Source organism: Paenibacillus antri (genome assembly GCF_005765165.1).
Taxonomy (GTDB): Bacteria; Bacillota; Bacilli; order Paenibacillales; family YIM-B00363; genus Paenibacillus_AE; species Paenibacillus_AE antri.
The window spans coordinates 1-57671 of sequence record NZ_VCIW01000024.1; the positions used below are offsets into that span (position 1 = coordinate 1).

The 57671-nt window shown below is 59.0% G+C and carries 43 protein-coding genes and 1 pseudogene (1 of these 44 running past the window's edge); 12 read left to right on the forward strand and 32 right to left on the reverse strand.

Translation table 11 applies throughout. The features are described 5' to 3' along the window. Positions 1 to 275 precede the first annotated feature (275 nt). Both FE782_RS26850 and FE782_RS26855 read right to left on the reverse strand, forming a co-directional pair. Complete coding sequence (locus FE782_RS26850) at positions 276 to 1448, reverse strand: alanyl-tRNA editing protein (RefSeq protein ID WP_138197450.1); 1173 nt, start codon at positions 1446 to 1448, stop codon at positions 276 to 278. Between the two features lie 140 nt (positions 1449 to 1588). Continuing rightward, on the reverse strand, positions 1589 to 3046 hold the full coding sequence (locus FE782_RS26855; RefSeq protein ID WP_238392671.1) for an arylsulfatase: 1458 nt from the start codon (positions 3044 to 3046) through the stop codon (positions 1589 to 1591). 358 nt (positions 3047 to 3404) lie between these two features. Between FE782_RS26855 and FE782_RS26860 the strand changes: the two genes are divergently transcribed. Next, a complete protein-coding gene (locus FE782_RS26860; RefSeq protein WP_138197452.1) occupies positions 3405 to 3950 on the forward strand; it encodes a hypothetical protein in 546 nt (181 codons plus the stop codon). A 129-nt stretch (positions 3951 to 4079) separates the two neighbouring features. On the opposite strand, the gene FE782_RS26865 is transcribed toward FE782_RS26860, so the two are convergent. The 6 genes from FE782_RS26865 to FE782_RS26890 all read right to left on the reverse strand — a co-directional run bounded on the left by FE782_RS26865 (position 4080) and on the right by FE782_RS26890 (position 12942). Beyond that, a complete protein-coding gene (locus FE782_RS26865; RefSeq protein WP_138197453.1) occupies positions 4080 to 5045 on the reverse strand; it encodes a sugar phosphate isomerase/epimerase family protein in 966 nt (321 codons plus the stop codon). Continuing rightward, entirely contained in the window at positions 5002 to 6651 is a 1650-nt protein-coding gene (locus FE782_RS26870) for an extracellular solute-binding protein (RefSeq protein WP_138197454.1), read from the reverse strand. Before FE782_RS26870 ends, FE782_RS26865 begins: the two co-directional genes overlap by 44 nt. Positions 6652 to 6686: 35 nt before the next feature. Beyond that, entirely contained in the window at positions 6687 to 7571 is an 885-nt protein-coding gene (locus tag FE782_RS26875; RefSeq protein WP_138197455.1) for a carbohydrate ABC transporter permease, read from the reverse strand. 12 nt (positions 7572 to 7583) lie between these two features. After that, on the reverse strand, positions 7584 to 8528 hold the full coding sequence (locus tag FE782_RS26880) for an ABC transporter permease (RefSeq protein WP_238392672.1): 945 nt from the start codon (positions 8526 to 8528) through the stop codon (positions 7584 to 7586). A 226-nt stretch (positions 8529 to 8754) separates the two neighbouring features. Further along, positions 8755 to 10986, reverse strand: coding sequence for a helix-turn-helix domain-containing protein (locus FE782_RS26885; protein WP_158299569.1), 2232 nt, complete (start codon positions 10984 to 10986; stop codon positions 8755 to 8757). A 219-nt stretch (positions 10987 to 11205) separates the two neighbouring features. Next, complete coding sequence (locus FE782_RS26890) at positions 11206 to 12942, reverse strand: ABC transporter ATP-binding protein (protein ID WP_138197457.1); 1737 nt, start codon at positions 12940 to 12942, stop codon at positions 11206 to 11208. Positions 12943 to 13132: 190 nt separating this feature from the next. On the opposite strand from FE782_RS26890, the gene FE782_RS26895 reads away from it, so the two are divergent. The 4 genes from FE782_RS26895 to FE782_RS26910 all read left to right on the forward strand — a co-directional run bounded on the left by FE782_RS26895 (position 13133) and on the right by FE782_RS26910 (position 18612). Then, the gene (locus FE782_RS26895; protein ID WP_439116460.1) at positions 13133 to 14575 is read left to right on the forward strand and encodes an ABC transporter permease; all 1443 of its coding nucleotides are present in this window, start codon (positions 13133 to 13135) and stop codon (positions 14573 to 14575) included. Positions 14576 to 14588: 13 nt separating this feature from the next. Further along, a complete protein-coding gene (locus tag FE782_RS26900; RefSeq protein ID WP_138197458.1) occupies positions 14589 to 16097 on the forward strand; it encodes an ABC transporter permease in 1509 nt (502 codons plus the stop codon). A 120-nt stretch (positions 16098 to 16217) separates the two neighbouring features. Further along, the gene (locus FE782_RS26905; RefSeq protein ID WP_138197459.1) at positions 16218 to 18050 is read left to right on the forward strand and encodes an ABC transporter substrate-binding protein; all 1833 of its coding nucleotides are present in this window, start codon (positions 16218 to 16220) and stop codon (positions 18048 to 18050) included. A gap of 103 nt (positions 18051 to 18153) precedes the next feature. After that, complete coding sequence (locus FE782_RS26910; protein WP_202914620.1) at positions 18154 to 18612, forward strand: hypothetical protein; 459 nt, start codon at positions 18154 to 18156, stop codon at positions 18610 to 18612. Positions 18613 to 18862: 250 nt separating this feature from the next. On the opposite strand, the gene tkt is transcribed toward FE782_RS26910, so the two are convergent. Then, complete coding sequence (gene tkt, locus FE782_RS26915) at positions 18863 to 20860, reverse strand: transketolase (RefSeq protein WP_138197460.1); 1998 nt, start codon at positions 20858 to 20860, stop codon at positions 18863 to 18865. Then, positions 20838 to 22358: a glucose-6-phosphate dehydrogenase gene (gene zwf / locus FE782_RS26920; RefSeq protein ID WP_138197461.1), complete on the reverse strand. Its 1521-nt coding sequence runs from the start codon at positions 22356 to 22358 to the stop codon at positions 20838 to 20840. Before zwf ends, tkt begins: the two co-directional genes overlap by 23 nt. 108 nt (positions 22359 to 22466) lie before the next feature. On the opposite strand from zwf, the gene FE782_RS26925 reads away from it, so the two are divergent. After that, entirely contained in the window at positions 22467 to 23345 is an 879-nt protein-coding gene (locus tag FE782_RS26925) for a LysR family transcriptional regulator (protein WP_138197462.1), read from the forward strand. A 57-nt stretch (positions 23346 to 23402) separates the two neighbouring features. Continuing rightward, positions 23403 to 24374, forward strand: coding sequence for a superoxide dismutase (locus tag FE782_RS26930; protein WP_238392673.1), 972 nt, complete (start codon positions 23403 to 23405; stop codon positions 24372 to 24374). A gap of 68 nt (positions 24375 to 24442) precedes the next feature. Here FE782_RS26930 and FE782_RS33435 read toward each other — a convergent pair. Next, positions 24443 to 25326 (reverse strand): annotated as a pseudogene (locus FE782_RS33435) (DUF1259 domain-containing protein). Positions 25327 to 25470: 144 nt separating this feature from the next. After that, positions 25471 to 26508, reverse strand: coding sequence for a LacI family DNA-binding transcriptional regulator (locus tag FE782_RS26940; protein ID WP_138197463.1), 1038 nt, complete (start codon positions 26506 to 26508; stop codon positions 25471 to 25473). Positions 26509 to 26616: 108 nt separating this feature from the next. On the opposite strand from FE782_RS26940, the gene FE782_RS26945 reads away from it, so the two are divergent. Continuing rightward, the gene (locus tag FE782_RS26945) at positions 26617 to 27867 is read left to right on the forward strand and encodes an FAD-dependent oxidoreductase (RefSeq protein WP_138197464.1); all 1251 of its coding nucleotides are present in this window, start codon (positions 26617 to 26619) and stop codon (positions 27865 to 27867) included. A gap of 298 nt (positions 27868 to 28165) precedes the next feature. Then, positions 28166 to 29185, forward strand: a complete 1020-nt coding sequence (locus FE782_RS26950; RefSeq protein WP_138197465.1) for a Gfo/Idh/MocA family protein — start codon at positions 28166 to 28168, stop codon at positions 29183 to 29185. A gap of 62 nt (positions 29186 to 29247) precedes the next feature. Here FE782_RS26950 and FE782_RS26955 read toward each other — a convergent pair whose 3' ends face one another. After that, a complete protein-coding gene (locus FE782_RS26955; protein ID WP_138197466.1) occupies positions 29248 to 29718 on the reverse strand; it encodes an ArsI/CadI family heavy metal resistance metalloenzyme in 471 nt (156 codons plus the stop codon). Between the two features lie 274 nt (positions 29719 to 29992). Continuing rightward, a complete protein-coding gene (locus FE782_RS26965; protein ID WP_138197467.1) occupies positions 29993 to 31357 on the reverse strand; it encodes an MATE family efflux transporter in 1365 nt (454 codons plus the stop codon). 152 nt (positions 31358 to 31509) lie between these two features. Between FE782_RS26965 and FE782_RS26970 the strand changes: the two genes are divergently transcribed. Then, positions 31510 to 32373: a helix-turn-helix transcriptional regulator gene (locus FE782_RS26970; RefSeq protein ID WP_138197468.1), complete on the forward strand. Its 864-nt coding sequence runs from the start codon at positions 31510 to 31512 to the stop codon at positions 32371 to 32373. Here the strand turns inward: FE782_RS26970 and FE782_RS26975 are convergent. The 15 genes from FE782_RS26975 to FE782_RS27045 all read right to left on the reverse strand — a co-directional run bounded on the left by FE782_RS26975 (position 32367) and on the right by FE782_RS27045 (position 51692). Further along, positions 32367 to 34454, reverse strand: a complete 2088-nt coding sequence (locus FE782_RS26975; RefSeq protein ID WP_138197469.1) for an alpha-galactosidase — start codon at positions 34452 to 34454, stop codon at positions 32367 to 32369. The two genes, FE782_RS26970 and FE782_RS26975, sit on opposite strands and share 7 nt — an antisense overlap. A 17-nt stretch (positions 34455 to 34471) precedes the next feature. Continuing rightward, the gene (locus FE782_RS26980) at positions 34472 to 37498 is read right to left on the reverse strand and encodes a carbohydrate-binding protein (RefSeq protein ID WP_138197470.1); all 3027 of its coding nucleotides are present in this window, start codon (positions 37496 to 37498) and stop codon (positions 34472 to 34474) included. A gap of 176 nt (positions 37499 to 37674) precedes the next feature. Continuing rightward, positions 37675 to 39735 carry an alpha-glucuronidase family glycosyl hydrolase gene (locus FE782_RS26985; protein WP_138197471.1) on the reverse strand — a complete coding sequence of 687 codons (2061 nt, stop codon included), beginning with the start codon at positions 39733 to 39735 and terminating at the stop codon, positions 37675 to 37677. Positions 39736 to 39763: 28 nt separating this feature from the next. Continuing rightward, complete coding sequence (locus FE782_RS26990; protein WP_138197472.1) at positions 39764 to 40513, reverse strand: Nif3-like dinuclear metal center hexameric protein; 750 nt, start codon at positions 40511 to 40513, stop codon at positions 39764 to 39766. A gap of 79 nt (positions 40514 to 40592) precedes the next feature. Then, a complete protein-coding gene (locus FE782_RS26995) occupies positions 40593 to 41441 on the reverse strand; it encodes an SDR family oxidoreductase (protein WP_138197473.1) in 849 nt (282 codons plus the stop codon). Then, positions 41425 to 42519, reverse strand: coding sequence for a mannonate dehydratase (gene uxuA, locus FE782_RS27000; RefSeq protein ID WP_138197474.1), 1095 nt, complete (start codon positions 42517 to 42519; stop codon positions 41425 to 41427). The genes FE782_RS26995 and uxuA overlap by 17 nt, the downstream gene beginning before the upstream one ends. Then, a complete protein-coding gene (locus FE782_RS27005; RefSeq protein WP_138197475.1) occupies positions 42516 to 43229 on the reverse strand; it encodes a GntR family transcriptional regulator in 714 nt (237 codons plus the stop codon). Before FE782_RS27005 ends, uxuA begins: the two co-directional genes overlap by 4 nt. A 136-nt stretch (positions 43230 to 43365) precedes the next feature. Beyond that, positions 43366 to 43725, reverse strand: coding sequence for a Lin0512 family protein (locus tag FE782_RS27010; RefSeq protein ID WP_138197476.1), 360 nt, complete (start codon positions 43723 to 43725; stop codon positions 43366 to 43368). A gap of 46 nt (positions 43726 to 43771) precedes the next feature. Continuing rightward, positions 43772 to 44617 carry a phytanoyl-CoA dioxygenase family protein gene (locus FE782_RS27015; protein ID WP_158299570.1) on the reverse strand — a complete coding sequence of 282 codons (846 nt, stop codon included), beginning with the start codon at positions 44615 to 44617 and terminating at the stop codon, positions 43772 to 43774. 34 nt (positions 44618 to 44651) lie between these two features. Continuing rightward, positions 44652 to 46448 (reverse strand): sensor histidine kinase, encoded by a 1797-nt coding sequence (locus FE782_RS27020; RefSeq protein ID WP_138197478.1) that lies wholly within the window; start codon positions 46446 to 46448, stop codon positions 44652 to 44654. After that, on the reverse strand, positions 46439 to 47194 hold the full coding sequence (locus tag FE782_RS27025) for a response regulator transcription factor (RefSeq protein ID WP_138197479.1): 756 nt from the start codon (positions 47192 to 47194) through the stop codon (positions 46439 to 46441). The genes FE782_RS27020 and FE782_RS27025 overlap by 10 nt, the downstream gene beginning before the upstream one ends. 81 nt (positions 47195 to 47275) lie before the next feature. Then, positions 47276 to 48778 carry an extracellular solute-binding protein gene (locus FE782_RS27030; protein WP_158299571.1) on the reverse strand — a complete coding sequence of 501 codons (1503 nt, stop codon included), beginning with the start codon at positions 48776 to 48778 and terminating at the stop codon, positions 47276 to 47278. A gap of 96 nt (positions 48779 to 48874) precedes the next feature. Continuing rightward, complete coding sequence (locus FE782_RS27035; RefSeq protein ID WP_138197481.1) at positions 48875 to 49744, reverse strand: carbohydrate ABC transporter permease; 870 nt, start codon at positions 49742 to 49744, stop codon at positions 48875 to 48877. Positions 49745 to 49790: 46 nt separating this feature from the next. Further along, positions 49791 to 50747 (reverse strand): ABC transporter permease, encoded by a 957-nt coding sequence (locus FE782_RS27040; RefSeq protein WP_238392676.1) that lies wholly within the window; start codon positions 50745 to 50747, stop codon positions 49791 to 49793. Between the two features lie 186 nt (positions 50748 to 50933). Next, positions 50934 to 51692: an SDR family oxidoreductase gene (locus FE782_RS27045; RefSeq protein ID WP_138197482.1), complete on the reverse strand. Its 759-nt coding sequence runs from the start codon at positions 51690 to 51692 to the stop codon at positions 50934 to 50936. 177 nt (positions 51693 to 51869) lie between these two features. Here FE782_RS27045 and FE782_RS27050 point away from each other — a divergent pair, with 177 nt between their 5' ends. Then, positions 51870 to 52487, forward strand: a complete 618-nt coding sequence (locus FE782_RS27050; protein WP_138197483.1) for a TetR/AcrR family transcriptional regulator — start codon at positions 51870 to 51872, stop codon at positions 52485 to 52487. A gap of 513 nt (positions 52488 to 53000) precedes the next feature. On the opposite strand, the gene FE782_RS27055 is transcribed toward FE782_RS27050, so the two are convergent. From FE782_RS27055 to FE782_RS27065, 3 genes are read right to left on the reverse strand one after another with little or no spacing between them, the layout of a single operon-like run. Next, positions 53001 to 53516, reverse strand: coding sequence for a hypothetical protein (locus FE782_RS27055; protein WP_138197484.1), 516 nt, complete (start codon positions 53514 to 53516; stop codon positions 53001 to 53003). Then, positions 53509 to 54036 carry a hypothetical protein gene (locus tag FE782_RS27060; protein ID WP_138197485.1) on the reverse strand — a complete coding sequence of 176 codons (528 nt, stop codon included), beginning with the start codon at positions 54034 to 54036 and terminating at the stop codon, positions 53509 to 53511. Before FE782_RS27060 ends, FE782_RS27055 begins: the two co-directional genes overlap by 8 nt. After that, entirely contained in the window at positions 54033 to 56162 is a 2130-nt protein-coding gene (locus FE782_RS27065) for an ABC transporter transmembrane domain-containing protein (protein WP_238392679.1), read from the reverse strand. Before FE782_RS27065 ends, FE782_RS27060 begins: the two co-directional genes overlap by 4 nt. A 183-nt stretch (positions 56163 to 56345) precedes the next feature. On the opposite strand from FE782_RS27065, the gene FE782_RS27070 reads away from it, so the two are divergent. Continuing rightward, positions 56346 to 57671: the 5' portion of a sensor histidine kinase gene (locus tag FE782_RS27070; protein ID WP_158299573.1), read on the forward strand. The gene runs 447 nt beyond the window's last position; the window shows 1326 of its 1773 coding nt (coding positions 1-1326); the start codon lies at positions 56346 to 56348; its stop codon lies off the right edge, out of view.

The following is a 57671-nucleotide window of genomic DNA, read 5'->3' on the forward strand; positions in this document are numbered from 1 at the left end:
TGAATTCTTCTATAACCGGAAACGAATCCATGGGTCGCTGGGATATTTGTCGCCGGTTCGTTTTGCCGCACAATTTACGGCTTAAGAGATTTTTTCATAAAACTTGTGTCCACTTTCTTGACGGAGGTCCATTTCTCCGACTATCTCGCCTCCCGGGCCCGTTCCCGGCGCTGTAGTCGGACTTTCTCCGACTATTCCGCCACCCGGGCTCGCGACCGACGCAACGCGCGAAAAAAAGGCATGGCGCATCCTCGGATGCGCCATGCCTTTTCCCTTTACGCTCTGAACGTCCGCTTCGCGAACTCGAAAAACGCCGCCGCCTCGTCCCACCTCGCGAACCCGGCCTGCGCCAATGTGTCGCTGCCCCCGCCCTTGCCGCGATACGCTCCCGCATGCTCCTTGACGAAGTCGCCGCACGCGAGACCGAACCGTCCGCCATGCGCGAGGACGACTTTGAACCCCGCTCGATCCGCAAGCAACACCGGAACGTCGGTCATCGCCGCGACTTTGCCCGCCAAGCCCTGCAATTCCTTCAGCGGCTTCTCCTCGAACGCGACCGCGATCGCGCCGTTGTCCCGCCGTTCCAGCAGCTCGCGGGCGACGTACGCGTCGCGCTGCTCCTTCAGCTCGGCCAGCTCCTTCTGAAGCTGCCGCTGCTCTTCTTCCCACTTCGCGAAGCGATCGAGAATGGCGTCCTTCCCGGCGTTGAATTTCGCGGACAGCCGGCCTAAGATCGCCGCGCCGTCGTTGAATTCCTCCAACGCGCGGAAGCCGCACTTGAACGTAATGCGCGTGTTGCCCTTCTGCTTCTCGGCGCGAAGCAGCTTGATCAGCCCGATGCCGCCCGTCGCCGATACATGCGTGCCGCCGCAAGCGTTGTATTCTATGCCTTCGATTTCCACGATTCGGACGTCTCCCGTCACCTTCGGCGGCTTAACGAGCGGCAGCCGGGAAGCCGCTTCCGCGGATACGACGTAGCTGGAAATCGCGAGATTCCGGAAGACGGCCTCGTTCGCCTCCCGCTCCAGCGCGGCCAATCGCTCCGGAGACAGTTCCGAGCGTTCCACGTCGATCGTCGCGCTGTCCGCGCCCAGATGGAAGCTCACCGTCATCGCGCCGTACAGCTTAAGGCACGTCGCCGACAACAAATGCTGGCCGCTATGCTGCTGCATATGGTCGAACCGGCGCCGCCAATCGATGCGGCACACGGCCGCAGCCTCTTCGGGCAGGCGCTCCACCTTGTGCAGCACTTCGTCTTCCTCGCTGATGACGTCCAAGACGGGAATGCCGTCGATCGTCCCGTAATCGCAGGGCTGCCCGCCGCCGTGAGGATAGAAGGCGCTCTCCGCAAGCGCGACGTACCACCCGTCTTCTCGTTGCAGCGTCTTCGTTATGCGCGTCTCCCACTCCGTCAAGTAGGCGGTGTCGTAATAGAGTCTCTTCGTCATCGCTTTCGGAACCACCGTTCTTCGACCAAGATATTGTCGTTCGTCGTCCGCATTCTAACACAAACCGATAAGTACGCAAAGATAAAGGCCCGAACGAGCTGCCGCCGGCGATGGCAACTCTCGAAGGGACGCCTTCCGCATCAGCCGCGCCGGAGATGACGTAGGACCGGCGTTACAGGGCGGCCCGCGACGAGCTTGCCGTTCGCGACGAAGCCTTCCTCGCGCCCTTCCAGCTCGCGGACGAGCGCTTCTCTCCACGCGGCGAGCTCCTCCGCCCGTTCCGGGCGCCGCGCGAGGTCCGTCCGTTCCTCGGGATCTCGTTCCAAATCGAAAAATTGCTCCTTGCCCGACTGCGAAAACCAAATATACTTCGCCTTGCCGTTCGTGAGGAATTGGTTGGACCACTCGCCCATCGCCAGTTCCCCATGCACGTAATTTCGCCAGTCCGCCGCTTCTCCTCTGCAGAGCGGCAGCAAGCTTCGTCCCTCCACCGTCTCGGGAACGGGCGCTCCCGCGGCATCGAGAAGCGTCGGCATGACGTCCCGAAGCTCGATCGGCGCCTCTACCCGGCTTCCCGCCTCGAGACCGAGCTTCCCGCCGGGGTCGCAGACGAGGAACGGAATTTTCGCGCTGCCTTCGTACGGGAGCCCCTTCCGAAACAAATGATGGTCGCCCATCAGCTCCCCGTGATCGGAGGTAAACACGATCAGCGTGTTTTGCAGCTCCCCGTGTTCCTGTATGGCGTTCAGAAGCCTGCCGATTTGATCGTCGATATGCGTAATGAGCGCGTAATACCCCGCTCTCGCCCGGTCGAGTCGGCGCTTCGGCAGCTTCCCGACGATCGTCGTCGGGTCGAACCGGCCGCGCTCCGCGGCGGCTTCGTCCGCCCAATCGCCGATCGGCGGCTCCGGCATGTCCGCGTCTTTATACATATCGAAATACGCCTGCGGCGGATCGAGCGGCGAATGCGGCCGAACGAACGAAGTCCAGAGGAAGAAGGGCTTCCCGGGATCTCTTCGCCGCAGGAAATCGATCGATTCCGTTACGGTCCAATTCGTCGGATGCAGCCCTTCGTCCAGATGCCACGGGCGCGCCATTGTAGAAGCGTTGCAATCCAGCCCGTGATCGGGCAGATCGGCGTCCGGGCCCGCCATGCGGCGAAGCCAAGGCAAGTAATCGTCGCATCGGTCGAAGTGCTCCCCGAACGAAGTCGACGTCTTCCGGTTATGATGCAAATAGCCGTCGTGCAATACGACGTTATGGAATCCGCATAGATTGCGAGTCGGATAGACGTGCATCTTCCCGACGCATTGCGTGTGGTAGCCATCCTTCGCGAGCTCGCCGGCGAGCATATGGTCATACGTCCACGGAACGCCGTCGGCGTAACCGACTCTTCCGTGCGAGCGCTGGCCCATGCCCGTCATGATGCCGGCTCTCGCGGGAATGCATACCGGCGTCGAAGAGTAAGCGCTCGTAAACAGAACGCCTCTTGCCGCGAGCGCGTCCAGATTCGGGGTTTCCACGATCGGATGGTTTAGAACGCTTAAGCAATCGAAACGCATCTGGTCCACGGTGATCAATAACAAATTCGGCTTCAAGGCCCGTCCCCCCCCAAAGTTTTCCTTCGCTTTCATCGTAGCACACCGTTCAGGGCACGAGTATATAGAAACGCAACGTCTCGTCGCCGGATCCGGCCGCGCCCATTTTTTAGAAAAGGAAAATCCCATTCCCGCATCATGTCGCGCCCGGCGACGGCACGAAGGCGGACGCTTCGCGATCTCGGTTCGGCAAGTTTATATCGGTTCGAAAGAAAGTCCGCTCTTCCCCGATCGTCCGCGACGGTTCCCCTCGTCATATGTCTCTGTGGCAAGCATTTCCTCTCGGAAACGGCATTCACCTTCCCGGTTCGAAGCTAATACAAAGATAGTAAACACGGAGGAGGGGAGTTGATACCGCTTGGAAGTCGTTATCTATCGCAATGTATCCGGGGAGATTACGATTCAAGGATTCGAACGTTATCTCTCCGCGTTGGACGAAACGTACCGCGTGGACCGAACGTTCGGGCCGAACGCGCTCTCCTATACGATCTGGGGCCGGAATGACCGGTACGCGCTTACGCTGCAGCGTATCGGCGCTAAGCATCGGCTGCAGCTGCATAATTGGAGGCTCGCTCCCGCCGACCCCGCCATCGTCGAGATGATGGACGCGTGCATCGTCGCATCCGGCTTAAGCGGCGAGAAGCATACGTTCCGCAAGGGCGTGATCGTCGCTACGATTTATAAGGATGGGAAAGCCTTCGCGTCGACCGCGACCGACGATCTGCGGTTCGAGCTGTCGCTCCGCAAGGAAACCTTGTTAGGCTGCATCGACCTGGCGTTGACAAGATACACGGAAGCGAAGGCGAGGAACGACGAACGAGCCATGTCGGACTACGAGGAGCGGTCGAAGCGGTGGATGACGGAGCTGGCGAAGATTCAGAAGCGAATGAACTTGCAGCGATGAACGGGAGTGATTGCGAATGAAACCGAATCGGAAAACGAATATATGCCAGTTTTATTTCGCACTCTCGAATGCCTCGAAAACGGAGCAGCCCAAGCCGACTGTCCGACAGGCGGGCTTGGGCTGTTCCTTCTACGGCGCGGATCCGCTTCGCCGAACCCGCTCCGCCAGCTCGCGGAACCGTTCGGCTCTCGCGAAACATTCTTCCAGGTAAATCGCTTCGTCTTCCAAGCCGCTTCGACGCAATACCGATTCCAGCGTGACGTATCCGTCATAGCCGGTATCGACCAGAACCCGGGCGATCCCCGACCAATCGACCGAGCCGGAGAACGGCACCCAGTGCGCGTCGCCGCGGCCGTCATTATCCGTCAGATGCACGCTCAGCAGCCGATCGGCGAAGCGCTCTAGAAACCCGACGCTCTCCCCCGTCCCCCGAAAAGCGCAATTGGCATGACCGGAATCGTAGCACAATCCGAGGAATTCGGCGTCGTACCGCTCGAACAGCCTCTCGAACTGCTCCGTTTCCTTCCGGTAGTCCGTCTGTACCAAATTTTCGACTGCGATCCTGACGTCCTTGCCGATACAATAGGGACGAAGCTCGTCCAGCGAACGAAACACGCGGCCGTACAGGTCGTCCAGACGCGGCGAATTCCACAACGCCGTCGGAATCGGCATGTGCAGGACGATAACGCGGGCGCCGCAGCGGGCGGCCAGATCGACGCGATTTTCGATCAGTTCGACTCCGGCTTTCCGCTCGTACTCGTTGAAAGACATATAGTCCTTCCGGATCCCCTTGCTCGCATGCAAATCGCCCATGACGAGCCCGTATGTCGACAGCCAGTCGGCGATTTGCTCGATCTCGGACGGCGCATACATATAGTCGCCGTTCCAATCGTGAATCCACTGAATGCTGTCGAAGCCCGCCGCCTTGATGCTCCGCAGGCAATGCTCCTCCCGGCCCGTATCCCCCAAATAGCTCGTGTTCAATGAAAGCTTCACTTCGCGCCTCCCGACGAATCGCGGCGGCGCCGCGGCGCCGCCGATCGTTCCTGTGTTATTGGCTGCTGAAGCGATCGTAAGCGGCTTGATAGATGGCAAGCATCTTGTCGAGCCCCATCCGGTTCAGCGTGTCCATGTATTCGTCCCATTCGCTCTCGATGTTCCCGTCGATGATCCACTTGGCGTGCATCTTGTTGACGTACGCGTCGATGTCGGTAAAGTACCGGATGCGCTCATCGTTTTCCTCCGCCGTGAAGAACAGGTCGGGGTATATGTCCGGTATCAAATACGGCTGGTACAGCTTGTCGATCTCCGACTTCGTCAGGCTGCCGGGCACCGTCTGCTGCACCCGCTTCTCCGCCAATTCCGACGTGCGGATGAACACCGACTTCGAGGCGGGCGCCGTAGAGTGCCGGAACTCGTTCGCGTTCATGCCTTCCGGCGCCGGGGTGTTTTCGATCGTGCCGTCCGGATGCACGAGGAGGTTGATGCCGACCGGGCCTTCCACCGCCTCCAGTCCGACCATCGGGTCATAGCTGCGGTCGATCCAGCGCATCGTGACCTCGGGGTGCTCGTTTGCGGACGTGATCGCGAACGCGCCCTTGCTCAAGAGGCCGACCGGGTACCGGTTCCAGAGCTGATGGCCTTCCGGCCCCTTGAGCGGGAGCATCACTTCGTAATCGTGCGGTTCCGTGCCGAAGACGTCGTAATGGTCCCACCCGATAAATACGCCGACGAGCGACTCCTTGATTTTCGAGAAATAAACGTTCTTGTCATGCGTCAAACTCTCGACATCGACGAGGCCCTCCGCGTAGAGCCGGTGCAAATACTGGATCCCCTCCTTGTAGGAGGGCTGCGCCGCGGTGTACAACACCCGATCCCCGTCCATTCCGATATGATTCGGCCGGTCCGTCATGCCGAAGGCGCCGAAAAACGAATAGATGCCGTAATTTTGGTGGCCGAAGAACGAAAACGGAATTTCGTCGCCGGCGTCGCCGTTGCCGTTCATATCGTTGTCCCGAAACGCCTTCAACGCCTCGTAAAATTCCTCCGTCGTCGTCGGCACGGACAGTCCGAGCCGATCGAGCCACTTCCGGTTAATGAACAAGGCGTCGCGGGAATCCGGGTAGCCCTCGTCGATCGTCGGCAGCGCATAAATATGTCCGTCCGGCGCGGTCAACTCTTGGCGGAAGCTGGGATTGGCTTCGAACACCTTCTTCAAATTCGGCGCATACTGGTCGATCAGGTCCTCCAGCGGGATCAGCAGCCCCTGCGTTCCGTATTTCAACACGTCCTCGCCGGACAGGATATGATGGCCGTAGAAAGCGTCCGGCAGATCGCCGCTGGCGAAGATGAGGTTTTTCTTTTCGTTCCAGCTCGAATCCGGGTTCATGCTCCATTCGATATGGACGTTCGTCGCTTCTTCGTACTGCCGGAAGAAGGGCAGTTCTCCAAAGTCCTTGGATACCGCGCCTTTGGCGCCGGCGAAGTGCAGCGTCAGCTTGTCGTCGACGATCGGGTAGCCGCTCGGGCGGAATCCAGCCGGTGTCGGCGAAGCCGAAGGAGTCGGTTCGGCGGTCGCGCCGGCGGCGTCGTTCCCGCCGGTCCCGCCCTCGGTGCCGGACTCCGTCGCGCAGGCGGACAACAGCAGCGTCGTCGCCAGCGCGAAGCCGGCCGCGGCGCGATTGCGATTTCGAGTATACATCGTATCCAAAGCCCTCCGTTCGAATTTCTAATCTATCAGCCTTTCAACGAACCGATCATGACGCCTTTGACGAAGTACTTTTGCAGGAATGGGTACAGCGCCAGCACCGGGAGGCTCGCCACGACGATCATGCCGAATTTCATGACCTCCACGATCCGCTGCTGATCGGCGGATGATGCCATGTCCGACGTCATGCCGTCCGACACCTCGCTGGCGATCAACAGGTTGCGCAGGACGATCTGCAGCGGCATCAGCTCGTCCCGGTTCAGGTAGATCAATGCCTGAAAATAGGAGTTCCAATGCCCCACCGCGCTGAACAGCGTCAAGACGGCTACGATCGGCATCGACAGCGGCAACGCGATGCGCAAGAAAAACAACGTGTTCGGACAGCCGTCCACCGCGGCCGCTTCCAGCAGCTCCTTCGGAATCGTGCTTTGGAAGAACGTTCTGGCGACGACGATGTTGAAGGCGGAGACGGCGTTCGGGACGACCATCGCCCACATCGTATTGACCATGCCCAGCTCCTTGACGAGCAAATAGGTCGGGATCAGCCCTCCGCCGAAAAACATCGTGAACACGATCGCGAACGTAAACAAGGTGCGGCCGGGCAAGTCGCGCCGGGACAACGCGTATCCGCCCGTCAACGTCAGCGCGACGTTGATGGCGGTTCCGACGACGGTGTACAGCAAAGAATTCCGATAGCCGTACCCGACCGCTTCGTCGCCGAAGATGCGCTCGTAGCCTTCGAACGTCATCCCGCGCGGGTACAACCATACCCGCCCCGCGTTCACGAAGTCCGGGTCGCTGACGGAAGCGATGACGACAAAGTACAACGGGTACAGAACCGCCGACAGCAGCAGCGTCAAGATACAATAATTCGCGGCGTCGAACCATCGGTCCGAGCGGCTCCGGGTTAACATCGCGGCACCTCCCTACCACAAGCTCGCTTGCTTCATCCGCCGGGCCCATCCGTTCACCGCGACGAGCAGCGCGAAGTTGATCGCGGAATTAAACAATCCGATCGCCGCCGAATAGCTGTACTGGGCATCCAGCAAACCGACCTTGTACACGTAGGTCTGAATGATTTCCGACGAGTCGATGTTGAGCTGATTTTGCATTAAATACACCTTTTCGTATCCGACGGTCATGAAGCTGCCGACGGTCAAGATCAACAGGATGACGACGGTCGGCGCGATGCCGGGCAGATCGATATGCCGGACGCGCTGCCATTTCGAAGCGCCGTCGACGACGGCTGCTTCGTGCAGCTCCGGATTGACCGCCGTCAGCGCCGCCAAATAGATGATCGTCGACCAGCCTGCGTTCTGCCAGACGCCCGAGAAGACGAAGATCGTCTTGAACCAATCGGGGTCGGCCATGAAAAAGACCGATGTCCCGCCGAACATCCCGATAATCTGATTGACAAGTCCGTTCCGCGGGGACAAAAACAAGTTCAACATTCCGACGATGACGACGACGGAGATGAAATGCGGCGCGTACGTGACCGTCTGCACGAATTTTTTGAAACGTTCCGAAGCGAGCTGATTGATGAGCAACGCCAACGCGATCGGCGCCGGAAACGCGATCAGAAGCTCGTAGAGGCTCAATCCCAGCGTGTTACGCAGAAGCGTCCAAAACTGGAACGATTGAAAAAAACGCTCGAAATGCTCCAAACCGGCCCAAGGACTGCCCGCGATGCCCTCCGCGGCGATAAATCGCTTGAAGGCGATTTGAACGCCGTACATCGGAATATAATGGAACACGATAAAATAGAGCAGCGTCGGCAGCAGAAACAAATATAGCTCATAACTCGCCGCCACCTTCCTGCCGAGCTTCCGAACGTTGCCTCGTACGCTTCGCGCGTTCCGGTCCGTCTTCACCCGGACTTGGCCGCTTACGATACGATCCCTCTCCTTTCCTCGCTGATGAGATGTCGCCGATTGCCGTCGGTCGAGCCATGCGCGGCCCTCCGACGCCGACATCCGAAGCATAGCGGATCGCGTCGAGGCTTGCCTATCGGCCGATACTGCTTAACGTATGCGGATTCTGACAATTACGGCGACGCGGCGCATCGGTCGAATCTGAACCGATGTGCCGCGTCTGTCTTTACTCTGCTTGTTTGTACAGCCGCCTAAATTCGCCCGGCGTCACCCCGACGGACCGCTTGAAGGTGCGAATAAAGCTGGAGGCGTCGTAATAGCCCACTTGTTCGACGATGTCCTTTAACGGACGGTCGTCCCGGGCGAGCAGCTGCTTGGCCCGTTCGACCCGCAACCGGTTCACGTGTTCGGAGACGTTCTTCCCCGTCTGTTCCTTCACGTACCTGCTGACGTACGATTCGGACAGTGAAAATCGTTCGGCCAGCTGGCGGACGGAAAATTCGGGATCGGCGAATCGTTCCTCGATATACGCCAGCATCGGCGCGATCAGCGGCGCTTCGGCCTTCCCCAGTTCGATCAGCCTGCATAAGTCGATGCATGCCGCCATCACCCGTTCGGTAAGTTCCTCCACCGTGTCGAAGCGCATCAGCGACAATACGTTCGGCAATCGTTCCGTCGCCCCGGGCAAGGCGTTCATCTCCGCCATCGTCTTCAACACCGTGTTGACGATGTCGAAACAGAGACAGCGCGCCGCGAACAGCGTCGCGCTCCGGTCGCGGATCGCCGCCGCGATGCCGCCGAGCACGTCGGCGATTCGTTCGGCGTCGCCCTGCCGGATCAGCGTCTCGAGCCGCTGCAGTTCCTGCGTCGGATACGAAACGGCGCCCGATTCGCTTTCCGACACGTCCTGGAAACGGATGATTTTTCCGTTCCCCCGGATCAACTTGAAATCCGCCGCCGTCGACGCCTCGAGGTACGACTTGCCGATCCGTTCGATGTCCGGATACGCGTTTCCGACGCCGACGGTGGCCGCGATGCCGCGCTCGTCGCGCAGCGACCGGTGCAGCTCCTCCACCCAAGCGGCAAGCTCGCCGTCGTCCAGCGCCGTCGACATGAGGAACGGAATGCGGCGGTCGTCCAGATCGTCTTTCCCGTACGCTTCGATCTGTTCCGACGCGTTCTCGGCCACGAGGCTGCGGAGCGTCGCTTTGTGCGCCGCCGCCCGTTCCGCCGCCAAGTCGAACATGATGACCAAAAACCGAGGATGGGAGAACGATACGCCGTATTCCCTTCCCCGCTCGTTGAACGCCGAAACGTCCGAAACCTCCCCCCTGAGCACCTGCAAGAGCAGATGCTCCTGAATCGCGGATCGATTGTTCTGCAGCTTCTGCCCGAGCTCCCGGTTCGACTGCCCCATCCGATCGATCAGCGATCGAACCGTATCGAGCTCGTCGGCTTTACGGTCGGACAAGCCCCAGCGCGCGTCCGCCCACCGCACGAGCTCGCGGATCGGGTGGTAATTGACATAAACCAAGCCGTAAATGATCAGTCCGCCGATCAGCACGATCAGCATCAAGTTGAGAAGCCAACGGTCGCGCATCTCATGAACGGGTTTCATCACCTCGGCGACCGGAAGCATCGTCACATACGTCCACCCCGTCAACTTGGAACGAATATGCGATATATAATGGTCCGTCCCGTCGACGGAACGAATATGTAAGCTCGGCCCCGCCGCGTCCGGAAGCAGCTCTGCCGCGTCCGGCAAGCCGCCGGCAGGCTTCAGCGACGCGACGACGTTGCCGTTCCGGTCGAGGACAACCGTATTGCCGCTTCGATCGGTCCGCTCCGGCGGCAGCAGCGCGTCTTCGGGAATGAGAAACAGTAACGTTCCGTACGGGTTGTTGCTCATGAAGGGAATGGGCACGAGGTAGGTCACCAACCGGGTCCGATCGTTCCGAAGACGGACCTCTTCCGCCGGCCGAAACGCCGGTCTCGACGCGGCTTCGATCGCTTGCCGAAACTGCGCTTCGTCCCAATCCCGGTAGCGGTAAATTTCGTTAATGAAGCGTTGCGTCTTGTAAGTGCTTACAGAGGAATATAAATAATCGCCGCCGCGAATATACAGGAGCATCTCGTGCACAAACTCGTTCGCCATTTTGTAATTCAGCAGCGCTTTCGCCCGGTACGCCTGATAAAAACTGCGTTCAAGCGCGTACGGCGTCAATTCGGGGTTCGCCGCGACCTCCACGGCGATCTTGTTCATCTGGATCAGCTTGGCGTCGACCTGTTCTTGCCATTGGAGAATGCGGTTCTGGTGGCTGACGGTCACTTCGTCGTGGATCAGATTCACCGTCTGCTCGTAACCGGAAATCCCGAGGAACAAAATCGGCGCGAGCAGGACGGCCACGAACGAGGCGACATATTTGTAGAAGATGGGGACTGCTGCTTTCAGCTTCATGATCACACACCCTTTCCAAACCATGTGGCTTGTCCAGAAGTATTGTACCATTCCTGAATCAGCGTGGGATTAACGGATTGTTGACTGAATGTAAAAGACGCTGAACAGCGTGCCTGGATAAAAAAAGAGGTCCTCGTTGCAAACATCTTGTTAATTGGTCAGACGTTAAAAAAAGCCCGCCGCGAGGGGGCGCTCGCGGTTCGGGCTATGCGTTAAACTTCAGTCGTTCGCTACCGCTACCCAATGGCCTTTCGACCATTCGACGAAGGAGGAGCGCCCGAGTCCGTACGGATCCGACTGCATCGCTTCGGTTTGAGGAACATGTCGCTTCCGCGATTCGATGCCGGGGTCGGGAACCGGAATCGCCGCGAGCAGCGATTTCGTATACGCATGAATCGGATTCGAATACAGCTCCTCGCTCTCCGCCAGCTCTACGATTTTCCCCTTATACATGACCGCCACGCGGTCGCTGATATGCTTGACCATCGACAGGTCGTGGGCGATGAACAAATACGTCAGCCCGAGCCGCTGCTGGAGCTCCTCCAGCAGCTTCACGATCTGCGCTTGGATCGACACGTCGAGCGCCGACAGCGGCTCGTCGCACACGATCAATTCGGGTTCGACGGCCAACGTGCGCGCGATGCCGATCCGCTGCCGCTGACCGCCGGAAAACTCGTGCGGATACCGCATCGCATGCGACTCGTTCAAGCCGACCATCTCCAGCAATTCCGCCACGCGCCGCATCCGCTCCCGCTTGCCGAGCGCCATTCCGTGCACGTCGAGCGCTTCGCCGATGATGTCGGCGACGCGAAGTCTAGGATTGAGGGAGGAGTACGGATCTTGGAAAATCATGCCCATATGACGCCGCATCTTCTTCATCTCGGCGCGGTTCAGCTGCTGCAGCGGGATGCCCTTGAACAGCACCTCGCCGCCGGTCGCTTCGTGCAGGCGCAGGATCGTCCGTCCTGTCGTCGACTTGCCGCTCCCCGATTCGCCGACGACGCCCAGCGTCTCTCCCGCCCGGAGGTCGAAGCTGACCCCGTCGACCGCTTTGACGAGCTGTCCCTTGCCGAGGTCGAAATGTTGACGCAAGGAGCGGACCTGAAGCAGCGGCACGTCGTCTTCGCTTCGGACATACGCCGGCTTGAGCTTCGGCTTCTTCTTCTCGTCGAGCCGCGGCAGCGCGTTCAGCAGCTTAACCGTATACGGATCCTGCGGGTCGGCGAAAATCCGCTCGGTCGCGCCCGTCTCGACGACTTCGCCGTCCTTCATGACGACGACGCGGTCGCACATGCCCGCGACGACGCCGAGATCGTGCGTAATCAAGATGATGGAGGTGCCTAGTCGGCGCTGAATTTCCTTCATCTGGTGCAAAATTTGCGCTTGGATCGTGACGTCGAGCGAAGTCGTCGGCTCGTCGGCGATGAGCAGCGCCGGACGGCAAGCCAAAGCGATCGCGATCATGACCCGCTGCCGCATCCCCCCGGAAAATTCATGCGGATATTGGGCGTACCTTGCCTCGGGGTTCGAAATGCCGACCAGCTTTAACATCTCTATCGCTTCCCGGCGAGCTTCGGATGCGGTAAGCTTCTGGTGCTTGATCAAGCTCTCTTCGATCTGCCGGCCGATCCGCATCGTCGGATTGAGAGACGACATCGGATCCTGGAAGATCATTCCGATCTCCCGGCCGCGAATGTCCTCCATCTCCGCATCGCTCTTCTCGAGAAGATTTCGTCCTTGAAACCAAACCTCGCCGCTCTTCACCATCGAGGGAGGCGAAGGAAGCAGCCGCATGATCGTTCTCGCGGTGACGCTCTTGCCGCTGCCGGATTCCCCGACGATGCCGAGCGTCTCCCCTCTCCCGACCTCGAAGCTGACGTTGCGTACGGCTTGGACTTCCGCGTCGCGCGCGAAGAACGAAACGGATAACCCGTCAACTTTTAATAAAGTGTCCATGGATTCACCTGACCTGATATGATACTTAATGATATAATATAACGGTGTTTAATTGTTTACGAGATACTTTTTCTACGAAACCCGTTTCATAGAGGAAGCTTGACTTTTCAAATGTCTCAAATTAAAGTATACTAAACCTATCGGAATAATACAAATTAATTCATTCTATAAAAGCAAGGAGCCGACTCGCTTGATAGGGTACGCCAACGCCGCCGGAACCGGGTATTCGGACCGCTTGTCCGCCATATACCGCAAAATGTTACTTCACCCGACCTATCGCCTGCTCCTTTTGTTATCTGGGGCGCCGGTCACCGTCATCGTGTATGCGATGCATCTTCTTCGGAAGTCCAAATCCGGCTACGCTCGTCGCGCCGCGGAAACGAGAGCCCAACTGCTGCAATCCGGCTTACGGGAAACTCTCGTCGAGGAAGCCGCGGAGCAGCTGCGCCGGAAGCACCGCTTCTTCGGTCAAGCCGCTGACGCCGAACGCATCCGCCGCGAAGCCGAACGGATCGCGTCCAAGAAATTCGACGCCGCGGTGCGGGAACGCCTGGAGCTGCGGCAAGCGGAAGAAGGCTCGAACGGGGCGGGGCTGGACGAGACGTTCCGCCGGCTGCTCCGGCATCCCGCTTTCTTCGCGGTCTCGCTGGCGCTCGGCTTGCCGATGTATCTCCTTATGGGCATCTACGCCAACGCGTATTTGAAGTACGTCGCCGAACGTTTGATGATGGCCGTACTCGTCATTTTCGGAGTAGCGTTCCTCGTCTTCACGATTCTCTATATTTCCCCGATGAATCCGGCGGCCAACATCTTAGGGGAAACCGCGACGGCCGAGCAGATCGCCAACTTCAATCGCATCTACGGTTTGGATCAGCCGTATTTGGTGCAATTGTGGAATACGATCAAGGGCATCCTGACGTTCGATCTCGGCAGCTCCTTCGCCGGGAACGAGAACGTGACCGCGTCGATCGCCAATAAATTTCCGGTGACGGTCACGCTGACGGCGATCTCGACGCTCATCGCGATCTTGATCGCTCTGCCGATCGGCATCGTCTCCGCGACGCGCCCGAATTCGTTCTTCGACTATACGTTCATGTTCATCGCGCTGCTCGGATTGTCGATTCCGAACTTCTGGCAAGGCTTGATCTTCATTTTGAATTTCTCGATCAAGCTGCACTGGCTTCCCGCGACGTACAATCCGGCGAACTGGCTGTCGGCGATCATGCCGATCGTCGTTCTCGGCACGGGGCTGACGGCGGCCGTCGCGCGGATGACGCGTTCGTCGACGCTCGAAGTCATTCACGAGGATTACATTATCACCGCTAAGGCGAAGGGGCTATCGAGCCGCAGCGTGTTATGGAAGCACGCCGTAGGCAACGCGCTCATTCCGATCGTGACCGTCATCGGACTGCAGTTCGGAGGCATGCTGGGAGGCGCCGCCGTCACGGAGAAGGTGTTCAACATCAGCGGCATCGGAAGTTATATCGTGGATAAGCAGTTCATTCCCGACATCCCCGCCATTATGGGGGGCGTCGTCTATACCGCGATCACGATTTCGATCGTGAACGTACTCGTCGATTTGCTGTACGCGTTCTTCGATCCAAGAATTCGTTCCAAGATGAAACAATACTAAAGCAGGTGCTGCCGTGATTCCGACTACACTAACCACGCATGAAATCCGGTTCAAGCTGAAGTCGAGTGCCGAATACGGTCAAGCGAGCTTCGCCGGCGTCGTCAGTTTGGCTTTGGCGCTCCTCTTCCTTCTGAACGCCTATCGCTTCGAAGAAGGAACGTTCCAGCCGGTCGCGCTCGCCGCGAGCGTCGCTTACTTCTTATTCGGCGGTCTGCAGCTTGCCGTATGGGGACTCATCCGGCGCGATTTGATTCGGTCCGGCGCCATCTCGAGGACGACCCGTTCGCTCGGATACGCGCTTATGCTGAGCCTCCTCGCGGGCAACGTCTTCGTCGCCGCCGCCGCGTTCCAATTGGCGAAGCGCGAGAAAACCGCGGTGTACACGCTTGCTGTATACACGCTGCTGACGACCTTGCTCGTCTTCGCCGTGTCGGCGCTCAATTTATTTAAGCCGTACGTGGCCAACACGTTCCTGTTGGGGATGTTTCTACTGATCGTCGCGGCCGCGATTCAACTCGTCGCTTTGCTGCTGGTCGCGAAATTCGGAGGCCGCGCCGCGCTTCCGCGCTGGATGGGGGTCGTCGCCGTCGTCCTGATCCTGACGGCCGCGTCCGGCAATTTGTTCGCGCTCTTCCTCGGGCTGCTGTTGCTCGCGCGGCTCCGGGACGAGGGCTTCTCCTCCGGCTCGAAGCTGGGCGAAGTCGTCGATCGGCTGTCTCGCAGCTCGACATCGATGCTGGGGTTGTTGTTCATCCTGTTTCTGCTGACGATGTCGATCACCAGTTATCTCACGTTCGATTACGGCATGGCGGTCGAGAACGACTACGGGAACATTTTGCAGCCGGTCAGCTTGGCGTATCCGTTCGGCACGGACAACTTCGGCAGAGACTTGTTCTCGCGTATCGTCTTCGGGGCGCGGATCTCGCTCGCGGTGGGACTCGCCTCGACGATCATCCCACTCGTTATCGGGGGGCTCCTAGGCGCCGTCTCGGGCTACTACGGCCGCCATACGGACAACGTCATCATGCGGGCGCTCGATATTTTATACGCCATTCCCGGCATTCTGCTGGCCATCGCCATCATCGCGGCGTTCGGCGCCAGCACCGTAAACCTTATATTGGCCCTTAGCGTCGGCGCGATTCCGACGTATGCCCGAACGATGCGGGCGAACGTTCTGCTCGTCTCGACGTTGGAATACGTTCAGGCGGCGCGGGCGTTCGGGGTCGGCGATCTGACGATTCTTTTCAAGCATATCCTCCCGAATTCGATCGCCCCGATGATCGTGAAGTCGACGCTGACGATCGGCACCGCGGTCATCTCGACCAGCAGCTTAAGCTATCTGGGACTCGGCGTCGAGCCGCATATTCCGGAATGGGGCAACATCTTGAAGCTGGGCAGCGCCTATCTCGAGACGCACGCGTTTACGGCCGTCTATCCGGGGCTCGCGATTATTTTGCTCGTGCTGTCGTTTAATTTTCTCGGCGACGGTTTGCGCGACGCGCTCGATCCGAAGCTGGACTAGCCGCTCGGAACTTTCGAAACCTCATTCATATTCCATCGCTTCTACGTTGCCAAACATGAATGATCGATGATTGAATGTGAGTTTAAATAAAAATATATTTACCTATTGGAGGAGAAGGCAATGAGAACCAAAGGCAAATTTTCCGCGTTGTTGCTGCTCAGCTTATCGATCGTGCTTGGCGCCTGCAACGTCACCACCAAAGACGAAGCGACGGAGACGCCCGAGCCCGCGCAAGAGACGGAAGCCGTCGTCGACGGCACTCCCGTCGATATCGAGCTTCTCGGCATGAGCTCTAACGAAGCCGATCTGAACATCGTGCGCGACCAGCTCACGAAGAACGGCTTCAACGTCAAGCTGAACATCCAACCGGACTACGGCAGCTTCAAGTCGCAGCAAGACGCCGGCAACTTCGACATCGCGTTGTCCAGCTGGACGACGGTGACCGGCAACCCGGATTACGCGGTTCGCTCCTTGTTCAAGACCGGCGGCGACTACAGCATCCTCGCGGATGCGGAGATCGACGCGCTGATCGATTCGGCTTCGAACCAAACGCCGGATCAGTATACGGAGACGTACAAGCAATTCGAGCAGCAGCTCGTGTTCGATAAGGCCTATATCGCGCCGTTATACAATTCTTTGAAGGCGCAAGCGTTCAATCAGGACGTCCTGAACAAGGACACCGTTCGCATTTCGAAATCCCGTTCGCTCCCTTGGGAAGAAATCAGCTTCAAGGACGCGTCGAAGAACGGCGCCGAACCGCTCCTGCTCCAATCGACGATGCCGACGCTCACGTCCCTCGATCCGATCAAGGGCAACGACGGCTCGATTAACATCATCAACACGAACCAGTACGTGCGTCTCGTCAATCTGACGGACGACGACAAGATCACGTCGGAAGGCTCCTTGTCTTTCAACCATGCGATCGCGGAAGGCAACTCGGACTACTACTTCATCTTGCGCGACGATATCAACTTCGCTGCGATTAAGGATAAGCTGGCCGTCGATACCGGCGAACGCGTCGGCGCGGACGACGTTATCTTCTCGCTCGAGCGCGCGCATAACAAAGATTCCGTACCGGACCACCGGACGTACACGCTTCACGAGCACATTCAGAGCGTCGAGCTCGTCGCGGACGTAGCCGCCCTCGAAGCGACGAAGGTATCCGGCAGCGACCAAACCGTGAAAGCCGCGCTGGAGCTAGGTCTCCCGGCGAACATCGCCGAGCTCGTCGCCGACAAGACGCAATCCGACAGCAAGTCGGGCAAATACCAAGTCGTCAAGATGACGACGACGAAGCCGTTCCCGCAAGTGCTGAACTACCTGGCGCACCAATCCGCGGGCATCGTGTCGAAAAAACAAGTCGAAAGCATCAACACGTACGACGTCGCGAAGTTCGACGTAAACAAGGACATTCCGTACGGCGACCAGAACACGGTTACCGAAGGCCCGGCATACAACAACACGTTGTATACGAGCGGTCCGTACATCTTGTCGTACAAGAACGATTACGAAGCGGTCTTCTATAAGAACCCGGCTTACATGAAGGGCACGAAGCACGAGCCGAAAATCAACAATATCAACGTCCGCTTCATTAAAGACGCAGACAGCTCCCTGTCCGCGCTCCGCAGCGGCGAAATTCATCTGTATTACGGCGTATCCGAGACGAAATACGACGTCGTCCGCGGCGACAGCAAGCTGTTCCTGCAGACGATCCCGAGCAACGCCGTATCGTACTTGCTGTTCAACACGGCGAACCGCCCGGTCGCGGAAAGCGCCGATTTGCGGAAAGCCGTCCTCTACTCCATCAATCAGGACGAGATTCTCGCTTACTACAGCGGTAATAAATTCAAAGCCGTCTCGACGCTCAGCCCGTTGGTGCAGACCGGTCTGGAGCTGACCGCCGATCCGGCGAAAGTGAAACAATTCTTGGACGCATACAAAGCCGGCAAATAAGCGATTCCGACGAAAAGAAGGCTGCCTTCCGCCGCGACACAACGGCGAAGGCAGTCTCTTCTTATCCCGCGCCGCATTCGAATCGAACAAGGAGTGAAAGATGATGAACGAACCGATTCATCCGGAAACTACGCTGCCGCAATGGCATGCGCTCTTGCTGGAATCGCTGAAACGTTACGGTTGGTCGAACGAAGAACTCCTTCGAAAAATCCAGGAGGGCGATCTGCCGAAGGACGAAAGCAAATTCCAATTCGACTACGCAGATCTCATCGCGTACGCTCGGGAGCACGCCGATACGCTCGAGCAAGCGGTCCGGCGCGGCTACCGCGTGAAGTACAACACGCTTCGCGGCATTCACAGCTGGATCGCCGTCGCGCTCCGCCGGGACGCCGAACTCGTGCTCGAGCCGGGCGCAGAAGCAGTCGTCGTTCCGCTGTCTGCCGAGGAGACCCGACGGGTGGTATCGATGCTTTCCACCGGGTGGAAGCTTTCGGTCGCCGATCCGACGCCGGACGCGGACGGACGCGTGCTGACCGGAATCGAGCCGATGCATCGGATCTAACGGAATCAAGGGGCCGTTCCGCAAGTAGACTCGAATCTACTTGCGGGATCGGCCCCTTGTTTTCGATCCCCTCGGCGGAAGACTGGACTTACCCTTCCTCCAGCGACAGTCCCAACTTGGCCCGCCGTGCAAGTGGCGAATACAAGAAGAAGTACGGCGCTCAGGAGGCGGAAATCGGGGATTGAACGCGAAGCGGGCCCCCCTGCGGCGCTCGCGCGCAGGGGGACCCGCTTCGGTCATCATCGGCTCTTTATCGAGTTAATACCTCTTTGCTCACGCGAACGACATTGTCGACGGAGAAGCCGAAGGATTCCATCACTGCCCCGCCGGGTCCCGAAGCGCCGAACGTATCGATCGATAACACGGCGCCTGCGGTTCCCGCGTACTTCTCCCACCCGAGGGAGATGCCCGCTTCGATCGTAATGCGCTTCTCGACCGCATCGGGAAGAACGCTGCGCCTGTAGTCCGCCGATTGCCGATCGAACAGCTCCCGGCTCGGCATCGCCACGACGCGGACGGAGACGCCTTCCTTCTCGAGCTCCGCCTTCGCGTCGACGGCCAAGGACACCTCCGAGCCGGTTGCGATCAGGAGGAGCTCCGGCGTATCGTTCGTCTCCGTCAGGACGTAGCCGCCCTTAGCGACTTGCTCGCGATTGCCTCTCGTCGCTTCGAACACGGGCAAGTTTTGTCTGCTCAAAATGAGCGCGACCGGTCCTTCCTTCCGCTCGAGCGCGTACGCCCAGGCGCTTGCCGTCTCGTTGGCGTCGGACGGACGAATGACCGTCAGACCTGGGATCGTACGCAGCGCGGCCAGATGCTCCACCGGCTCGTGCGTCGGGCCGTCCTCCCCGACCGCGATGGAATCATGGGTGAACACGTAGATGACGGGCAGCTTCTGCAGCGCGGCCAACCGAATGGCTGGGCGCAAGTAATCGCTGAAGACGAAGAACGTGCTGACGAACGGCTTGACGCCTCCGTGCAGCGCCATCCCGCTTCCCGCGGCGCCCATCGCATGCTCGCGCACGCCGAAGTAGACGTTACGCCCGGCATAGGACTCGACCGCGTACGTACGCTCGCCCTTCATGTCCGTCATCGTCGAATGCGACAGGTCCGCGCTGCCGCCGAAGAGGGACGGAACGATGTTCAAGTAATGATTGATCGCTTCCCCGCTGGCGACCCGGGTCGAGATCGCCTTCGAAGCGTCGAACGTAAGGATGTCAGAGGCCGCGATGGACGCGGCGCCTTCGACCGCCTCGGCGAGCTCGCGGCTCTCCGAGGGAAACTTCGCCGTATAGTCGGCGAACAGCCGGTTCCACGCTTGTTCCTTGGCCGCCCCCTCTTCCTTCAACCGCTCGAAATACGCCCGGACTTCCTCCGGCACCGTAAATTCATCTTCGTACGCCCAGCCGTATGTCTCCTTGGTCGCCTTGGCTTCTTCCTTGCCCAACGGGTTGCCGTGCACCTTGTTCGTGCCCTGCGCTTTGCTGCCGTACCCGATGATCGTGCGCACCTCGATGATCGTCGGCTGCGAATCGTGCCGCTTCGCCTCCCCGATCGCCGCCGAGATCGCTTCCGTATCGTTGCCGTCTTCCACTCGCAAGTAGTGCCAGTTCGCGGATTCCGCCCGCTTCCGCACGTCCTCGCCGAAGCTTAGGTTCAGCGCGCCGTCCAGCGAAATATCGTTAGAATCGTAAAGCACGATTAATTTTCCAAGCTTCATATGTCCTGCCATCGACATCGCTTCGTACGAGATGCCTTCCATCAAGCAGCCGTCCCCGACGAGCGCGTACGTGTAATGATCGACGACCGGGAACCCGTCCCGATTGTACTTCGCGGCGAGATGCGCTTCGGCCATCGCCATCCCGACGGCCATCGCGACGCCTTGACCCAGAGGCCCCGTCGTCGCCTCGACCCCGTCCGTATGCCCGTATTCGGGATGTCCCGGCGTTCGGCTGTTCAGCTTGCGGAACGCCTTCAAATCCTCGATCGACACTTGATAGCCCGACAGATGAAGGAGGCTGTACAAGAGGGCGGAGCCGTGCCCCGCCGACAACACGAATCGATCCCGGTTAAACCACTTACTATTTCCCGGGTGATGATTCAGATGGTCGGACCAGAGCGCGAACGCCATCGGCGCCGCTCCCATCGGCAGCCCCGGGTGACCGGAATTGGCGGCATTGACCGCGTCGATCGACAGCGTGCGGATCGTATCGACCGTGAGTCGATTAATGGTTTGCGTATAAGGCATATCGTTCTCCTTCTTTCGTTTCGGATGTTCGTTCCTCTCTATCGTCCAGCCACCAGGAGTTTCCGTCTTCGGCGAGCAGCGCGTCGGATGCGTCGGGACCGTACGTGCCGGCCTCATAATAGTGCAGCGGAACGAGCTCCTCCTCGAACGCGTCCAGCACCGGTTGAACCCAACGCCAGGACAACTCGATTTCGTCCCAATGCGCGAAGTACGTAGCGTCTCCTTCGAGGGCGTCGCCGATCAAATTCTCGTACGACTCCGGCGAGTCTTCGGGGTTCCGATGAAGTTCGATCCGAACCGGCTTGAAGCCCCCGTTCGGGCCGTGCTCCGTCGCGTTGAACTGAAGCGAGATGCCTTCGTTCGGCCCGATCTCGATAATGAGCAGATTCGGCGCGACGCCGCCCACGGACTTCGGTCGAAGCGGCTCCTTAAACTCGACTACGATTCTAGTAGACTTTTCTTTCATCCGCTTGCCTGTGCGAAGGTAGAACGGAACGCCGCGCCAAGCGTTGTTATCGATATGGAGTCGAGCGGCTACGAACGTTTCCGTCCGAGAGTCCGGCGCGATGCCCGGCTCCCGCGTATACCCGACCACGTCTTGGCCGTCGACGCGGCCCGCCGCGTATTGACCGCGGACGACGCGAGCGCGAACGTCTTCCTTCTGGAGCAGGTCCACCGCTTCCATTACGTTCCTCTTTTTCCAACGTACCTCTTCCGGACCGCTGTCCTGCGACAGTTGGATCGCGGCCGTCATCAACAGCTGCAGCAGATGGTTTTGGAACATGTCCCGCAGCGCGCCGATATGGTCGTAGTATCCGGCACGCAGGCCGACGCCGTCCGCTTCGCCGGCCGATATTTGCACATTGGCGATGTAGCGGTGAGACCATAACGCCTGGAGCACCGGATTGGCCTGCTGGAGCGCCTTCAACTGCTGTACGACCGGCTTGCCGAGATAATGATCGATGCGGTAAATTTCTTCTTCGGCGAAGGCATGGTTCAACACCCGATTCAGCTCCCGCGCCGATTGCAGGTCATGCCCGAACGGCTTCTCGATTACGAGCCGCTTCCAACCGTTCGCGGAGCCGAGTCCGCTGGATTGAATGTTGAGCGCGATCGTCTCGAAATGCTCGGGGCCGACGGACAAATAAAACAACCGGTTCGGCGGAAGGCTTTGCGCCGCTTCCCGCCGTTCGACGACGCTGAGCAGCTCCCGGTAGTCGCTCTCGCGGTCGATTTCCAGCACATTGTACCGGAACAGCCCCAGGAAATCGGCCAGTCCCCGATCGGGATCCATCGGCTTGCGTCTGGAAAACTGTCGGACGGCTTGCTCGACGTTCGATCGGAAGACGTCGTCCGACCATTCCCTGCGACCTAGCCCGAACACGGAAAATCCGCGCGGCAGCTTGCCGCCCAAGAACAAGTTAAAAAGGGCGGGATATATTTTCCGTTTGGCCAAATCGCCCGTCGCCCCGAACAAAATCATCGTCGTCGGTTCCATCTTGCATCCCCCTTCAGGCCACTAGTTTCATAGTTGTGGTTCTACTATAATACAATTACCGGATATACAAGTAATGAATATATTTCAGAGGAGATATAGACTACATCTATGGGTGTCAATCATGAGCTGTACAAGGTGTTCTATTGGGCGGCCAAGACGGGAAGCTTGTCTCAAGCCGCTAAGGCGCTGTTCCTGACGCAGCCGAGCGTAAGCCATGCCATTAAACAGCTGGAGCAAAGCTTCGGCGTCGCGTTGTTTACCCGCACGTCGCAGGGGGTCGAGCTGACGCAGGAGGGAAGCGTATTATATTCGTACATCGAGCAATCGCATATTCTCATCGCGTTGGCCGAGGAGAAGATGGCGGCGTTGAAAAATCTGGAGAGCGGCGATCTGCGCATCGGCGGGAGCGACTCGCTGTTCAAGCACTACTTGCTTCCGCACCTGGAACAATTCCACGAACAGCATCCCGGCGTGAAGCTGCACCTGAACCATGGGACGACGCCGGAGGTCATCACGTTCTTGAAGGAAGGCCGGATCGACTTGGGGGTCGTCCGCATGCCGATCGTCGAACCGCAGCTGGAAGTGAAGGAAAGCTTTCAATTGCAGGATTGCTTCGTGGCGGGGGCCCGTTACGCCGAATTAAAAGACCGGACGCTCTCATTGCCGGAGCTGCTGCAGCATTCGATCATCCTGTTTTCCCGGAACAGCCGCGCGCGCATGGCGATCACGGAATTGTTCCACCACTACGGGTACACGATCAAGCCGGAGATCGAGGTCGGCAGCGTCGACCTGCTCATCGAGTTCGCCCGGAGGGGGCTCGGGATATCGTATGTAACGCGAGAGTTCGTATCGAAGGAGCTGGAGGAAGGGTCGCTATTCGAAGTCCGCCTCGACGTGCCGATCCCCCCGTCTCACGTAGGCATCATGACGATGCGGAACATGCCGTTGTCCCGCGCGGCAAGCGCGTTCATCGAATTGATTCGTTAACCTCCGGGCGAATACCCGCATAGGGTATTTCAGTAGGATGAGGGGAGCGGAACAAAGTTGAGGAATGCCTATGGGTATACCCGGTACGATCCGGTTCGGACGTGCCGAAGCGTCGCGAATTGGTGTTCGAGAGGCGGCGAATATGTTTCCGGAATGCGGTCGTCCGCGGCGTTGTCCGACGATCGAAGTCAAGAGTTGGAACAGTGGCTCGGCAAGCTGCGGCTGCTGGAGCAAAAGGCGAAAAGCATGTTGAATACGTACCCGGCCTCGATCCCGCCTGCGGCCGTGAGCTCTCTGCTGCAGGAAGCATACTTATTGAACGAGGGCTACACCCAATTTCTAGACGCGTATCCGTCCGGGCAAGCTGCGTCCCCCGGCGGGCCGGTCGCGCCGAAACCGGTGCCGATCGGGGGGCACACGCTGCCTCCTCTTCCGTACGATTACGATGCATTGGAGCCGTATATCGACGAACAGACGATGCGGCTCCATCACGACAAACATCATCAAGCGTACGTGGACGGATTAAACCGGGCGGAGAAAAAGATGGAAGAGGCTCGGAGGACAGGGGACTACGACCTCATTCTCCATTGGGAGCGCGAAGCCGCGTTTCACGGAGCCGGGCATTACCTTCACACGATCTTTTGGAACAACATGTCGCCGGAAGGCGGCGGGGAGCCGTCCCGAGGCGGCGGCCTCCGAGGGCGGATCGATGCGGATTTCGGCGGCTTCGACAAATTCAAAGCCCACTTCTCGGCAGCCGCGGAGAAGGCGGAAGGCGTCGGCTGGGCGATTCTCGTCTGGTCCCCCCGTTCGCACCGGCTGGAAATTCTTCAAGCGGAGAAGCATCAGAATCTCTCCCAATGGGACGTCGTTCCGCTGCTTGTCCTCGACGTATGGGAACATGCTTACTATTTGAAATATCATAACGATCGCAAATCGTATATCGAAGCTTGGTGGAACGTCGTGAATTGGGAAGACGTCGAACGACGGTACGATCAAGCCCGCCAATTGCGCTGGAAGCCGTATTGATCGTCGTCCTCGTCGAAACATGGCGAAAAGAGGCCGTCGCATGCGGCGGCCTCTCCCCTTGCTTAGCCTTAGCGCGCTCTTGCTCTCGGCCGAACGACCCGCGTCGTCAATACGCCGAGCGCATCCTTCGTAGCGCGGGCGAACGCGAGCGGGTTGTCGACCTTTTCCCAATGCATATACATCAGCCTAGGGTTATCGAAGAGCCAGTGATTATGAATGGCGGTGACGATGATGCCGTGTTGCCGCAGCTTGCTCGTGAATCGATTGATTTCGGACTGCAGGATGACCGTCTCGCCGCTGCAGAGCGCCCGTCCGTCCCTCGTCATCGATTCGAAGCTGAACATCTGCGGAAGCAGCAAGAACGATTTGGCCCGCCTCCCCAACACGATCGGTTGAATGTTGGTTCTGGATTTCATAACGGTGCAGACCCTGCCTTGCGCCGTATGCATGCCTCCGAGAATTCTCCCGAATCGTTCGCATGTTTGTTCGAACGAAAGTGCCATGTACACCCCTCCTTCCGTTGTCGTTACCCGCGGACGATCCGCGACGTGAGCAAACGGTTGCTATTGCGGACTTTCCTTGCGAAATCGAGCGGCTTGTCGATGGACTCGAAGTGAATGTACATCAGCCGCGGCGAATCGAACAGCCAGTGATTGTGCGTCGCCGTTACTTTGATTCCTTGTCTGCGCAGGCTGGAGATGAACGGGTTCAGCTCCGACTGCAGGATGACCGTCTCCCCTAAACATAACGCGCGGCCTTGGCGGTCCATCTTCTCGAAGGAGTACGCCTGCGGGACGAACATGAACGACTGCGCGTTCCTTCGCAGCACCTTCGGTTTAATGTTCGTCCGGGACCGGGTCGCGGTACAAACCCCGTTAATTACGGAAGGAGTCGCGTTTAAGATTTGCGCGAATCTCCTGCACAATCGGGACGGTTGCGTATGCATCGCCATTGGAAACACCTCCTGCAAGCAACTTATGACACGTCCGCGGGAATGCTCTGGGTGAGTAGCGTCGTTGGAAGCCCTTTTCACTTCAGAAATACGGAAAGCCCGTACCTTAGAGGCACGGGCCGGGACGACGACGGATGTCGAAAATTATAAGCGGCGGAGGGTCCGCCCTTCGAGAAACGGGCCTTTCAGACGGACATGCTCGTAAGGCAGCGTCGGATTCGCGATGCGGCGCAGCATGAGCTCCGCCGCCCTCTCCCCGGCTTCTTTCACGAACAACGCCGGACGGGCTAGATCGGGCAAATACGGATGCTCCTCATGCTCCATGCCGACGAGAGAGACCGATTCGGGGACGTCGAGGCCGAGGGAAGCGGCGGCCGCGTACGCCCACTCCGCCGTGCCGGGAATCGCGCAAAATACAGCCGTATACCGCCCGGAGCTCAACCGGGATCGCAGCTTCTCCATCCACTCGACGCGATCCCCGGAATCGCTCGTGACATGCTCGTCGGGGTCGGGCGCCCGCTCGGCGCCCGCCCGCTTCAAGGCGATGGCGAACGCCCTCCATCTCAGACGGAAGCCGCGGAACGGTTCGATCTCCCCGACGTACAATACGTTCCGATGACCGTTCGCATAGAGCGCCTCCATGGATCGGTGAACCGCATACTCCACATCCCAGACGACGCTGTCTACCTCGGCCAGATCGGACGGATAATTGATCAGCACCTTCGGCATCGGGATCCGGAGCAGCGCCGCCTCCAGCCGTTCGGGCAGCACCGCGGACAGAAACAAGCCGTCCGTGAACTCCGCCCCGATCTTCTCGAGCCACGACTCCAGCTCCGACGGTTCGCTCAATCCGCTAGGCACGACCAACGGGTACAACGTATGCCCCAGCTCGGCCAACCGCGTCTGTACCCCGACCGTCTGTTGGCGATGGAACGGCAGATCCCCGCTCAGCAGCATCGCGAAGCGCCTCGGCCTGGCCCGCACCGAAGGAATTCGTTCCGCGGTCATGCCCGCTTCCTGCTCCTTCGTCCGATACCCCAGCTCCCGCGCCCGTTCCACTACCGTTCGACGCGTCGTCTCCGACATGCCCGGCAGTCCCCGGAGCGCCTTCGAGACGGTATGTATCGTTAAGTTCAATTCGTCGGCGATCGTTTGCAGCGTCACCGCTTTTTTACTCGGCACGAACTTCCCCTCCTTCTTTAAATTGTAACTAAAATGGAACTATTGTGTAGCTACAAATTTGATTTATGATGAGGCTGAACATCGTTCCTGCGGGAGGGAGAATCGGACATGTCGAATCGAGAAGTAACCTTACACACAACCGTACCTGTGTACGATACGGCGGAGGTCGTCGTCATCGGCGGCGGGCCGGCCGGCACCGCGGCGGCCGTCAGCGCCGCCAGGAACGGCCGGAAGACCATTCTGTTGGAGCATTCCGCTCAATTAGGCGGCATGGGGACGCTCGGAAACGTCAGCGTCTTTATGGGCATCGGCAACGTGACGGGCATCTACCGGGAGTTCATCTCGGAGTTTCTTCCCGAGGCGCTGCCGGATACGCACCATGTGTCCATCTGGCCGCAATATTCGCCCTTCGAGCTGCGCCATTATTTGAACGGTAAGCTGGAGAAGGAAGGCGTCGACGTGTACTACCACGCGAGCGTCGTCGCCGCGATCAAGCAGGGCGACCGCGTCACGGGCGTCGTCGCCAATACGCGGGAAGGCCTCAAGGCGTTCGAAGGCGCCGTCTTCATCGACTGCACGGGGGATTCGCGCGTGGCGGCCGAAGCCGGCGTACCGCTGCGTTCCGGGCGCGACGAGGACGGCCTGACGCAGCCGATGACGCTCATGTTCATGATGCAGGATACAGGGAAGCCGGCGCGCCAATACTTGCCGGAGGACGGTTACCGCTACGAGGACGTATCGGAGCTGCCGCAGGGCCGGCGCTTGTATTGGGAGAAGACCGGGGACGGCACGCTGCTCGTCAATATGACGCGCGTTCGGGGGAACGGAGCGAAGATCCGAGACGTCAACTTCGCGGAGAAGGAATCGCTGCGGCAGGCGTTCTCCGTCGCGAACTACTTGCAGCGCAACGGTTTCGAAAATTATATTTTGTCCCATGTCGCCGGGCAGGTCGGCGTTCGGGAAACGAACCAAATCGTCGGATTGTACACGCTGACGGAAGAGGACGTGACGGGCGGGCGCCGCTTCGACGACGTCGTGGCGCAGACGAATTACGAGATCGACATCCACAACCCGACGGGGGGAGCCAGTACGGACGAACGACATGTGAGCGGCTACGACATCCCCTACCGCTGCATGGTCCCCGTCGGCGTCGAAGGGCTGATCGTCGCCGGGCGCTGCATCTCCGCCACGCACGTCGCCATGTCGTCGATGCGGGTGCAGGCGACGTGCTACGCCCTCGGCCAAGCGGCGGGTAACGCCGCTTCGCTGGCCGTCGAAACCGGCTCCTCGGTCGCCGACATCTCCATTCCGGCGCTGCACGAACGGCTGGCCGCGCAAGGCGTGAGGTTTCAGAAGTAAGGATGCGATTCTAGAGGAACGCCCCCGCGGGGCGTTCCTCTTTAAGTAGGCCGCTCGGGGGAACCCTCGACTGGCTTCTTCCGGCTATAAGCGCATATCTGCGCTTATCCCGCGAATCCGCTCTTCCCCCTCGTTTCTTACATCCGCCGATCGCCCGCCCACATAATATAGCCAGATAGTTCATCTCTTGAGGAAATCGTTAATTTGCTTCCGGTCGGTTTTCGTGTACGATGCAAACGATTGGCTTTTTTCGCAACAGCACTCAATGTACAAATTATGACGTAGGAGGCATCCCATAATGAGCAAAATCAAAGTCGCCGTATTCGGCTGCGGCGCGATCGCGCAGCGCCGGCACATTCCCGAGTACGCCTCCAATCCCGACGTGGAACTGGTCGCGTTCGCCGACCCGGTTCTCGAGCGCGCGCAGAAGATGGCCGAGCAGTACGGCGGCAAAGCGTACGCCAGCCACGAAGAGCTGCTAAAGACCGAGAAGGTCGACGCGGTCAGCGTATGCACGCCGAACTACCTCCATGCGCCGATGGCCATCGCGGCAGCGAACGCGGGAGCGCACGTATTGGTCGAGAAGCCGATGGCGACGACGCTGGAAGAAGCGCAGCAGATGATCGACGCCGCGCGTAGCAACAACGTCTACCTGATGGTCGGCCACAATCAGCGTCTCATGCCTCCGCACGTGAAGGCGAAGGAGCTGCTCGACTCCGGCAGGCTCGGCAAGGTGTTGACGTTCCGCACCGCCTTCGGCCACCCGGGTCCGGAAGGCTGGAGCGTAGACGGCCGCGGCAGCTGGTTTTTCCGGAAGGAAGAAGCGGCGATGGGCGCCATGGGCGACCTCGGCGTGCATAAATCCGACTTTATCCGGTACCTCCTGAACGACGAAGTGGCGGAAGTGGCCGGCTTCGTCGGCACGATTCACAAAGAGGGCACGGACGTCGACGATAACGCGACTTGCCTCCTCCGCATGAAGAACGGCGCGATCGGCACCTTGACGGCAAGCTGGACGCAATACCGAGGCGGCGACAACAGCACGGTGCTCTGGTGCGAGAACGGCGTCATGAAGATCGGAACCGTGAACGGCGACGAAGTCATCGTGGAGCTCCGCGACGGCAGCGTAGAGACGTACGTCGTAGGCGCCATGGCTACGAACGAAAAGCAAGTCCCGAGCGGCGTCATCGACGCGTTCGTCCGTTCGATTACGACGCAGACGCCTCCGAGCATCTCCGGCGAAGAAGGCAAGAAGTCGTTGGCCGTCATTCTCGCCGCGTTCGAATCGCAAGCGACGGGCCGGATGGTAAAGCTGTAATCTTAGGTAGAACAACCAAAAAACAAGGGGTCCGCATTCATGCGGGCCTCTTGTTTTTGGATTCAGCAGCATTGAGTTGCCGCTGGAGGTTCCTCTTCCGCGATCGGCTTGGCAGAGGCTGCAGCGCAGCATACCGCGGGCATCGCTCGCTCTTCCGCCGCCTCGAATTCGCTGTCTCTATGGGTGTAAAACACTTCCCAAGCGTTTCCGTCGGGGTCGGTCACCCGGATCTTGTCTTGGACGGCGTAACAGCAAGTCGTGTCCATCTCTTCGAAAGAAGCCAGCCCCGCTTGCCGGAGCCGCTCCTTCGCCGCCAGCACGTCCTCGGTGCCGCCGACTTGAAATCCAAGGTGGTTCAGAACGCCTTTGTCGTCGAAAGGCCGAACGTTCAGCGAGAAATGAAGCGCGGGTTCGTCGAGTTCGAATTTCGCATAGTTCTCTTTGACTTTCGTAGGTTCGGCGTCGAACAATTTCCTGTAGAACGCGAGAGACGACTCCAGATTTCGGACATTGATCGCGACGTGCATTTTCATAAGACAACACTCCTTTAATTACTCAATATTTGATTGTTGCAAGTATTAGGGGAAAAGCAGCTCCTCTCGTCTAGAGAGGAGGTTTGCAGCAATGCGGGCTTTGACCCATGGCATCGCTGAGCAACTGGAGGCATCCCAGAACCTGCCCCTTCTTGTCGTCGGGAATTGATGTATTTATACCGCATATTAATTGAGATTTGCAACTATTTAATTTAGCATCTGATGTTAAAAACAAAGCGAAGCCCCTTGCGCAAGGGGCTCCGTACGTTTTCGATTACAGCGGGACCGCAGCTTCGAGCCGCGCCGGCACCGGCTGCGCCGCCCCTTTGTTCAGGTACTTCTTGCCCCTCCATCGGAAGAAAGACATTGCGCCCCGCACGTATTCGTCCGCGATCATGCAGCAGTAGATCCCGATCAAGCCCCAGCCCAACTCGAGGCCCAGCCAATACGAACAGCCTGTCGCGATGATCGACATGGAACCGAGCGACGCGAGCATCGTGAACCGCGTATCGCCGACGGCGTTCAGCGCGTTGCCGAGCGCCATGTTCAGCATCTTGCCGGGCTGCAGCAGCAAGTTCAGCGCCAGCAGCGAGACGCCCATCGCGACGATCTCCCCGTCCTTCGTAAACAGCCCGAGCGCCGGTCGGCCGAACAGATAGAGCAGGATGCTGCTGACAGCGACGAAGGCGAGGCCGACCCAGAGCGCCCGGTACGCCGCCGCATACGCGTCCCGGATTTTCCCTGCGCCGAACAGATGCGCGATCTGAATTTGCGCGGCGGCCGCGATGGCCCCGCCCAGCATGAAGCAGAACGATTCCAGCGTGTTCATGTACGTGCGGGCGGCAAGCTCCTTGTCGCCGAGGTCGGCGAGGAACGCGTAAATCGCCAGCTGCGAGAACACCCAGCAGGACATGTTGACGCCCAGCGGCCAACCGATTTTCAAGATCTGCTGAAACAGCTTGAGTTTGAAAATGCCGAAGTCCCGAAGCCGAACCGTCCGCTCGAAAGCGAACACGAACATGTACAGCAGCAGGACCGCCGCGAACAGCTTCGACAAGTTTCCGGACACCGTCACGCCGAACAGTCCCCACGCCGGCATGCCGAACGCGCCGTAGATAAAGCCGTAATTCAGAACGATATGAACGACGTTCATTCCGATCCCGATAAACATCGGTCCCTTCGTGTTGCCGGTATTTCGAATGACGGTGCCGAGCACGGCGATGAGACCGGTAAGCACCATGCCTGCGCCGATGTTGGAGACATAGACGTTCCACAGCGGCAGCAGCTCGTTCGAGACGTTCAGCATGCCCGCGATCGGAGCGGAGAAGAAATACAACGTAAGGCTGATCGCGGCGCTGATCGACGCGCAGGCCGTGACGGCCATGATCGCGATCGTGCGCGCCTCCTCCTCCCGCTTCATGCCGATGCGCTGCGCGACGAGAATGCCGGCGCCGGTGGCGATCGTCATAAACAACGTATTCAGGGCGTTAAACAGCTGATTCGAAAATCCGACGACGGCGACGGCCCCGTCGGAGATGTGGCTGACCATGATCGTATCGACGGTGCCGAGCAGCGTCTGCAGGAACAGCTCGAGAAAAATCGGCCAGGACAACGCCCATAGCGAAAATTTGGGATTCACAAATAAAACCTCCGGACTGACATGTTGTACCTCATTCGGACGAAGGGCTTCGCCTTTTCCATAACAGATTATAGATGGTATACTTTCGTCAGTGGTTCAATTATTCAACGAAAACTTTCACATATGAAACCTATCGGGAAGGAAACGCTTCCATGACCATGCTTGTCTTCACGGTGCCCCCGCTGCTGCAATACATCGCTTGCGGACATTCGATCTTCGATCCCGGAGAGCGTCACATGAGCCGTCGAAACCTTCACGTATTCGACCTGCTGTTCGTACAGAAGGGTTGTTTATATATCGGGGAGGAGGAGCGGCGGTACGAGGTAGGGCCGGGGTGCGCGCTCGTGCTGCGGCCGGACTGCTTCCATTACGGCCTGGAAGGCTGCCGGGAGCGGACGGAGTATTATTGGCTTCATTTCCAGACGTCCGGCCCTTGGACGGCGGCGGACGACGATGCGGGGGAGCTTCATCCCGACAACGCCGCGGACGAATTGTTCGACGTTCGAAGCTTTCCGCTGACCCTGCCGCAGTTCGTCCGCTTGGCGAAGCCCGCCAAAGCCGACGAACTGCTCGGTCAGCTGGATCAGCTTCATCCGAACGCGCATCTGAGCGCTGCCAGGTTGAAGCAGCAGTTGTTGTTCCAGGAGCTCGTGCAGCTGCTGGCGGCCTCCCAGGATTCGCGGCGGAACTCGCCGGGAAGGGCTTGCGCCGAACGGGCGGCCGCCCTTCTTCGCAGCCGCTACCGCGAGGACATTACCGTTCGCGAGCTTGGGAAGCGCCTCAGCTTTCACCCGGTGTATATCGCCCGGTGCATGCAGCGGGAATACGGCTGCACGCCGAGAGAGTATTTGCTCCGTTACCGGATCGAACAAAGCAAGCTGCTGCTCATGCAGACGGATTGGACGATCGCCCGCATCGCGGAAGAGGTCGGCTTTCGGCAGGCGCCTTATTTCAGCACCTGCTTTTCGCGGCTAGAGGGCATAACGCCCCGCGAATACCGGCAGTTATTTCATTGATTTCGGATGCGCAGCAGCTTGGCTTCCGCCGGCTCGAGCTCGACAAGGCAACGAGCGTCCGCTCCGATGGACTGCTCCGCGCCCGACCATACGTCGACGATTGATAAAGCACCGGTTTGGGAGATCCCGAGCTCCTCGAACGAAAACTCCTTGCGGACCCCCGCGTTCGGGTCGTAGTTGAACGCGGCGATCCAATGCTCTTCCCCTGTCCGCAGCGTAAACACGTCCGAAGCTTTGCTTCCGCTCGGACGCCCGGCCGGGCGGAACGTTCGCCCGAGCCGAGCCAGCGCCATGACGGCCGGGTGCGTCATCCATTCGCGCGCCCGTCGGGCGGCCTCTTCCTGTCGGTAGTCGTCGCCGAGCAGCAGCGAGGTGCCCGCGATCACGGAGGCGGTAAGTCGGCTTCTGCCTTCCTGCTCCGTCGTCGCCCGCTGATTCGCGCTCTTGTACAGTACCGTATGATCCGGATCGTTGAAGCGGTACAAGGCGTCGTTGATCCACCAGCCGTGGGATACCGCGTTCAGCATATATTCCGTATCGCCGATCAGGCCGAACGCGTCGCAGGAGACGCGGCGGCTGTGCGCGTAGCCGTGCGGGAAGAGCGGCGCGATGGACAGGTTGATCAGGAAGGGCCTCCCGATTTTCTCCGGCGCCAGCGCGTCGCGGATCGTCCGCATCCCGAGATGATACGCCTGCACGCCGGTCCGAATCTCGGGGTCGTAATGCCGCCCTTCCATGGCGCCGTGCGACAAGAAGTCCGCTTTCGCGTAGTCGAAGCCCCAGTCCACGAAATTCTGCAGCTCCTTGCGGATTCGCTCCAGCGCGATCGGGTGGCTGAGGTCGATCGCATATGCTCCGTCGAGCGTCGGCAGCAGCCGGCCCGCATCGTCCTTCAGCAAAATATCGCGATAGACGTACTGCCCCTCGAAGCCCTCCACCGGCCGTTCGGGATCCTTGCCCCAATACGCGAACGGGGAAAAGTAGATGCCCGGCTTCTGCCCGTTCGCCTTCGCCCGTCGGACCGCCTCCTCCAGCTCCCCGGCCGGCAGATGATTCCAGAAGGCGTCGAAGTTGACGTACACGGCGCCGTCGTCGCCGTGGAAACCGCCGTCCAACAGCTCGTCTCGAAGGAAATCGGAGGTGTGCGCGTAGACGTCCAAGTCGAGCTTCGACATGACGGCCGACCAGCTGTTCCAGCCGAACGGCACGCCGCCGTCCCACGGGAGCGCCGGGACCAGCGCCGCGTTCGCCCGGCCGAACGCCTCCATCCCCGTCCGGTAATCGTCGTACGCCCCGACGAAGATAAGCGGGGAGACGTTGACGAGCCCCTTGGCTGCGCCGTGAGGCAGCGTGTCGCGCGTGTGCAGTCCCGATACGCCGCCGAACACCCGGAGCCGCGTCAGCTCACCGGCGAATGTGCCTTCCGCCCGGATGCCCGTCTTCCAGAAGTCGTGCCGGACGGAGCCGAGGACGATGCCGCGGCGGCTGTTCGCGCCGTAGATCGCCGTCGCTTCATAGCTCTCCACCGATCCGGGAATCGGGTAAGAGCCGTACCGCACCCACTTGTCGTTGTCGTAGGGCACGAACAGGATGCGCAGCTCCTCCCGGTCGTCCGTCTCGGCATCGCCGGGCTTCAAGATCGAGCCGTCGTTCCGAAGCGCGGCGAGGGGCGCCATCTCGCCGGTCTCCCATTCGGTCTCGCAGACGGCTTCGAGCTCGACGAGGCAATACGGCTGTCCGTCGTACAACCGGAATCGCTGCCGGAGCACGGGCGGAGCGACCTCGCCGACGCGCGCCGCCGACGTATGCTCCACCGCCCAAGCGATCCCTCGGCCGAAGACGTCATCGATGTCCTCGATCGAAGCTTCGTCGACGCGGTGCGAGCCGTAGTGCGTCGTCCGCGCGACGCCCGATCGATACGCGGTTTCGCTGAACAGCCCTTCCAGGGCGGCGCCGCCCTGCCAACGGATCGTCAGCGCCCCGTGCGCCAAATCGGATACGACGGCGATCAGCCCGTTATCGACCGTAAAAAAATCGGCCTCCCGTATGACTTGAATGCTCCCTGCTTTAGCTTGAACCATGGCCGCACCTCTCCCCTTTACTTCGCTTCGATGACGAGCAGCTTCGATTGCCCGCCCTTCAAGTCGATCGCGAGCTTCCCGTCCGCGACAGGATGCTTCTCCTGCGTCCACAGATCGACCGCGACCGTCGCGCCGGCGGGAATGCCGGCCCGCGCCAGTTCGATCGTCTTCGTCGCGGGATCGTTCGAATAATTGAATAAGGCGATCGTATGCCGCTTCTTCTTCGACAGCGCGAACGCGTCGGCGGCCCCCGTCCCGGTGTCGCCATCGATCGGACGGAACGCTTCGCCTTGGAGCGCCACCTCGTTCACGCGCTCGTTCGTCAGCAGCTCTCTCATGTACTGCTGGGCGACGGGGTCGGCCACGTCGTCGGAGCCGAGGAACACCGTGCCCGAGATCGCCGCCGCGTTCACTCGCGACTGCGCGGCTTCGAAGGAGCCCCCTCGGGCGAGCGTCATGTAGTCGGGATCCGTGTACGTGTAGATCGTGCCGTTCTGCCACCAGCCGTACGTCAGATTGTTCAGCTGGTACTCCGTCTTGGCGAGCGTCCCGTCGACGTCGCAGGAGATGCGTCTCGCATGCGCGTATTGGCTCGGGAACAACGGCGCGATCGACGCGCTGATGAACATGCGTCCGTCGAGCGCCTCGTTGATGTACGCCATTCCTTGATTGTACGCTTCGATGCCCGTCTCCACGCTCGGGTCGTAATGCGCCCCTTCGAAGGAGCCGTGGCTGAGGAAGTCGATCTTGATATACTCGAAGCCATAGTCGAGGAACCGCTTGAAGTAATAGTCGATCCGCTGCTTCGCGCCCGGATGCGTCGGATCGACGGCGTAGGCGCCGTCCACCTTGGGCAGCGGGTTGCCGTCCGGATCGCGCAAAATAATATCCCCGTACGTATACTTCCCGTCCGCCCCTTCGACCGGCTGCTCCATATTGTCGCCCCAATAGACGAACGGGCCGTAATAGATGCCCGCCTTCTGGCCGTTGCTCCGAATGACGGAGACGACGTCCTTCAGCTGCCGCTCCGTCAGGTTGTCCCAATACGAATCCAGGTTAATGTAGACGTTGCCCTTGTTGGAGAAGCCTTCGTTCTGGAGATGGTTTTGGAAAAAGTCCGACACGGCGACCACCTTGTCGTAGCTGAGCTTGCTGTCGTACGCTCCCCAGCTGTTCCAGCCGACCGGCACGCCCTTCGGCACGCCGCGCTCGAACTTCAGCGGCGCGGCCACCGCCGCGTTCGCCCGCCCGTACGACTCGAGTCCGTCCCGATAGTCGCCGTAGAAGCCGACGAACACCTGCGGCGACGTCACCGTCGCGCCCGACACTTCGCCGTGCGGCAGCGAATCGTGCGTCGACGCCTGCGACGCGAAGCCGCCGTACACCTTCAGCTTGTCGAGGCGGTCGTTCGAGCCGCTCCATGCGATGCCGGTTTTCCAGAGATCGTGCGTAACCGACCCGACGATAAGACCGTCGCGGCTCTCGTTGTCGTAGACGGCCGTCACTTCCGAGCTGATATAGTTGTTCGTATTCAGGCTCGTATTGATCGTACGCGCTTGGTACCGGGACCACATGTCGTTATCGAACGGGGTCACCAGCACCCGGTTGTCGCCGTACGCCCCGATGTCGACTCCGGCCTTGGCGTTCAATACGATCGGCGCCATCTCGTTCGTGCGAAGCTCGGCCGCGCCGGCCGACTCGATCGATTGACTCGCGAGGAAGTACGGCAGGTCTTCGTAAATTTGGTACATTTGCTTCATGACGGGGAGGCCCTCTTCCCGGTTCTCGATCGCGAATCGAATGCCTTTGCCGTGCCCGTCCTTGATCCGCTCCACGTCGCGCATCGAGAACGAGTGCTCTCCGTACTCGCGGCTCTCCAGCAGCCTTTCCAGGCGAACGGTACTGAACACGCCTTTCGCGACCGTCCGTCCGTTCCATGCGTACGCCGCCAATCCGGATTCCGTATTATATAGGATCCTGTAAACCCCGTTCGTCGCTTGCACGCCCCGTTCGTAGGTTTCTACCAGAATAGACCCGAACGTCGCCGATTCCAGCTTCGCCCCCATATCGCCGATCCCGTCGGCGGCTCCCGGATCTTCGCCCGGCGCTTCGACGGCGACGACCTCCAGCTTGTCGATGTCGGGCGACCATCCCCCGTTGTCGTCCAACGTCACGACGTTCGCTCCCGCCCGCAGCTCCGCCTCGATCGAGAACGTTCCCACCGTATCCCAATCCGCCGTCGCCGGCGGCGTATACGTCTCTTCCGCGCCGTCGTTCACCGCGATCGCGATCGGACGCGGATCAGCAGAAATGTACGACAGCTTCAGGAGATAGACGCCGTCCTTCGGCGCGTCGACCGCATGGAAGCGCAAGGAAGAGCCGCCCCACAAATCTCCGACCTTGCCGCCGCCAGAGCAGCCGCTCGACGCTTTGCACGTGCGGACGCCGGCATTGCCGGTCAACGTATTCGCGGGATCTTCCGCTTCGTAGACGTCGCCGGACGGCTCGCCCGGCGGCTCCTCGCCGGGCTCCGAGCCCGAATCCCGGCTCCATGCCAGATCGATTCGATCGATGTCCGGCGCATAGCCTCCTTCATCGTCGAACAGAATGCTGTTCGCGCCCTGCGCCAGCTCGATCTCGAGCTCGTACGTGCCGAGCGCGCTCCAACTGCCCGTAGACGGCAGATCGAACCGATCGCCCGGCGCGCCGTTCGTACCGATCGCGACCGACCGCGGGTCGCCCGAGATATAATGCAGCGTCATCGTGTAGACGCCCGCTTCCGGTACGACGATCTCTTGGAAGCGCAGGGTGGAGCCGCCCCATAAATTGCCGACGATTCGGCCTCCGGAGCATCCCGCGGACGGATCGCAATCGTTGACGGTCGCCTTGCCGGTCAACGCGTTCGCCTCCGCTTCCGCCTCGAACATAAGCGAGACCGACTCGTCCTCCGCGACGGCGGTCGTCGCTCGCGCCGTCAGCTGCAGCATGAGGGCCGCGGCGAGCAGCCCGAGCAGCCACCTTTTCCCAAACAATGCTCTTATCATCGTCTCCTCCTTATTCGGATGAATGGGCAGTGCGCCTGCCCCCTTCCAGTGTATAAGCCGGAGGGAACTCCCTTCTATCCAAGAAAGTTACGATTCGTACCCCAAAGCTTCGGACTTTCGGCGGAAAACGAAGAAAGCCCGCGCCATCCCGGCACGGGCCTTCCACTCGAAATGAATCAATATATCGTCCGACCGTGCGCGTCCGGAATCCCCGACTTCCTGTAGAAGTACGTGTTGATCTGATCCCGCCATTCCTTGGCGTGCTCGGCCTGGTGAACGAACCGCTCGCGCGCCTCCCGGAACGTCGCTTCCGGGACGGCGCCTTGCAGCGAATCCCACCGCGCGAGCAGCTCGGCGGCGCGGTCCGCCCCTTCGAAATGCGAATCGTAAATATGCTGAATGACCGACTTGCCCGACGCAAGCAGATGCGTATACGGTACATGGTGGAAAAATAAGAGCAGCTCGTCGGGACACGCCGACAACGATTCGTACCGATCGGATCGCGGCGAATGATACTGGCTCGTATACCCCGTGCCCGAAGCGACCGTGCGATCCACGCCGATCCCCTGACGATCCGCGAAATGATACGTTCCCCACTTCGCGTATTCGTACCCGTCCACGTTCGGACCGTAATGATGGTTCGGATTGACCATCCATCCGACGCCGAGCGGCGCCGTATAGGATTCGTAGATGTCCCAGGACTGGAGCAGCATGTCCGAGACGACCCGTATGACCTGCGGATCGCCGCCGAACGTCATGCGGATCCATTCGCGCGCGATGTCGTCCGCCGCGGCGCGGGGATCCCAGGCCAGTCTGCCGAAGCCGTAGAAGTTCGCTTGCGCCAGCGGATGCCCGGTCCAATTCGGGTCGTCCCCGATATTGGACACCGCGGCCAGCCCGCCGATCAAGCGGTCGAACAGCGCTCCGCTCGCCGCCTCGCTCGCGAGGGAGCCCTCGCCCCGAGCGTACGTGTCGAAGTCGAGCGCTTCCTTCCATTGCGGGACGAGGTAACACAAATGGCGCTGCTGTCCGGTATACTCCTGCGTAATTTGCAGCTCCATCAGCTGGTTCGTGTTCGTCATGCCGCCGAGGAGCGGCGATACCGGCTCGCGGACTTGGAAATCCATCGGCCCGTTCTTGATCTGCAGCGCGACGTTGTCCCGGAACCGACCGTCCAACGGCTTGAAGTGATCGTAGGCGGCGCGGGCCCGGTCCGTCTTTCGGTCGCGCCAATCCTGCAGGCAGTTATAGACGAAGCAGCGCCAGACGACGATCCCGCCATGAGGGGCGAGCGCGTCGGCCAGCATGTTCGCTCCGTCCGCATGATTCCTGCCGTAGGTGAACGGTCCAGGACGGAACTCCGAATCCGCCTTGACCACGAAGCCGCCGAAATCCGGAACGTACCGGTAGATCGTCTCGGCTCGCTCCGCCCACCACTCCGCGACCTCCGGATCGAGCGGATCCGCGGTCGCAAGGCCCCCGAGCTCGATGGGCGCGGCATAGTTGACGCTCAGGAACAGGCGGACGCCGTACGCGCGGAAGACGTCCGCGACGCGCGCCACGTCCGGAAGGAGGTCTTCCGCGATCAATCGCGTCTCCGCGGCGTGGACGTTGACGTTATTGATCGAGACGGCGTTGAGACCCACGGACGCGAGCAGCCGCGCATAATCCCGGATGCGGGACAAGTGTTCGACGAACCGGCCGTCCCGGAAGAAGATCGAGCGGCCCGCGTAGCCGCGCTCGATGCTTCCGTCCATATTGTCCCAATGGTTGATCATCCGGAGCCGGTTCGCGGGGCTGTCGGTCACATCCAAGCGCTCGATCGACGCTCCGGTCTGGAGCAGCTTCAGGAAGCGGAACGCCGCGTATAACACGCCTCTTTCCGTGTTCGCGGCCAGCACGATCGGACCGTCGATCGAACGCCGGATGACGAAGCCGTCTTCGTCGAGCCGGACGCCCTCCGCCCCCGTCAGGCTCTTTGCACCGAGCCGCGGATCGCTTCCAAACACCCCCGCCACGATCGAAGCGTCTTCGGCGGATGCCGGCGCCGGCGCCGTCCCGAGCATCGCGCGCAGCCCGTCGCTCAATTCTCGCCGCGCGGCGTCCAAGACCGTCGAAGCGCCCGGCATCGCGATGGAGGCGCAAGCGCGCAAATACGACTGCCGGAGCGGTTCGTCTTCGACCGCATGATACCGGAGCCAGCAAGCATAACCTTCCTCATACGTTAGGTCTTGCATTCAGATCGTCCTCCCAGGAACCTAAGTTTTACAACAGTTGTAACGTCTGCGGTCCGGAGACGAAGCGAACCGGCACGTCGGGACAATCCGCTTGCAGCCGCGCCGTCAGCCGCCGCATGCCCGGCTCTTCGCTCGCCGCGTGGCCGATCAGGAGGAACGCCTTCTTCCTGCCTCGGTGCATCGCGTCTCTTACGTACTCCGGCGTCTCCCATTCGGGCCCTTCGCCGGCGATGACGACGTCGACCTCGCGAAGCAGGGGGATCGCTACCGCGCCGCCCCCCCGATATCCGACCGTAACGCCGATCCGCTCGCAAGAGGCTGCCAGGTCGCCCGCGACGCGTACGTAGGGAAGTCCGAGCTTTTCCTTTAGAATCCCCGCAAGCGTCCGAAGCTTGATGGGCGGGAGCCGAACGATGCTGGCTTCCGGTCGGATGTCTTCGACGGAGGATTCCCATCCGAGCGCCTCGACGAGACCCGCCGTGATCTCGTCCGGCCGACGACGATGGATGCCGTCATGGTACCGGTACACGACGATCCCCGCATCGGCGATGAAGGCCTGCTTCGCCGACCATACGGGATCCTCGTCGCGTAACCAAGACGCGTTGGAATGATGGCTGTAATCGATCCCTTCGTGCGTAATGACCAGATTGGAGCCGAGGACGGCTGCTCGTTCCAGCACGGCTTGAGAAGCCAGGAACGTAATGACGACCCCCGTTACGATCGTATCCGGCGCCCCCGCGACGAAGCCGTCGACCGTCGCTCCGGAAGGCGTCCCCATCGGCGGCTGCGTCTCCGGCTGCAAATACTGCTCGATGAACTGCCTTGCCGTTACGGTTCGGGTTATAGCAGCCGCCTCCCTACACGCCGGAATAGGCCATAAAGCCGCCGTCGATCGGGATCGTCACGCCGGTCACGAAGCCCGACTGTTCCGGATCGATCAGCCAGAGGAGGACGCCGAGCAAATCTTCCGGCTTGCCGAAGCGCTTCATCGGCGTATGCGCAATGATCTTATGCGCCCGCTCGGTCAAGCCGCCGTCGGGCTCGGTGAGCAGATTCCGGTTTTGCTCCGTCAAGAAAAAACCGGGCGCGATCGCGTTCACCCGTATGCCGACGTCCGCCATATGAACGGCCAGCCACTGGGTGAAGTTGTCGATTCCCGCTTTCGCCGCGCTGTAGGCGGGCACCTTGGTCATCGGACTCGGGGCGCTCATGGAAGACATATTGATCACTGTACAGCCTTCGCGTCCGAGCATCCGTCTCGCGAACGTCTGCGTAGCGATCAGAGTGCCGAGGATATTTAAGTTGAACACGAAGCTGAATCCCTCCGGACTCAGATCGAAAAAGCTGCGCACCCCCGCCCGGCCCAAATCCTCGAGCTTCAGCGTCTCCTTCGTCGTCGTTCCGTCCGGATGGTTGCCGCCGGCCCCGTTAATCAAAATATCGCACGGCCCGAGCGTCCGAAACACTTCTTCCTCCGCCGCGGCTACGCTGGACGCATCCAACACGTCGCAGGCGATCGACGACGCCTCCCCGCCCGCGGCTCGGATGCGCTCCGCGACGGCGGCGCCGTTCTCCGCCTTGCGGTTCAGAATGGCCACCTTCGCGCCTTGCCGGCCCAGTTCGACGGCCATTGCGCCGCATAATACGCCGCTGCCTCCGGTAACGACCGCGACCTTGCCCTTCAAGCGTTCATTGATTTGCAGCATTGCGGTGCAGCCTCCCTCTCTTCCGGCGTTCCAGAGCGTCCCATAGACCCCAGAGATACATAATGCCCATGGCGCGGTCGTACAGCCCGTATCCCGGGCGGCATTCCTCGCCCCATAGATGCCTGCCGTGATCCGGTCTCGCATACCCCGCGAAGCCGACATCATGGTACGCCTGCACGATGCCGGCGATATCGACCGTCCCGTCGGCCGTCCGATGCGACGTCTCGATGAAATCGCCGTTCTCGTAGACGCGCACGTTCCGAATATGGGCGAACGGAATGCGATCCGCGAACTCGCGAATCATCGCCGGGATGTCGTTCGCCGGATTGGCGCCGAGCGACCCGCTGCATAGGGTGACCCCGTTCGCCGGACGGTCCACCAGCTTCAGAAGTCTCCGTATATTGTCCCGGCCGGTCACGATGCGGGGCAGTCCGAAGACGGACCAAGGCGGGTCGTCCGGATGAATCGCCATGCGAATCCCGCTCCCCTCGGCGACCGGAACGATCTCCTCCAAGAAATACTGCAAGTTGCTCCACAGCTGCTCTTCGGTGACGTCCCGATACGCGTGGAACAGCTCCGACAGCGCTTCCAACCGCTGCGGCTCCCAGCCGGGAATCGTGAATTTCGGATTGTCCGCGATTTTCCGCACCAACTCCAGCGGATCCATGTTTTGAAGCAAACTCTTCTCGTAGAACAGCGCCGTGGAGCCGTCCTCCAGCTCCCGGTACAACTCGGTCCGGATCCAGTCGAAGACGGGCATGAAGTTGTAGCAAATCACCTTGACGCCGACGCGGCCCAGCTTCTCGATCGTCCGCTTATAGTTTTCTATGTACCGATCCCGCGACGGCAGACCGAGCTTAATCGACTCATGGACGTTGACGCTCTCCACGACGTCGATATGGAAGCCATGCGCATCCGCTTGACGGCGAACCGCTTCGATCTTCTCCATCGGCCATTCCTCCCCGGCCGGCACCTCGTGCAGCGCCCAGACGATCCCTTCCACGCCGGGAATTTGCCGAATAAACGCCAACGGCACTTGGTCGTTGCCTTCGCCGAACCAACGAAACACCATTTTCATACCGTCATCCCGCCTTGTCCCCGAGGCTTGAAGAAGCCCTCGAATTTGCGTACCAACGCCTCTTGGTCCTGAACGATCAACGTGACATGATCCCTCATGACGCGCTCCGCCCTGTCGGGATCTTTGGCGGAGATGGCCTCGACGATCGCTCGATGCTGCGCGACGATCGTCGTCCAGTTAAATTCGGAGGCGAGACTCAACATGCGAATCCGGCTCAGATGGGCGTTCATCGCGTTCACGATTTTCCACGTCCGCTCCTTGCCGCCGCCTGCGAATAACGACTCGTGGAACTGGATATCCAGCCCGAACAGCTTGGCGAAATTTTTCTCTTCTACGTATTTCTCGAAGAGGATGACGTTCATTTCCAGCTGTACGAGATGATCGGGCGCGAACCGTTCGCAGGCCGCTCTCGCGACGGCGGGCTCGAGCTGCTCCCGTACGAAGCGAGCCTCCTCCACCTGGTCCAAGTCGATCAGGGAAACGTAAGTGCCGCGCTGCGGAAGCACCTCGAGCAGCTGCTCCTGGGAAAGCCGCGCAAGCGCTTCTCGAATCGGGGTACGGCTGATTTGCAGCTTGGCCGCGAGCTCGTTTTCCGAGAGGGGCTGTCCCGGCTTCAGCTTCAGGCGGATGATGTTGTCTCGCAGCATGTCGTACACATAGTCGCGGGCCGACTGCCGCGGGTCCGGCTTGCTCAGCTCGAGGTCGAGCATGCATACACCTCCGTTTTTCGGATCTGAGCACAGTATATCATCGGCATTGTGCACTTGTATACAAGTAATACAAACAAAACCTGCGCCCGGCCAAAAGCCGAATGCAGGTTCGCGATAGCCTAAGGAGATAAACGAATCAGTACCCCACCTCGACGGATGCGATGACCGCGTAGAGGAGGTCGTTTTTATCGTCTTTGTCGGGCAGCACGATGCCGCTCGTCGTCAACATACCTCCGTCCAGCAGCTCGATCGTCACCTCTCCGTAGGGAAGTTCGTCTCGGACCGCCTGAAGATCCAGCTTCTCTTTATCCGCGGGCACCGCCAGCTTGACGTGTACCTTCATCTTCCCGAGCTCCCCGCCGGGCAAGACGCTTACGATGCCGGGCATCGAATTGTGGTGGATCGCGTTATGTACGGCGCGGACGGCCGCTTTGGTGACGTCCTGTCCGTGAAGATCGATGCCCATGCCGACTTGAATAAACATCACTTGTTCCATATTTTTCTTCGCTCCCGTTCGCCAAGGTATGAACCGATCGATCCTATTATAACAAGCTTGATGCGAAGCACCTAGGCAAGGAAAAAGAGGCGAGGGCCGCCCTGCGCCCTCGACTCCAGGAATTCTTATTTGAAATATCTCGCGTTCGCGACCGACGGATCCTGCCCCTCGTCACGTAACGGACGTAATGCTGATAGTGGGCCTTATACAATCGGCCGTTCTTCGACGGCGAATACGTAAGGAACAGCTGCCTTCTGCTGGATTGGGTCGTATTCGTTCCGCTCTGATGCGGCGTCAACGACGAGAACAGAATCATATCGCCGGGGTTCGTATCGTAGATGACTCCTTTCGATGCGTCGATTTGCGCGATCTCCTCCTCATCGAAATTCCGCAGCGTCTCCTTCTGACGGAACTTATCGTGATAGCCGGGAAACAGCTCCAGCGCTCCGTTCTCCTTCGTCGCCCCGTCGATCGCCACCATAACGGAGATGAGACCCTCGTAAGGAAAACCATGCCAGAAAGCCGCGTCTTGGTGCATTGTGTACCCGGTATTGCCAGGCAGCTTAAAGATGAGTTTATCCTTGAACAGAAGCGGCTCGTCGAGATAGATGTCGCGAAGCGGCGTTAAAATTCGTTCGTCCTGAAACAAGTGGCCGAACACCGGAGATACGTCGAGCAGCGGGTCGAATTTCTCGATCATTCGCTCCCCGTTCTGCGCCTTGCGGTACGCCACCCGCAGATTGAGCGGATCCACGTACTCCTTCAAGCTCAACAGACGATCGCATTCCGCGCGCCATAAGCGAACCTCTTCCTCCGTAAACACATTGCGCAGCACCAAATACCCCGTATCGTTGTAGGATTGCAGCTGTTCATAAGTAAGATTTCGGACCATGCCCGTACCTCCCATGGAAATCGAATATAATCTTCTATTGATACAGACTTTCCCTTCCATCCCGTTCGTACGGGGCTTTCGGAAGACGGATGCGAATGACCGTGCCTGCGGCCGGTTTGCTGTGGCATTCCAGACCGTAGCTTTCGCCGTAATACAAGCGGATTCGTTGGTTCACGTTCCTTAACCCGTAGCCTCGGCCGCGGTCGTCCTGCAGCAGACGGTCCGCCTGCGCGCGGGAGATGCCCACGCCGTCGTCGATCACATCGAACACGAGGTGATCCCGATCGGGGAAGATCCGAATGCGAATCGTTCCGGAGGCATCCTCTTTCTGTTGGATGCCGTGCAGCACCGCATTTTCCACAATGGGCTGCAGGATCAACTTCGTCATGCGGCAGCTCAGCAGCCCGCTGTCGACCTCGAAGTAACATCGCAGCTTCCCCGCATACCGAATGTCCTGAATGTTCATGAACGCCTGCACGTGTTGGAGCTCCTTGGCGACCGACGTCAGCTCTTGCCCTCGATTCAGGCCCAATCGGAAAAACTTGGATAACGAATCTACGAGCGTCACGATCGGTTCGGCTTTGATTTTCACCGCCATCCACTTCATCGTATCCAGCGTGTTGTACAGAAAATGGGGTTTGATTTGCGATTCGAGCGCCGCGAGCTCGGCGGCCTGTTTCCGGAGGCCCATCTCGTAGACGGTATCCACCAGCTCGCTGATACGCAATATCATGCTGTTGTATTGCGCTTGCAGCCCGGAGATCTCGTCGTTCCCGGTAACTCGAATCGGACCGCCGTAATTCCCCTTTTTAAACTCCTGCATGTGATGAACGAGCGTCCGGAGCCCTTGCGTCAACCGATTCGATAAGAGGACGGCCGGCACCGTCGCGAGCAGCACGACCAAGATTCCGACGTACCCCGTATATTCGCCGATAACATAGCTTTTCGCCCGAATCTCATGCACGGGAACCAAGGCCGCGATTTCCCAGCCGGCATATTCCACCTGTTGAAAGATCGTGAAGTAATCCGTGCCCTTGTACCGAACGATCGGCATATCCGCCGACCGTTCGGCTTGTCGGATTTCCCTCATGACATCGCTTTCATCGAAAACTGCACCGGCGGAGGACGTGACGGACGTAATTCTCTTGTCGTCGTTATAGACGAACAAGGCGCCGTTTTCAGAGAAATTGACCTGCTCGAATACGTCGTTGAACACCTCTTCCTTCATATCGATGGCGACGACGGCCAGCGCCGAATTGAGATCGCTCCAATCGATGACATTGCGGTACAGCGATACGACCTTGTACCGGTTCCACGGCAAATATTCCTGCTCGTACGTGCTTCTCCACAGCAGCCTGCCGCCGCTCTCCGATACTTGCCGCTTCCACTCGGGGTCCAGATCCTCCATGCGGAAGATGTTATTCTGCTCGTTGGAATATAGGGAGTCGCCGGAGACGTATAAGCGGATACGAAAGAGATTCCGGTTGTTCTCCAAGTTCCGGATGATGTCCATCAGAACCCGGAAGTCGGCAAGCATCTCGACCGTCGGCGTATCCCCGTACCCGGATCGCTCCCGCTTCAGAATGGCCTGGAGCTGCGGATTCATCAAAATCTGCTCCGACACGTTCTCGATTTCTTCCAATCGGTACGTAATATTGATAGCCGCCTGCCGCAACGCTTGCTTATACGTCTCGCCGATCTGTTCCTCGACGATTCTAGTGGCGTTCAAATAAGAGAAGTAGCCGATAAGAGCCGTTGCCAGAACGATCAGCGCCAAATAAGAGCACATTAACTTCGTACGCAGCCCGATGCGGCCTTTGTTCATACCCATCGGTCCCGGTATTCCTTCGGGCTAAGCCCCGTGTATTTCTTAAACACTTTCGCGAAATAATTGGCGTCCGCGTAGCCTGTGCCGTCCGCGATCTCGTAAATTTTGACGGAAGGATCCCGGAGCATTCGCTTCGCATGTTTCATCCGCACCTTCGTCAAATAATCGACGACCGTCTCTCCGGTTTCCTTCTTAAAGACGCTTGTCATATGGTTGATCGAAAGGCAGATCTCGTTCGCGATATCTTGGATCGACAGCTTCTCCGCGTAACGCCGTTCGATCAGCTTGACGATCGTCTGCGAGATGCGGCGATCGCGGCTTCCCCCGTCCGCGGCGAAGCTCCGATCCGGCACGTATTCCGCGATCATCCGGTCCCGTTCGATTTGAGCGGCGACCTTATCCATCACTTGCGTAAGCTCCGTCTGATTGAACGGCTTCACGAGGTAATCGACCGCATCGAATTTCAAGGCGGATTTAATGAATTGGAAGTTTTCGAACGCGCTGAGAACTACGATTTGTACCTGAAGCGACTGTTCCCGGACGAGCCGGATGAGCTCCAGACCGTCCATCCCCGGCATCACGACGTCGGTCAGCAGAATTTCCGGTTTGAGCTCTTGGACCTTCCGAAGCGCCGTCCGGCCGTTATTCGCTTCCCCGACGATCCGAATTCCCATCCCCGCCCAGTCGATATACGTCCTCAGTCCCTCGCGAATAATATCCTCATCGTCTACGATAATCATGGATAACATGACTCGTTCCTCCTAACATGCTCCGAAGAAGGGTGCATCCGGCGTTTACGAGTCTAATTATACCATTGCCGCTAGCGTCCACTATCGAAACGAGGCGTACCAATCGTTGATCGCCTGAAGCGACGTCTCCCCGCCCGTGCCGTTCCACTTGTCGACATACTCGTCGAAGGCTTCCATCGGAAGCGCTCCCGAAATGATTTTAATATAATATTCGTTCGTCAAATCGGTGAGGCTTTGCGAATGTTCGACGACCTCGGGGATCGGCGGAGCGAAATTCGTAATTTCCGTATAGGTCGTGTACTCCGTTAGCGGATTGTAGTACGGGCCGAAGCCCTTCAACTCTACGCGGTTCAAGAAGTTTTTCTCCGTATCCCAGAGCTGATAGTAGATCCGATAGCGTATCTTCTCGGCCTCTTCCGTAGCGACCACGATATCGCCGTCCAAGTTGTAGTGGGTGCCTTCCCAACCGTACGAAACCACATCCATCACGTCGTCAGCCATATAATTGTTAATGAATTGAACGACCTCGTTCACCTTTTGGCTTGCGCGCGGGACGAGCATATACACCCGAACCGGGGTGTTCTTTTGATATCCGAATTGCCCGTTCGGTCCTACCGGCGGATGGATCCATTCCAATTTGGAGCCTGGATTTTTTTCAAGATAAGCCTCCACTACGCCCTTGGCGTCGGCCCAACCGATCGTCGTCATGACCGCTTGCCCGCTTACCATCTTTTCTTGAATATTCGTGTTCTTATTTACCGGGTATTCGCGATCCAGAATGCCTTCCGCATACAGCTCGCGCATATAGGCCAAGAAATCTCTGGCATAGGGCTGCGTATACGTATGAACGACTCGATCGCCTTCCACGACGTATTTCGCTCCCAAACCGAAGGCTCCCGCGAAGCTTTGAATGTAACCGAAGGCGTTGCCGTTCCCTTCCGCCGCTCCCCCCAGCAACGGGATCATCTCCGGTTTCTTTTCCTTAATGGTTCGAAGCGCGGCGCCGTACTCGTCCAACGTCTTCGGGATCGCGATGCCGAGCTCCTCCAAAATATCCGTTCTTACGAGCATGCCGTTCGTGGCCGCCTGATTTTGAGGGACCGCGATCGCGTAGATGCCGTCGTTATACATCACAGCCTTCCACGTCTCCTCGGGTACGGTGTCGAGGATTCTAGGTCCGTGTTCCTTCAAAGCGTCGTCCAACGGGGCCAACAGACCTTGCTGCGCCAAATTGGAGTAAATATCCTTGCTTCCCGTGATAATCAAATCCGGAGTTTCGCCGGACGCCATCATAATGTTGATCTTCTGGTCCACGCCCTCCTTCGGCTGCATCTCCCATTCGATATCGAACCCGGTCTGTCGCTCGATATAATCTACGATTTCGTTGGCGTTCAAATCCGTTCCCGCCGGGAACTCCTCGACGTTGGACGGCACATATACCTTCAACGTCTTCGCGCTCGCGTCGCCGGAAGAACTCGCCCCTTCGTCCGATGCGCCGCCTCCGCCGCCGCACCCGGCAACGACAACCAATCCCAGCGCAGCGATCCAAACCGTCTTCCGCCTCATCGCCCTTGTCCGATTCATTACTCTTACCTCCCTTTTTTTATCGAAAAGCGAATCTATGAAATCAGAATATCTTCGGCTCCCGCCGCGACATTCGTCATCCCGCCATGGCATCGTCTACTGCTTCACGGCGCCGAGCATAACGCCCTTAACGAAATGCTTCTGAAGGAAAGGGTACACCAGTAAAATCGGCAGCGTTACGGCTACGACCGTGGCGCCTCGAACCGATTCCTGCGCGGTATTCATCATGAGCTCCATATTATTGATGTCGACGCTCGACGCGTTAATAATGATTTCGCGCAAGTAGATCTGAAGCGTGAACAACTCGTGATTCGTCAAGTAGATCAACGCATCGAAGTAGCTGTTCCAATATTCCACGGCATAAAACAAGGAGATCGTGGCGATCGACGGCATCGAGAGCGGGATCATGATCCGAAACAAAATCCGGAAATTCGACGCGCCGTCGATCTTGGCCGACTCTTCCATGCTGTCCGGAATGTTGTAGAAATATAGTCTCATGATGATCATTTGGAACGGGGCGACCAGACCGGGAATCACGAGCGCCCATAGCGTATTCAGAAGCCCTATTCCCTTCACGACGAGATAGGTCGGAATAATGCCGCCGTTGAACAACATCGCGAAGATGAAAAGAAACATAAACAACTGCTGACCTCTTAATCGCTTCCGAGACAATGCGTACCCGGCGAAGATGGTCAGCATCGTGTTGATCAGCGTACCGAAGATCGTAATAAACAGCGTATTGCCGAAGGAATCCCAGAATCTCCTGCTCCCCAGCACGATATCGTAGGCGTTCAGACTAAACCCCTTCGGCCACAGAAAAATTTCCCCCGCCAGCACGTAAGACTCGCTGCTGAGCGACTTCGCCGCGATATTGATCAACGGCAGCAAGCAGATGACGATGACCCCGCAAAGAAGAATGGAGTTGATCCCCTCGAACACGGTTTCGCCCCTAGATTTTAAGTGCATTCGCGCAACCGCTCCTTTATGAAACTGTTCACGACGTACGATCGCGTTACCACAGGCCGCGTTCCCCGAACTTCTTGCTGACCGCGTTCGCGATCACGACCAAGATCAGACCGATGACCGACTGGAACAAATTCACCGCCGTACTGAAGCTGTATTTCATCTGCCCGAGCCCGATTCGATAAACATAGGTTCCTAACACATCCCCCACGCTGTAAACCATCGGACTGTAAAACATAAGCACCTGTTCGAGATCGTTGGCTAATGCCGCTCCAAGCCGCAGCATGATCACGAACACGATGACGCTGCGGATTCCGGGCAGCGTAATATGCCAAATTTGTCTGAACTTGCTCGCCCCGTCCATCCTGGCCGCTTCGTAGAGCTGCGGATCGACGGCCATAATCGCAGCCAAGTAGATGATCGAACTCCAGCCGCTCTCCCGGAACGCGGAGGACATGACGAGGACCGATCGGAAGAAGCGTTCGTCGCTCATAAACATGATCGGATCGATTCCGAAAAATCCCAGCACCGTATTGACGATTCCGTCCGTCGGCGACAACAGATTCGCGAAGATAGCGCTTACAACAACCCAAGAAAGAAAATGAGGCAAATACGTTACGCTCTGGCTGAATCGCTTAAACATGACGTTCCTGACTTCGTTGATCATTAACGCCAAAATAATCGGAATCGGAAATTGAAACACGAGTTTATACAAATTGATAAGCAGCGTATTGATAAACACGCTGTAAAACTTTTCGGACTGGAATAAATCTTGGAAATGCTTGAGTCCCACCCACTTGCTTCCCATGACGCCGTCGAGCAGGTTATAGTCCTTAAAGGCAATCAACGCTCCATAAATCGGTACATACTTAAAGATAATCAATACCGCCAACGCAGGGAGAAGCATGATATACAGCTGATAATCCGCCCACATTTCTTTCCCTGCTTTCCTCCACCCGCTCGCCGTCCCCTTCCCGGGTCCCATGGAAGCGTCTTTATGGTTCAACCCGAAACCTCCCGTCTCCTGTATCGCTCCGTCTCTCACCCCCATTATAAAAGCGCGCGGACAGTAAAAAACAGACGATAATCTCATGATTTAGGGTAATATTCCCCGGAGTTTAAGAGCAGGCGGACGGAGAAAAAGGCACTGCCACGAGTCGTGACAGTGCCTTAACATGATGACGCTATGAAATTAATACGCCGTCCAACCCGCGTCGGCCGTCACCGTCGTTCCGTTGACGAAGCTCGACTCGTCCGATGCCAAGAACAATGCCACCTTCGCGATTTCTTCCGGCTCGCCTACGCGCGGGTTGATGCCCATTCCGGCCATCGCTCGTTCCGCCCCGAACGCGTTCGGCGCCATCATCGAGGCGCCGATCCCCGTCTTCACGCCCCCCGGCGCGATCGCGTTGCAGCGAATGCCGAGCGGCGCATATTGGAAACCGACGCTCTTCGTGAAACCGACGACGGCATGCTTCGAAGCGGTGTACGCGGCGCCCGCGCGCGATCCGAACAAGCCGCCCGCGGAGGCGATGTTGACGATGACGCCTTGCTTCTTCGCCGTGAAGATCGACAGCGCCTTCCGCGTCGTCCGCATCGGCCCCGTCGTATTGACCGCGAACACTCTCTCCCATAGATCGTCCGTAAGGTCCCCCGCAGGAACGAAGTTGTCCATAATTCCGGCGTTGTTCACCAATATATCAACCGTTCCGAATGCGCTCGTCGCGGCGTCGAACATGCGCTGCACGTCCTCTTCGACCGCGACGTTCGCCTGAACCGCCAAGGCGCTTCCGCCGCGCGCCTCGATGTCCCGAACGACTTGGCCGGCATTCTCGAGGTTGAGATCCGACACGACGACCTTCGCCCCTTCCGCGGCGAACAGCTCCGCGATCGATTTCCCCATGCCCGACGCGGCTCCCGTAACGACGGCGACTTTCCCGGATAGTCTCATTTCTACGTACCTGCTTTCATGAGAGAATGAACACATGTCGGTTAGCATACATGTGTTAACTCAAGTATAATAAATCACAGGAAAGCGTTACAATCAGTAAAATCGCTTCGAATGTCGACTACCCGACAAAACGCGAGGAACTGTACGTTATCTTGCACAGGAATAGGAAGGATAGGTATGAGCGACTCCGGCTCCAAGCTAGATCCAAGAATCGTCCGCAGCAAAGCGGCCTTACGCGACGCTCTTCTCCATCTCATGTCGCAACGATCGTTCGCCTCCATCTCGATCACCGATATCGTGAAACAAGCGAAGTACAACCGCGGAACGTTCTATGCGAACTATGCCAACAAGGAAGCTCTCCTCGACGACGTCATCTCGGAGTTATTGAAGGATCTCGTTCAAGCGTTCCGAGCGCCGTACGAACATGCGAGCTCCTTTCACATTAGCGAACTGCACGCGAACTCCGTCAAAATTTTCGAGCATGTCCACAAGAACGCGCACCTGTATTCGCTCTTGACCCGAAGCGACGCGCTGCCGGTCCTGCGCGAGAAGATGTTCGCTTCCCTGAAGGACTTGGTCCGTCACGAGTTCGTGCACGAGGATCCCGACATCGATCCGGAGCTGAGCGCCATCTACTCCAATCATGCGCTGATCGGACTTCTCTTCCATTGGATCGAGAGCGGATACGTCCATCCGGCCTCCTATATGCAAGAGCAGCTCATGAAGATCGTGACCCGTCGTCCGACGCGCATTAAGACGGCCCCGAACAGAAACAGGGAAAAGCCCGCTCCGTGACAAACCCGAGCAGGAGGAGACCTAGCGGATTAGCGCGCCTGCATAAGTACAGGTAATGATTCCTCTGCATTGCCCGGTCCGCAAAATACCTGCAAAAATGCAACTATTTTGCGCTTCAAGAAGCCAACGCTCTCCGAATAGGTGTACTTTCGCAGGTATTCGTCATTTCCCATCCCTTTTCCACCCAAATACCTGCAGTTTTGCATCTCGCTAGTACAAACGGCTTGCCCATGCTCGTGTCTCCGGAATCGGGGCCAAGTCCGGCATGACCAATTAGAGCTTTCCGATATAACGAAAAAATGCCCCGCGACCGCAAGGCCGGGAGCATTCTCTAATTAAAACTTAGATGAGAACATTAAGCGCGCTTATCGTTGTTCGAGGAAATATTTTTCGGATCGGACTTGCTGCCGAGACGAATACCGGATTCTTTCTTGGTCCACGAAGGCATGATTACCACAATAAATCCCTCCTTTTTTCCTATTGCTTCCATACTATTCGATCGTCCAACGGCTGTCAATCGAATTTGGCCGTATATTTCGCCACATCCTCTATCGGAGCGGCATATACGTTCATGCTCATCCGGGGATGCTCGATCCGCCCGATCCGCCGGGCGAACTTCGAGTATAGACGGTTATTCCGGGGATGGTCCTCCGCCGCCGCTAACGACAGCCATTCGACGTCCGCATGCCTCTCCTGGATCGTTCGAACTAGCATCCCGAGGCCCTTCAGGAAAAACGAAGTCCCGTGGCGCGAAACCGGGGCCAGACAATATTCGACATAGGCCACCTCGCGATCCTCGTATTCCTGATGAGGAGAGCCTATGGTGTAGCCGGCGAGTCCGGCGATCTCCCCCCGCTCGTCTTCGACGCGAAACAACGCACCGTACGTGAGCACGCGGAGCATCGCGGCGTAGGCGTCCTCCGTCCGAAGCCCGGGGTCCGCCGTCCGCCTCGTCTCCAGAAGGAACGTCATGCACCGGCTGAAATCGGAATCTTCTCGGCAAATATAGCCGCAGAGCTCTTTACTCATGCCGTCCCCCTCCCCGTCGCATCGTAAACCGCGCGAGAGCGGCCGGTTCCGTCTCGAACAGATCGATGCGACCGTACTCCTTCTCGCTCGTCTTGACGAGGCGGCAGCTCTTGCCGAACAGCTTGCGCAGATCGGACCGATCGGCCGGCGACCAGAACCGAATCGTCTCCGTCTCCGGCGCCCATTCGGCCAAGTAGTCGGAGAACGCTTGAAGCAGCCGGTAATACGTCGAAGCGTCGCGGGCTTCCTTCCGCAGTACCAAAGCTTCCGCTTGGCAGATGCGCGCGGCGGACGGCATGCCGTCCCCCTCGTCCGAGAAGGTAAATCCGAGAGCCCCCTTCGCGCGGCCGTCGGCATCGCGAACGAGCAGCGCATCGCCTGCGACGATCGGATTCCCGATAAAGCTGAAGGCGACCGGGAAACCATAAGGCAGCGTCAGCTCGGCATAATGCTCCATTACCAGCAGGAAATATTCGTCCCACCGTTCGTCGTCGTCGCCGCATGTCACGATCTCGATCATTTCATCCGCTCCTTTAACGTTCGTTCCAGCACCTCGCGAATGGACGGATACGCGGCGGTCAGCTCCAGCAGCTGCTCCCGACGCAGCGACAGCAGCACGGTCGGCTTGACCGTTACGATGTCGGCCGTACGCGGGATGTCCTTCAGCAAGGCGATCTCGCCGAAGTAATCTCCGTCCTCCAACACCGCCACGCGAACGCCGGCCTTCTCGACAGAGACGCGGCCGCGCACGATAATGTAAAACTTGTCGCCCGGATCGTTCTCGCGAACGACCGTATGGCCGGCATCGTATTTCTCGGTGACGAACCGGTCGGACATCGAGTCCAGCTGCTCGAACGGGATGCCCCGGAAGAACGGCAGCCTCGACAGCCTCTCCCCCTCGACCTTCGCCTGGAAGCCGTCGCCCGACAATACGAACCCGTGCTGCTTCTCCCACATCTCCGCGTACAGGCCGCCGCGCGCGAGCAGTTCGCGATGGGTTCCGGTCTCGGCGACGGTTCCGTTTCGAAACACGACGATGAGGTCTGCATTCGTCACGGAAGCGAGGCGATGCGTGACCGTTACGATCGTCCGCTCCCCCCGGAAGCTCTCGATCAGCTCGTTGATCTCGGCCTCCGTCGACGGATCCAGCGCCGACGTAATTTCGTCGAGAACGAGCAGACGAGGGGAGCCGATCAACGCGCGGGCGATCGCGATGCGCTGCCGTTGGCCGCCGGAGAAGTTGCCGCCGAAATCCTTCACCAGCGTCGCATACCCCTCGGGCATCCGCTCGATAAGCTCGTGGATGCGAGCGGCTTCGGCCGCGGCGCGCACATCGGACTCGGCGACGCCGGGACGCGATAGACTAATATTTTCATATACCGTGCCGTTAAATAAGAAAGAATCTTGAAAGACGACGCCGGTATGCCGCCGATAGTCGGTTTCGCTCAGCTCCCGCAGATCGATGCCGTCGACTTCGATCGATCCCCGCTTCGGATCGTAGAAGCGAAGGAGCAGCTGCAGCGCCGTGCTCTTCCCGGAGCCGCTCTGCCCGACGAACGCGGTCATGCCGCCGGCCGGGATCGCGAGCGTGACGCCGTCCAGCGCGAGCGCGTGCTCGTCGTAGCCGAAAGCGACGTCGCGAAACCGGAACCCTTCGCGGACCCCTTCGAACGGCTTCGGCTCGCTCGGCCGCGCGAGCGGGGAACGGTACTGCAGCACTTCGGCGATGCGCCGGAAGCTGACGCCGGCCTCGATTAAGCTCGGGATGACTTGCGACAGCGACGAGACGGATTGCCCGGCGCTCAAGAAGATGGTAAAGAACGCGATGAACGAGCCGACCGATAACTGGTCTTGGAAAATGAGGGTCCCGCCGAAGCCGATCATGGCCGCGTTCAGCGCCAAGAAGGCAGACTGCGGAATACGGTCGAGCAAGGCATACACGAACGTAACCCGGATGCCGGCCGTCTGTAAGGATGCCAACCGGCGTTCCACTCTTCCGAGGATATACGCGGCGGCATTCATCCCCTTCACGACGCGCCGGCCTTTCAACACTTCGTCGATGATGCCGATATACGCGTCGTTTTCCTCCCGGTAGCGCTCCGAGCTGCGTTCGGCTTTCCTCTGCAGCACGTAAGGACTCGCGAACAGCAGGACGAAGCCGGCGATCATCGCGAGCGCCAGCTTCCACTCCAGATGGAACAACAAGCTTAGCCCGATCAGCAGCGCCAAGAGCTCTCGGAACGTTCGCGGAAGCACGCCGGATATGGTGCGATCGACGGCCGAGACGTCCGAGGTCAGCCGATTCGTCAGCGAGCCCTGGTCGAACCGTCGATGGAAGTCCTCCGATTGCCCGGCGATGTGCCGGAAGAGCTGCGCGCGCAAATCGTACACGGCTTGTTCGTTCACCTTCGCCAACCGGCGATCGCTGACGATCCCCGCGCCGAGATAGAAGGCGCCGCCGATGACGAGCAGCGTCAAGACCAACGCAAACAGGCCGGCGTCTTTCGCCGGGAAGGCGTCGTCGATTAAATATTGGAAGCTGAGCGGAGAGACGGCGACATAAGCCGTCTCGACGACGATGCAAGCCGCGATGAGCAGCAGCGAGCCCCAGTACGGACGGCAAAGCCGAAGCGCGAAGCGAAACACGAACAAGAGGCTCACATCCTAGTTAATTTTTCATAGTTCTTCCATCTTACCATGGCGATAGGAGTCTGTTAACCTCGGATGCGATCGCCTGCATCGGCGAATACTACGTACGCGCTCCCCGGCGTTTGCATTGCAAGGAAAGAGCGCTTTACAATAACAGCAATAATCCACGGCAGGGAGCGAATGAGCTTGTTGTTGGTCAAGCGCAGCATCTTTACGAAAATCTTGATCAGTTTGCTGGTCGCCACGATCGTCCCGTTCATCTTATCGAACTATATTTCCTATCAGATCACGGGGAAGGCCATCAACGAGCAGCTCGTCGAATTGAACCAAAATTCGATGGCGATTACGGCGGCCGGCCTTCACGAATATTTTCACGATCTATCGTTGCTCGGTCTCGCCTATTACAGCGATCCCGCGCTGAACAGGATCTTGTCTTCCGAAGAGGTGCAGACCCCGGCGGAGTCCGTATATATCACTCAGCAGCTGGAACGCGTCTTCGCTAGATATATGGAGATCGGGTCCGTGTCCTATAAGAGCGCGTTAACGAACAAGCAATTCAATATCGGTACCGACTACAGCTCCCGGGTTCAAATTCCGGACTTCCGCGGCCAGAGATTGTCGCGCCCTCACGACGAACTGAAGCGCGAATTCCAGGTGACGCGCATCAATCAGGAGCGAAGGCTGCGCGTCAATCGATATTTTCTCGACATCACCACGCGCGACACGATCGGACTCACCACTTTCGACGTGCAGGATACGCAAGTTCGCGAGCGGGTAAGCGCGTTGACGACGTCGCAGGCGAGCTCCATCTACGTATTTATCCAAGACGACCTCGAGCTCCTGTACGCTCCGGCGGGTTCGGACGAAGCCGAACTGGACTGGGTCGGCGCGCTGCGGGAGCAGTCCGCAGGACGGGAGGGCGTTACGAAGGGATCTCTCCTCAAACCCGAGGGCACCTATATTTACTACCGAGACGTGTCGTACGATCTGCCCGTCACGCTCGTGAAGTTCGTGCCCCAATCCGTCATCGACGAAGCAAGGTCCACGGCGCTCGGACGGTCGCTCGCGGTCCAAATCGGGGCCGTCGTTCTCGTCGGCGCGATGGCCGCTTTCATCTCGTATATTATCTTGCATCGGGTGGAGCGGCTTCTTCAGAATATCAAGCGGCTGCAGATGGGGGACTTCAATCTCAAAGCCCCGAAACGCAACCTCGCGCCGGACGAGTTGGATCTGTTAGAGGAACGCTTCCACGAGATGGCCCTCGAGTTGGACCGGCTGTGGAACAAGCAATACCGCCACCAACTGGAGCTGTCGCACGCGAGATTGAAGATGCTGCAGGCGCAAATCAATCCCCACTTCTTCTATAACACCCTGCAATCCATCGGGACGCTGGCGATCAAGAACCATGCCAGAGAAGTCAGCGATCGATTGGCGGAATTCGGAGCGCTCTTCCGTTACAGCATGGATATCGATACGGAAGTGGTTTACTTAAAGGAGGAGCTGGAT

Bases quoted from the DNA above. Each gene is read 5' to 3' on its own strand.
- FE782_RS26850 (WP_138197450.1), bottom strand. From the start codon at position 1,448: ATGACGAAGAGACTCTATTACGACACCGCCTACTTGACGGAGTGGGAG.
- FE782_RS26870 (WP_138197454.1), bottom strand. From the start codon at position 6,651: ATGTATACTCGAAATCGCAATCGCGCCGCGGCCGGCTTCGCGCTGGCG.
- FE782_RS26875 (WP_138197455.1), bottom strand. From the start codon at position 7,571: ATGTTAACCCGGAGCCGCTCGGACCGATGGTTCGACGCCGCGAATTAT.
- FE782_RS26885 (WP_158299569.1), bottom strand. From the start codon at position 10,986: ATGAAGCTGAAAGCAGCAGTCCCCATCTTCTACAAATATGTCGCCTCG.
- FE782_RS26890 (WP_138197457.1), bottom strand. From the start codon at position 12,942: ATGGACACTTTATTAAAAGTTGACGGGTTATCCGTTTCGTTCTTCGCG.
- FE782_RS26905 (WP_138197459.1), top strand. From the start codon at position 16,218: ATGAGAACCAAAGGCAAATTTTCCGCGTTGTTGCTGCTCAGCTTATCG.
- FE782_RS26910 (WP_202914620.1), top strand. From the start codon at position 18,154: ATGAACGAACCGATTCATCCGGAAACTACGCTGCCGCAATGGCATGCG.
- tkt (WP_138197460.1), bottom strand. From the start codon at position 20,860: ATGCCTTATACGCAAACCATTAATCGACTCACGGTCGATACGATCCGC.
- zwf (WP_138197461.1), bottom strand. From the start codon at position 22,358: ATGGAACCGACGACGATGATTTTGTTCGGGGCGACGGGCGATTTGGCC.
- FE782_RS26925 (WP_138197462.1), top strand. From the start codon at position 22,467: ATGGGTGTCAATCATGAGCTGTACAAGGTGTTCTATTGGGCGGCCAAG.
- FE782_RS26945 (WP_138197464.1), top strand. From the start codon at position 26,617: ATGTCGAATCGAGAAGTAACCTTACACACAACCGTACCTGTGTACGAT.
- FE782_RS26950 (WP_138197465.1), top strand. From the start codon at position 28,166: ATGAGCAAAATCAAAGTCGCCGTATTCGGCTGCGGCGCGATCGCGCAG.
- FE782_RS26955 (WP_138197466.1), bottom strand. From the start codon at position 29,718: ATGAAAATGCACGTCGCGATCAATGTCCGAAATCTGGAGTCGTCTCTC.
- FE782_RS26970 (WP_138197468.1), top strand. From the start codon at position 31,510: ATGACCATGCTTGTCTTCACGGTGCCCCCGCTGCTGCAATACATCGCT.
- FE782_RS26975 (WP_138197469.1), bottom strand. From the start codon at position 34,454: ATGGTTCAAGCTAAAGCAGGGAGCATTCAAGTCATACGGGAGGCCGAT.
- FE782_RS26980 (WP_138197470.1), bottom strand. From the start codon at position 37,498: ATGATAAGAGCATTGTTTGGGAAAAGGTGGCTGCTCGGGCTGCTCGCC.
- FE782_RS26985 (WP_138197471.1), bottom strand. From the start codon at position 39,735: ATGCAAGACCTAACGTATGAGGAAGGTTATGCTTGCTGGCTCCGGTAT.
- FE782_RS26990 (WP_138197472.1), bottom strand. From the start codon at position 40,513: ATGGGGACGCCTTCCGGAGCGACGGTCGACGGCTTCGTCGCGGGGGCG.
- FE782_RS26995 (WP_138197473.1), bottom strand. From the start codon at position 41,441: ATGCTGCAAATCAATGAACGCTTGAAGGGCAAGGTCGCGGTCGTTACC.
- uxuA (WP_138197474.1), bottom strand. From the start codon at position 42,519: ATGAAAATGGTGTTTCGTTGGTTCGGCGAAGGCAACGACCAAGTGCCG.
- FE782_RS27005 (WP_138197475.1), bottom strand. From the start codon at position 43,229: ATGCTCGACCTCGAGCTGAGCAAGCCGGACCCGCGGCAGTCGGCCCGC.
- FE782_RS27010 (WP_138197476.1), bottom strand. From the start codon at position 43,725: ATGGAACAAGTGATGTTTATTCAAGTCGGCATGGGCATCGATCTTCAC.
- FE782_RS27015 (WP_158299570.1), bottom strand. From the start codon at position 44,617: ATGGTCCGAAATCTTACTTATGAACAGCTGCAATCCTACAACGATACG.
- FE782_RS27020 (WP_138197478.1), bottom strand. From the start codon at position 46,448: ATGGGTATGAACAAAGGCCGCATCGGGCTGCGTACGAAGTTAATGTGC.
- FE782_RS27025 (WP_138197479.1), bottom strand. From the start codon at position 47,194: ATGTTATCCATGATTATCGTAGACGATGAGGATATTATTCGCGAGGGA.
- FE782_RS27030 (WP_158299571.1), bottom strand. From the start codon at position 48,778: ATGAATCGGACAAGGGCGATGAGGCGGAAGACGGTTTGGATCGCTGCG.
- FE782_RS27035 (WP_138197481.1), bottom strand. From the start codon at position 49,744: ATGCACTTAAAATCTAGGGGCGAAACCGTGTTCGAGGGGATCAACTCC.
- FE782_RS27045 (WP_138197482.1), bottom strand. From the start codon at position 51,692: ATGAGACTATCCGGGAAAGTCGCCGTCGTTACGGGAGCCGCGTCGGGC.
- FE782_RS27050 (WP_138197483.1), top strand. From the start codon at position 51,870: ATGAGCGACTCCGGCTCCAAGCTAGATCCAAGAATCGTCCGCAGCAAA.
- FE782_RS27055 (WP_138197484.1), bottom strand. From the start codon at position 53,516: ATGAGTAAAGAGCTCTGCGGCTATATTTGCCGAGAAGATTCCGATTTC.
- FE782_RS27060 (WP_138197485.1), bottom strand. From the start codon at position 54,036: ATGATCGAGATCGTGACATGCGGCGACGACGACGAACGGTGGGACGAA.